At 46.2% G+C, this 57,671-nt stretch carries 51 protein-coding genes (1 of these 51 running past the window's edge); 23 read left to right on the top strand and 28 right to left on the bottom strand.

The window, feature by feature from the left end:
* The 3 genes in view from HQM11_17290 to HQM11_17280 are tightly spaced (at most 27 nt apart) and all read right to left on the bottom strand, a layout consistent with a single transcriptional unit that may run on beyond the window.
* Nucleotides 1–710: the 5' portion of a 1-acyl-sn-glycerol-3-phosphate acyltransferase gene (locus HQM11_17290; GenBank protein MBF0352792.1), read on the bottom strand. Its footprint begins 28 nt before the window's first position; the window shows 710 of its 738 coding nt (coding positions 1–710); it begins with the start codon at nucleotides 708–710; the stop codon falls past the left edge of the window.
* Nucleotides 711–729: 19 nt separating this feature from the next.
* Nucleotides 730–1,575 carry a homocysteine S-methyltransferase family protein gene (locus HQM11_17285; protein MBF0352791.1) on the bottom strand — a complete coding sequence of 282 codons (846 nt, stop codon included), beginning with the start codon at nucleotides 1,573–1,575 and terminating at the stop codon, nucleotides 730–732.
* Nucleotides 1,576–1,602: 27 nt separating this feature from the next.
* Nucleotides 1,603–2,877 (bottom strand): hypothetical protein, encoded by a 1,275-nt coding sequence (locus HQM11_17280; GenBank protein ID MBF0352790.1) that lies wholly within the window; start codon nucleotides 2,875–2,877, stop codon nucleotides 1,603–1,605.
* Nucleotides 2,878–3,177: 300 nt separating this feature from the next.
* On the opposite strand from HQM11_17280, the gene HQM11_17275 reads away from it, so the two are divergent.
* The 3 genes from HQM11_17275 to HQM11_17265 all read left to right on the top strand — a co-directional run bounded on the left by HQM11_17275 (nucleotide 3,178) and on the right by HQM11_17265 (nucleotide 6,906).
* Nucleotides 3,178–4,119, top strand: coding sequence for an ATP-binding protein (locus HQM11_17275; protein MBF0352789.1), 942 nt, complete (start codon nucleotides 3,178–3,180; stop codon nucleotides 4,117–4,119).
* Nucleotides 4,120–4,189: 70 nt separating this feature from the next.
* The gene (locus tag HQM11_17270; GenBank protein MBF0352788.1) at nucleotides 4,190–5,596 is read left to right on the top strand and encodes a hypothetical protein; all 1,407 of its coding nucleotides are present in this window, start codon (nucleotides 4,190–4,192) and stop codon (nucleotides 5,594–5,596) included.
* Between the two features lie 140 nt (nucleotides 5,597–5,736).
* Nucleotides 5,737–6,906 carry an acyl-CoA dehydrogenase family protein gene (locus HQM11_17265; protein ID MBF0352787.1) on the top strand — a complete coding sequence of 390 codons (1,170 nt, stop codon included), beginning with the start codon at nucleotides 5,737–5,739 and terminating at the stop codon, nucleotides 6,904–6,906.
* Nucleotides 6,907–7,000: 94 nt separating this feature from the next.
* Here the strand turns inward: HQM11_17265 and HQM11_17260 are convergent, their stop codons facing one another.
* From HQM11_17260 to HQM11_17240, 5 genes are all read right to left on the bottom strand, one after another.
* On the bottom strand, nucleotides 7,001–8,779 hold the full coding sequence (locus tag HQM11_17260) for a chloride channel protein (GenBank protein ID MBF0352786.1): 1,779 nt from the start codon (nucleotides 8,777–8,779) through the stop codon (nucleotides 7,001–7,003).
* Complete coding sequence (locus tag HQM11_17255; GenBank protein MBF0352785.1) at nucleotides 8,733–9,404, bottom strand: PTS sugar transporter subunit IIA; 672 nt, start codon at nucleotides 9,402–9,404, stop codon at nucleotides 8,733–8,735. Before HQM11_17255 ends, HQM11_17260 begins: the two co-directional genes overlap by 47 nt.
* A 189-nt stretch (nucleotides 9,405–9,593) precedes the next feature.
* Nucleotides 9,594–10,661: a trypsin-like peptidase domain-containing protein gene (locus HQM11_17250; GenBank protein MBF0352784.1), complete on the bottom strand. Its 1,068-nt coding sequence runs from the start codon at nucleotides 10,659–10,661 to the stop codon at nucleotides 9,594–9,596.
* Nucleotides 10,662–10,678: 17 nt separating this feature from the next.
* Nucleotides 10,679–12,487 (bottom strand): hypothetical protein, encoded by a 1,809-nt coding sequence (locus tag HQM11_17245; protein MBF0352783.1) that lies wholly within the window; start codon nucleotides 12,485–12,487, stop codon nucleotides 10,679–10,681.
* A gap of 27 nt (nucleotides 12,488–12,514) precedes the next feature.
* Nucleotides 12,515–14,863 (bottom strand): GAF domain-containing protein, encoded by a 2,349-nt coding sequence (locus HQM11_17240; GenBank protein MBF0352782.1) that lies wholly within the window; start codon nucleotides 14,861–14,863, stop codon nucleotides 12,515–12,517.
* Nucleotides 14,864–15,088: 225 nt separating this feature from the next.
* On the opposite strand from HQM11_17240, the gene HQM11_17235 reads away from it, so the two are divergent.
* The 6 genes from HQM11_17235 (at nucleotide 15,089) to HQM11_17210 (ending at nucleotide 20,577) form a co-directional block, all read left to right on the top strand.
* A complete protein-coding gene (locus tag HQM11_17235) occupies nucleotides 15,089–16,072 on the top strand; it encodes a potassium channel protein (GenBank protein ID MBF0352781.1) in 984 nt (327 codons plus the stop codon).
* An 82-nt stretch (nucleotides 16,073–16,154) separates the two neighbouring features.
* Complete coding sequence (locus tag HQM11_17230) at nucleotides 16,155–17,435, top strand: hypothetical protein (protein MBF0352780.1); 1,281 nt, start codon at nucleotides 16,155–16,157, stop codon at nucleotides 17,433–17,435.
* Nucleotides 17,436–17,485: 50 nt separating this feature from the next.
* Nucleotides 17,486–18,466: an MBL fold metallo-hydrolase gene (locus tag HQM11_17225; protein ID MBF0352779.1), complete on the top strand. Its 981-nt coding sequence runs from the start codon at nucleotides 17,486–17,488 to the stop codon at nucleotides 18,464–18,466.
* 41 nt (nucleotides 18,467–18,507) lie between these two features.
* Nucleotides 18,508–19,002, top strand: coding sequence for a DUF3015 family protein (locus HQM11_17220; protein MBF0352778.1), 495 nt, complete (start codon nucleotides 18,508–18,510; stop codon nucleotides 19,000–19,002).
* Nucleotides 18,978–19,616, top strand: coding sequence for a DUF3015 family protein (locus tag HQM11_17215; protein ID MBF0352777.1), 639 nt, complete (start codon nucleotides 18,978–18,980; stop codon nucleotides 19,614–19,616). Before HQM11_17220 ends, HQM11_17215 begins: the two co-directional genes overlap by 25 nt.
* A 13-nt stretch (nucleotides 19,617–19,629) precedes the next feature.
* On the top strand, nucleotides 19,630–20,577 hold the full coding sequence (locus HQM11_17210) for a pentapeptide repeat-containing protein (protein ID MBF0352776.1): 948 nt from the start codon (nucleotides 19,630–19,632) through the stop codon (nucleotides 20,575–20,577).
* Nucleotides 20,578–20,818: 241 nt separating this feature from the next.
* Here the strand turns inward: HQM11_17210 and HQM11_17205 are convergent, their stop codons facing one another.
* Nucleotides 20,819–21,646, bottom strand: coding sequence for an MBL fold metallo-hydrolase (locus tag HQM11_17205; GenBank protein ID MBF0352775.1), 828 nt, complete (start codon nucleotides 21,644–21,646; stop codon nucleotides 20,819–20,821).
* Complete coding sequence (locus HQM11_17200) at nucleotides 21,616–22,155, bottom strand: VanZ family protein (protein MBF0352774.1); 540 nt, start codon at nucleotides 22,153–22,155, stop codon at nucleotides 21,616–21,618. The genes HQM11_17205 and HQM11_17200 overlap by 31 nt, the downstream gene beginning before the upstream one ends.
* A 95-nt stretch (nucleotides 22,156–22,250) precedes the next feature.
* Between HQM11_17200 and HQM11_17195 the strand changes: the two genes are divergently transcribed.
* The gene (locus HQM11_17195) at nucleotides 22,251–23,513 is read left to right on the top strand and encodes a class I SAM-dependent methyltransferase (GenBank protein ID MBF0352773.1); all 1,263 of its coding nucleotides are present in this window, start codon (nucleotides 22,251–22,253) and stop codon (nucleotides 23,511–23,513) included.
* A gap of 208 nt (nucleotides 23,514–23,721) precedes the next feature.
* Complete coding sequence (locus HQM11_17190; GenBank protein ID MBF0352772.1) at nucleotides 23,722–25,107, top strand: FAD-dependent oxidoreductase; 1,386 nt, start codon at nucleotides 23,722–23,724, stop codon at nucleotides 25,105–25,107.
* On the opposite strand, the gene HQM11_17185 is transcribed toward HQM11_17190, so the two are convergent.
* The 6 genes from HQM11_17185 to HQM11_17160 all read right to left on the bottom strand — a co-directional run bounded on the left by HQM11_17185 (nucleotide 25,102) and on the right by HQM11_17160 (nucleotide 31,272).
* Nucleotides 25,102–25,461 (bottom strand): STAS domain-containing protein, encoded by a 360-nt coding sequence (locus HQM11_17185; protein ID MBF0352771.1) that lies wholly within the window; start codon nucleotides 25,459–25,461, stop codon nucleotides 25,102–25,104. The genes HQM11_17190 and HQM11_17185 overlap by 6 nt on opposite strands.
* A 20-nt stretch (nucleotides 25,462–25,481) precedes the next feature.
* On the bottom strand, nucleotides 25,482–26,090 hold the full coding sequence (locus tag HQM11_17180; GenBank protein ID MBF0352770.1) for a lysophospholipid acyltransferase family protein: 609 nt from the start codon (nucleotides 26,088–26,090) through the stop codon (nucleotides 25,482–25,484).
* 26 nt (nucleotides 26,091–26,116) lie between these two features.
* A complete protein-coding gene (locus HQM11_17175; GenBank protein MBF0352769.1) occupies nucleotides 26,117–27,811 on the bottom strand; it encodes a hypothetical protein in 1,695 nt (564 codons plus the stop codon).
* 14 nt (nucleotides 27,812–27,825) lie between these two features.
* Nucleotides 27,826–28,527: a DUF3334 family protein gene (locus tag HQM11_17170; GenBank protein ID MBF0352768.1), complete on the bottom strand. Its 702-nt coding sequence runs from the start codon at nucleotides 28,525–28,527 to the stop codon at nucleotides 27,826–27,828.
* A gap of 16 nt (nucleotides 28,528–28,543) precedes the next feature.
* Nucleotides 28,544–29,041 carry a GNAT family N-acetyltransferase gene (locus HQM11_17165; protein ID MBF0352767.1) on the bottom strand — a complete coding sequence of 166 codons (498 nt, stop codon included), beginning with the start codon at nucleotides 29,039–29,041 and terminating at the stop codon, nucleotides 28,544–28,546.
* Between the two features lie 188 nt (nucleotides 29,042–29,229).
* A complete protein-coding gene (locus HQM11_17160) occupies nucleotides 29,230–31,272 on the bottom strand; it encodes a tetratricopeptide repeat protein (GenBank protein MBF0352766.1) in 2,043 nt (680 codons plus the stop codon).
* 263 nt (nucleotides 31,273–31,535) lie between these two features.
* On the opposite strand from HQM11_17160, the gene HQM11_17155 reads away from it, so the two are divergent.
* On the top strand, nucleotides 31,536–34,430 hold the full coding sequence (locus HQM11_17155; GenBank protein MBF0352765.1) for a fused MFS/spermidine synthase: 2,895 nt from the start codon (nucleotides 31,536–31,538) through the stop codon (nucleotides 34,428–34,430).
* Nucleotides 34,431–34,449: 19 nt separating this feature from the next.
* On the opposite strand, the gene HQM11_17150 is transcribed toward HQM11_17155, so the two are convergent.
* From HQM11_17150 to HQM11_17100, 11 genes are all read right to left on the bottom strand, one after another.
* Nucleotides 34,450–35,034 carry a prepilin-type N-terminal cleavage/methylation domain-containing protein gene (locus tag HQM11_17150; protein MBF0352764.1) on the bottom strand — a complete coding sequence of 195 codons (585 nt, stop codon included), beginning with the start codon at nucleotides 35,032–35,034 and terminating at the stop codon, nucleotides 34,450–34,452.
* A gap of 466 nt (nucleotides 35,035–35,500) precedes the next feature.
* Nucleotides 35,501–36,148 (bottom strand): OmpA family protein, encoded by a 648-nt coding sequence (locus tag HQM11_17145; GenBank protein ID MBF0352763.1) that lies wholly within the window; start codon nucleotides 36,146–36,148, stop codon nucleotides 35,501–35,503.
* Nucleotides 36,149–36,151: 3 nt separating this feature from the next.
* On the bottom strand, nucleotides 36,152–37,111 hold the full coding sequence (locus HQM11_17140; protein ID MBF0352762.1) for a MotA/TolQ/ExbB proton channel family protein: 960 nt from the start codon (nucleotides 37,109–37,111) through the stop codon (nucleotides 36,152–36,154).
* 21 nt (nucleotides 37,112–37,132) lie between these two features.
* A complete protein-coding gene (locus HQM11_17135; GenBank protein ID MBF0352761.1) occupies nucleotides 37,133–39,025 on the bottom strand; it encodes a hypothetical protein in 1,893 nt (630 codons plus the stop codon).
* Complete coding sequence (locus HQM11_17130; GenBank protein MBF0352760.1) at nucleotides 39,022–40,296, bottom strand: tetratricopeptide repeat protein; 1,275 nt, start codon at nucleotides 40,294–40,296, stop codon at nucleotides 39,022–39,024. The genes HQM11_17135 and HQM11_17130 overlap by 4 nt, the downstream gene beginning before the upstream one ends.
* A 2-nt stretch (nucleotides 40,297–40,298) precedes the next feature.
* The gene (locus HQM11_17125) at nucleotides 40,299–41,624 is read right to left on the bottom strand and encodes a tetratricopeptide repeat protein (GenBank protein MBF0352759.1); all 1,326 of its coding nucleotides are present in this window, start codon (nucleotides 41,622–41,624) and stop codon (nucleotides 40,299–40,301) included.
* 41 nt (nucleotides 41,625–41,665) lie between these two features.
* Nucleotides 41,666–42,643, bottom strand: a complete 978-nt coding sequence (locus HQM11_17120; GenBank protein MBF0352758.1) for a hypothetical protein — start codon at nucleotides 42,641–42,643, stop codon at nucleotides 41,666–41,668.
* 178 nt (nucleotides 42,644–42,821) lie between these two features.
* On the bottom strand, nucleotides 42,822–43,343 hold the full coding sequence (locus tag HQM11_17115) for an Hsp20/alpha crystallin family protein (protein ID MBF0352757.1): 522 nt from the start codon (nucleotides 43,341–43,343) through the stop codon (nucleotides 42,822–42,824).
* A 59-nt stretch (nucleotides 43,344–43,402) separates the two neighbouring features.
* Nucleotides 43,403–43,594 carry a hypothetical protein gene (locus tag HQM11_17110; GenBank protein ID MBF0352756.1) on the bottom strand — a complete coding sequence of 64 codons (192 nt, stop codon included), beginning with the start codon at nucleotides 43,592–43,594 and terminating at the stop codon, nucleotides 43,403–43,405.
* 58 nt (nucleotides 43,595–43,652) lie between these two features.
* Complete coding sequence (locus HQM11_17105) at nucleotides 43,653–44,060, bottom strand: Hsp20/alpha crystallin family protein (GenBank protein MBF0352755.1); 408 nt, start codon at nucleotides 44,058–44,060, stop codon at nucleotides 43,653–43,655.
* Between the two features lie 41 nt (nucleotides 44,061–44,101).
* The gene (locus HQM11_17100) at nucleotides 44,102–44,530 is read right to left on the bottom strand and encodes an Hsp20/alpha crystallin family protein (GenBank protein MBF0352754.1); all 429 of its coding nucleotides are present in this window, start codon (nucleotides 44,528–44,530) and stop codon (nucleotides 44,102–44,104) included.
* Nucleotides 44,531–44,796: 266 nt separating this feature from the next.
* Here HQM11_17100 and HQM11_17095 point away from each other — a divergent pair, with 266 nt between their 5' ends.
* The 4 genes from HQM11_17095 (at nucleotide 44,797) to HQM11_17080 (ending at nucleotide 49,796) form a co-directional block, all read left to right on the top strand.
* Nucleotides 44,797–45,663 carry a hypothetical protein gene (locus HQM11_17095; protein ID MBF0352753.1) on the top strand — a complete coding sequence of 289 codons (867 nt, stop codon included), beginning with the start codon at nucleotides 44,797–44,799 and terminating at the stop codon, nucleotides 45,661–45,663.
* A gap of 242 nt (nucleotides 45,664–45,905) precedes the next feature.
* Nucleotides 45,906–46,748 (top strand): hypothetical protein, encoded by an 843-nt coding sequence (locus tag HQM11_17090; GenBank protein MBF0352752.1) that lies wholly within the window; start codon nucleotides 45,906–45,908, stop codon nucleotides 46,746–46,748.
* A gap of 34 nt (nucleotides 46,749–46,782) precedes the next feature.
* Nucleotides 46,783–48,228: a 3-oxoacyl-ACP reductase gene (locus tag HQM11_17085; protein ID MBF0352751.1), complete on the top strand. Its 1,446-nt coding sequence runs from the start codon at nucleotides 46,783–46,785 to the stop codon at nucleotides 48,226–48,228.
* Nucleotides 48,229–48,380: 152 nt separating this feature from the next.
* Nucleotides 48,381–49,796 (top strand): acetyl-CoA C-acyltransferase, encoded by a 1,416-nt coding sequence (locus tag HQM11_17080; protein MBF0352750.1) that lies wholly within the window; start codon nucleotides 48,381–48,383, stop codon nucleotides 49,794–49,796.
* Nucleotides 49,797–49,818: 22 nt separating this feature from the next.
* Here the strand turns inward: HQM11_17080 and HQM11_17075 are convergent, their stop codons facing one another.
* Complete coding sequence (locus HQM11_17075; protein MBF0352749.1) at nucleotides 49,819–51,045, bottom strand: hypothetical protein; 1,227 nt, start codon at nucleotides 51,043–51,045, stop codon at nucleotides 49,819–49,821.
* Between the two features lie 338 nt (nucleotides 51,046–51,383).
* Between HQM11_17075 and HQM11_17070 the strand changes: the two genes are divergently transcribed.
* The 7 genes from HQM11_17070 to HQM11_17040 all read left to right on the top strand — a co-directional run bounded on the left by HQM11_17070 (nucleotide 51,384) and on the right by HQM11_17040 (nucleotide 57,461).
* Nucleotides 51,384–52,121, top strand: coding sequence for a septum site-determining protein MinC (locus HQM11_17070; protein ID MBF0352748.1), 738 nt, complete (start codon nucleotides 51,384–51,386; stop codon nucleotides 52,119–52,121).
* A 41-nt stretch (nucleotides 52,122–52,162) separates the two neighbouring features.
* Nucleotides 52,163–52,942: a septum site-determining protein MinD gene (minD, locus tag HQM11_17065; protein ID MBF0352747.1), complete on the top strand. Its 780-nt coding sequence runs from the start codon at nucleotides 52,163–52,165 to the stop codon at nucleotides 52,940–52,942.
* 34 nt (nucleotides 52,943–52,976) lie between these two features.
* Complete coding sequence (gene minE / locus HQM11_17060) at nucleotides 52,977–53,252, top strand: cell division topological specificity factor MinE (protein MBF0352746.1); 276 nt, start codon at nucleotides 52,977–52,979, stop codon at nucleotides 53,250–53,252.
* A 337-nt stretch (nucleotides 53,253–53,589) separates the two neighbouring features.
* Nucleotides 53,590–55,203 carry a flagellin gene (locus HQM11_17055; protein MBF0352745.1) on the top strand — a complete coding sequence of 538 codons (1,614 nt, stop codon included), beginning with the start codon at nucleotides 53,590–53,592 and terminating at the stop codon, nucleotides 55,201–55,203.
* A 7-nt stretch (nucleotides 55,204–55,210) separates the two neighbouring features.
* Nucleotides 55,211–56,074 (top strand): DUF4743 domain-containing protein, encoded by an 864-nt coding sequence (locus tag HQM11_17050; GenBank protein MBF0352744.1) that lies wholly within the window; start codon nucleotides 55,211–55,213, stop codon nucleotides 56,072–56,074.
* 15 nt (nucleotides 56,075–56,089) lie between these two features.
* A complete protein-coding gene (locus tag HQM11_17045) occupies nucleotides 56,090–57,127 on the top strand; it encodes an HlyC/CorC family transporter (protein MBF0352743.1) in 1,038 nt (345 codons plus the stop codon).
* Between the two features lie 19 nt (nucleotides 57,128–57,146).
* A complete protein-coding gene (locus tag HQM11_17040; GenBank protein MBF0352742.1) occupies nucleotides 57,147–57,461 on the top strand; it encodes a hypothetical protein in 315 nt (104 codons plus the stop codon).
* The last annotated feature ends 210 nt before the right edge of the window (nucleotides 57,462–57,671 follow it).

Below are 57,671 nucleotides of genomic sequence, written 5' to 3'. Positions count from 1 at the left end.
GGGATATCCTTGATTTTGCAGTTGCGATATTTGATCAGGAGTCCTCTTACTTTTTCCCGCAATTGCCGGGCGGCCACCTGATAATCCACATTGCTGGGGATTGATGAGGCCTTTGGGGCCAGATCCGCCAAGGTGCAGGGTTCTCCAAACTCAATGGTAATGGGCAACGGCAGATAGATGGGCGGATGCATCGGAATATGCCATGGAATCCCCTTGATCTTGGGGCCCCAGAAAGTAGGGGCGGCTTCTTCCGCACCGATAACGGCAGTGGGGATGATGGGGGTGTTGGCCAGATGAGAATATTTAATCACCTGTCCACTGAATTGATACAAGGTATAACGGTTTCTGAAGGTGTGATAGGATTCTTCAGGAAACTGGCACATGGCTTTACCCTGTTTCAATCCAACCACAACGGGATCATTCTCATTGATTTCATCCAGTGTGGGCGCAAGAAAATAAGAGCCGACGCTTTCCAGCATGACGCGCATGGGTTTGATGGTTCCATCCCAGTGATGGGCAATGAAATGCAATTGGCGTTCAGGCATGCTGGTCACCAGACACAAGGCATCCCACCACATCCCACCGGAATGATTGCAGGCGATCAGAAATGATTTGCCCGGTTCCGGCAGATTTTCTTTTCCTTCAATGTTGAGTCTTGCATAGCGTTTAACCAGCGGATTGATAAATCGTGAATAACTGTAAAGATCCATAGAGCCTCCTGTATTCGGGTTAAAAATAAATTTCCTGATGAAACTGTTTCATTTTCTGAATATGAAGATTTGAGGTCTGTCGGCCACCTCCGAGAATCGCAATGTCTTTTTCCAGTATGGTTTGGGCGATGATGCCAAACTGGTCTGACACGGTATCCCCGGGATAGGATTCATCGAGTAACAAACTCACAATTCCCAATTCTTCAATCATGTTATCAACCAGTTCCATGAGGTCTGGCATGTCAACCGGGACTTGAATTCCTGTAAAATGCGCGCCTTCCTGATAAACGTGCTGTAACGTTGCTACAATTTTGAGTATGTCGGGCCTTCCTTGAACTCTGAGATGAGCCAGTACTTCTTTCTGTGAAGATCGTCGGATTGCGCCAATAGCCAGGCATAATTCGGCGTCATCAGAAAATTCACTCAGCACAAACAATCCAGCGCCTGTGTCTGAAAGATAGATGGCCTGCTGTCCATAGGCAAACGCTCGTGCTTCGGCACTGAGTCCTTCCTTGCGCACAGGGATGATGCTACCTGCTGAAATGCCCTGAAATCCCAGCGACTGTTTTAGCAGAGCCATGGCTGAATTATTGACTGCTTCCTCCCGATTGATAAATCCTGTTGCTTCCAGTTCAAATCTGTTCGCACCTTCCGTGTTGGTTCTGAGGATAGTTGCTCCCGCTTCCAGGTAACTCTGATGGATGCGGAGCACAGCATCATGCTGCTCAAGATTGGCCTTCCACCAAGGTGGGACAAGATCGGGATAGAACTGCTGGAATACCGTTTGTTTGTCTCCATCCATCAGCAGAGGCGCCTGGCGTTCCAGAATCTTTAATAATGAGAAATGTGGTTTGGTTGCTGACATTTTCAGGACACGCTGTTAGTGAAACATTCAAAGCACAATATTCAAAGGCAAATTTTCTGAGTCCAGAACTTCCATAAAGCGTCTGTACAAGTTTTCTGGCGATTCGTCCAGAGTGATACCGCTTTTATCCAGTGCTTTTTTCCCGGCGACCAGCATTTGCCGCATGGCCTCTGGGGGAATCGTCAGGATGTGCCGTAAGTCATAGGCTTTCAGGCACATCTGGGCATAGCCCCCGAGAATCGATTGCCGAAGATAGGAAGACGGATTGGTTTCGGCAGAAAGAATCCTCAGACTTTTTCCATAAGCCGTCAAACTTTTTTTGAGAATCTTGTCCAGTTGCGGTTTGCAGGAAAATCCCAATTTGTCGAGGATCACCAGTGGCTTGAGTTTTTCTTCCCAGATTCGTGCCTGTAGCAACTCAAAGCCTGGATGTGTGGGGTCCAGTTTCTGGATCCATTCGGCAATTTGCTGGATCTGAGGATGAATATAACGGAAAGGAAGCATCAACGTTCCAGTGAACAGTAAATTTCTGATCATTTTTTCACGGACTTCCTCCAGTTTATCGACCTTGCCTTCCAAAATTCTGCGAAAATGATTGCTGTCACATGGTTTTAAAAAATCCGGAATGCTGATACGGGGAGGGCATTGTGGAATCAGATTTTTCAGCAGATGGATATTTCTCATGATCTGATCAATGGCTCTTTGCAGATTTTCCTGATTGGACGTTTCTTTTCTGGCTTCATCCAATAAACGCAATTCCAGTTTGCTGACCTGATTCTGGTAAAACGCCAGCAACCGATCCTGATACAGGACAAACGCGCCATGAATGCATGTGATCCATTCCGGATTATAATGATCCATACTGAATGGAATGGACGCATGCATCATGATTGCACGGACCTGATCCAGGGATAAGTGCTCAGGACGGTTCAGGCATGAGTGGACCAGTGCTATTCGTTGATGGTGTTGTGCCGGATCAGTTTGAAGCACGCTTGTCCGGCTTTTCTGGTCGGCGGATGGGCTTGCGGTTATAAGTTCCAGTCCACTGATTCGTCCGTGAATGCCATCTGGTGTGTCTTTTTTTGATGAGAATAATTTGCTGGTGAGAGTTTGTGTTACCAGACCTTTTGACTTATAAAAGGCACGTATTTCATGAACCCGCTGTCCCAGTTCATTGTAGTAGCGTTGACCCATATCCGGAATTGTTTCCAGATCGGATGCGTTAAAAATGATATTGAGATAATTTTTTTCGTAAGCATGACTGAAATTGTTTTGCTTCAGCGTGCTCTGGATTTGGGACATTGAACTTCAACCGTCTGGTGATGATATTGTTTCAGCAATTTTGCACCTTGCAAAATTCCCCATCATTCTGAGCTATCAAACAAAGTGCCAAAGATTAATTTGGTCGGGGATGAATGCCTGAAATTTTCCTAAAAACAATATTGATTTTTGACAGGTTCAGCACAGATTGTCCAGATGTCACTTTCACTGGAAAAACCATTCTTGCCAAGCCACTTGATCTAATCGTTAAACTTTGTCATAAGATGGTGAAATGCCGGGACAATGGCAGATCAACAGAAAAATTCTCAACAGGAAGCAACCATGTCTCTTAAAATTTTGATTATTGACTCATCTGGGACTTCTCGTGATTTCTATAAGGAATGTCTGGCGTCCAGAGGGCATCGTCTTCATTATCCGGAACACAGTGAAAACCCCGTTACTATTTTGCGGGAAGCACTGGCAGAAAATAAAAACTATCAAATGGTATTGATTTCTCATTCAGAAGGCCTCGACCTGCTTTCGTTTGTATCGGCTTTGCGTCAGGACTTTCCCGAACTGGAAATGCTCATCGGCATTGAACCCATGGATACTCCCAGGTTATTGGCACTCGTGGAGGCCCGGGTTGAAGTCCTGATGCTTCCCTTCACTAAAGAATCACTTCAAAAAAGAATCGGAATCATTGCAAACAGGGTCGCTCAACGCAAACAGGAACAGGAGCAACAACAATCGCAGAAAAGCACCATGCCGATGGTGGCAAAGTCATTCATTCAAATCAAAATGAGCAATAATTCTGATAAAATTCCTGATACGATAAAATACATTCTTGATATTCTGGAAAACCAGGGACTTACAGATGATGATTCTTTCAGGATCAAGTTGGGATTGTCTGAAATTCTGATCAATGCCATTGCTCATGGAAACCTTGAACTCAGCAGTGAGGAGCTGAAAGGTCAGTTCAAAAATTTCAGACAGTGGAACAAAGAATTGGAAACTCGTGCCAATGATCCGAAATACATCAACCGCAGAGTGACCATTGATGTTGCGTTCACTCCGGGATATGGCACAGAAATTCGGGTGGAAGATGATGGCAAGGGCTTTGATGTCAACAAAGTTCTGAAAAAAACTTCTGATGAACTGGAGACGTTCAACTTGTATGGCAGAGGACTTTCCATGGTACAGGGAACCTGCAATGAAGTGACCTTCAATGAAAAGGGAAATGTCACCACACTCAAATATCTGCTCCAGAGCGGAGAACAGGAATGAGTTGTCTTTCCTGCTCAAAATGTCAGACTGAATCATGATGGTTTCATCTCAATAATGGGCAATAGCTATTATGGATTTCCGGAAATACCTCTGTGGGGCAACGATTGATTATCCGTATGGAATGAAACAAACCATCACTCTGTATTTGTTTCGATGTCTACTGTTTGTTTTGTTTCTACAGCAGGCTCCTGCGGTATGTGTTCCCCAAACGATTTTTCCTGTTTCTCCAGTCAGTGAGATTTCACCTTATCTGCAAAATCCCATTCTCACCAAAGCATCCCGCATTACCACCACCACCAACACCAGTGTGGAGGCTCTTCTGCCTGATGCGACATCATGGATTCAGTCGATTCAGGAACAATATCCAGTGACTCTGCCGACACAACCCATGGAATCCCTCTATAAATTTACCGCGGTTTATGACTGGGTCAGTCAAAAGCATTATCAACGTGGTGTCATGCGTTATGAAGGTCAACGGGAATTGGCTGACCTGCTGTATTATATGACGCAATCAAGCTGGTGGCATGAGTCCATGGAGCGTTTGACAGGAAACCCTGAATATTCCTATTCTGAAAGTCGGTTTTTAAGAACCATCATCGCCAGTCACACCAGCGCCCACTTTTATCAGATTCCATATCCTGTATTTTTTTGTCTGTTGTTTCAGGAATCCAAATTCAATTTTAAGATTGTCAGTGCGACCGGAGCACTGGGTATTGGGCAATTGACAGGAATAGGAATCAAACAGATTGAAATTATCCGCCAGGATTCTGAGAATGAACGCCTGTTACAGGCCGCGGCCATGCATCTGCGAAATATTTACCGGGATGTCTGGTTTCAGCAAATCCTGAACATGATGGGACTCAATTTTGAGGCACCCAAGTTGGGTTATTTCCCGCCCACCATTCAAAAACCTTATCTGAATTATGCGGACTTGAGCGCTGAAATTATGCGGAAATATGGACTGTCCTATCCCGAACTTCTGGAAGACCCTGACTTGGTCAGAAAATCTCTGGAAAGAATCTCGCGTGGAGATATTCTGCCCGCAAAATACGCGTTCCTGCACCAGACTTTTAATGATTTGCTGGAAAATCGCTATAATCAGCAATATGGCAATGTGATCAATATTGAAACCAATATCCTGATTTCGGCCATGTTGTTGCGGTATTACCTAAATTATGAATGGCGTGTTCAGAATGAAAATGTGATGCCTCAACCGGGTGTACAGGCCATCCTGGCTATTGCCGCCTATAATCAGGGACAAACCAGCGTGATTCGTCTGTTGAGCCGTCTCAAACGAGAATTTCCCGATATGGATCTCAATCAGGCAACCTTGCAGGAAATCAGTCCCAATCTAACTTTTAAACGCATGCGCTCCGCACTTGATGGTCCCTATAGTCAGGCCCAGGAATTATATCGTCATGTCTGGGCGATCAAACGTTGTGCCCATGATCTGGTTAAAATCGGAGTGACCCCTTAGGAAGGGCAAAAGAATAACTGCCCAAAATTTTCACCCCTCCCCTTGCTCAAGTCTGTAGAGACGCGCTATAGCACGTCTCTACGTGTGCCCGGCAGGAAGGTTTCCTGGAAAGTTTTCTATTTTATTTTTCGAAAGGATATATGAATCAACACCATGATCTTGATTTTCTTGAACTGGGTTTGAGCCTGACCGAAGAAGAACGTATGGCTCAGCAAACAGCGCGTAAATTTGTTGTGGAAAAAATTCTTCCCGGCATTGAAACGCATTATCAGCAGGCAACCTTCCCTGTCGAACTCATACAGGAAATGGGGCAGTTGGGGTTTTTAGGCTGTAATCTTTCGGGATATGGATGCAGCGGTATGTCTGAGATGGCATATGGGTTGATCCAACAGGAGCTTGAAGCGGGTGATTCAGGCTTAAGGAGTGTAGTTTCGGTGCAAAGTTCTTTGGCCATGTATGCCATTTTTGCTTTTGGTTCTGAAGAACAGAAACAGCATTGGTTACCGCGTCTGGCCAAAGGTGACGCTGTAGGTTGCTTTGCGCTGACAGAACCGGATTTCGGTTCTAATCCCGCAGGAATGCTCACAAAAGCTGAAAGAACCACCCAGGGATTCCGGTTGAATGGTTCTAAAATGTGGATCACCAATGGTTCCCTTGCGGATGTCGCTGTTGTGTGGGCCCGACTTGAGGGCAAGGTGTGTGGGTTTCTGGTTGAAAAAAATGCTTCGGGATTCTCTGCGTCCAATATCAAAAACAAGTTGTCTTTCAGGGCCTCGATCACGTCGGAGCTGAGTTTCAATGAGTGTGAGGTGACTGAATCCAATCTGTTACCCCTGGCAGAAGGCTTGAAAGCCCCCTTATCCTGTTTGAACCAGGCTCGTTTTGGTGTGGCATGGGGGGCACTTGGTGCCGCCAGAACCTGTTTTCAGACAGCCAGGGATTATGCGATCAGCCGTATTCAGTTCAGCGGTCGTCCCATTGCGTCACATCAGATGGTCCAGGCCAAACTTTCAGACATGCTCACAGAGATCAGCAAAGCCCAATGCCTGACCTGGCAGATCACCCGTCTTAAAATGGAAGGTCGCCTCAAACCCGAGCATGTTTCCATGCTGAAGATGAACAATACTGAAATGGCACTGACTGTGGCACGTTCGGCCCGGAGCATTTTGGGGGCAAATGGAATCAGTAGCGAATACCCGATCATGAGGCATTTATGCAATCTGGAAACCGTGGTGACCTATGAAGGAACCACAGACATTCACAAACTCACCCTTGGCCGTGCCATCACAGGTATTGCGGCGTTTGAATAAAGGCTGATTATAAAGGAATTTGAGGTTTGGGGTTTCCCGTAGGGGCAGACCTGTGTGCTGGCCCGATATCAGGGCTCGCAGAAAAAAGCGGTTCTCACACATCTGCGGAAATCTGCACTTCCCGGCGGTAGTGATCAAACAGCGTGGATTTGGAAAGCATTCCCAGATATTTTCCATTTTCAACGACGGGCAGGGACCAACTGCCGATTTTCTCAAATTTTTTCAGCACTTCATCAATCGACAGATCACATTCAATCATGGGCCACATTTTCATAATGGACCCCATTGTCACCAGATCATAGACATTGTAGTTGAACAGGTAGGGACGAATATCATCCAGAAGAACTACGCCCAGATAATTTCCGGTATCATCCAGGACAGGGAAATAATTCCGTCGAGAGCGTTTGAAATACTGGACAAAATCGCCTAACAGCAAACCTTCTGGAACTGTGGTGAAGTCCCGGTCGAGGATTTCGCGCAGATTCAAATAATGCAGAACATAAGCGTCTGAACCCCGTTTGACCAGATGTCCCTGGCGTATGAGTTCACGGGTATATACCGATCCCTCCTCCAGAAAAAAACTCATGAGCATGGATGTGCTGGCAATGATCATCAGCGGTAATATCAGGGAATAGCCACGCGTGATTTCCATCACCAGAAAAATTCCGGTAAGCGGACCATGCATCACACCCGTCACCATACCTGCCATCCCAATCAGTGCAAAGGATGCGTCAGAGGCCAGGTTTGTCAGCGGAAACAAGTGGAGCAGGAGTCCAAAACACATGCCAACAGCACTGCCAAGGATCAGGCTTGGCGCAAACACACCACCCACTCCGCCACTGCCCAGAGTGATTCCGCAGGCAATAAATTTCATGCAGGTGAAAAGTAATACAACTCCCAATGTCGGACCGATCGGGTTGGAGAGAAAATCCTGGGTCACGCTGTAACCTTCAAACAGAATATCAGGCACAAAATAGCCCAATATGCCAACAGCCAATCCACCAATGGCAGACCTCAACCAAAAATAGCGGGAGACTTTTTTAAAGAGTTCTTCCCAGAATACCAGACTTCTGGAAAACGCGCTGGAGACCAGGCTGGTGAGAATTCCCAACCCGATACTGGCCACCAGCGAAGTGGTAGAAAATGAAGCGATTTCAAAATGGAACGTGATTTTGTTGCCCATGATAAAACGGCTGAGTTCTGTGGCGGCTGTGGCCGAGATGATGGCTGGGAGGATCGTCAGATAGGACCATTCGCGCAGTAAAATTTCCAATGTGAAAATCAACCCCGTGATGGGGGCGTTAAAAATTCCGGAAATCGCGCCTGCCACACCATAGCTGATCAACAGTTTTTTCTGGCGTTCATTCATTTTTAACCAGCGTCCCAGCAAAGCCCCCCAGGCACCGCCAATACACAGAATTGGACCTTCCAGTCCGGCGGAACCGCCACTTCCCACCGTCAGTAAACTGCCCAGAAAACGGCTGACAATCATCCGTGCCTTGAGGTCGCCCTTTCCCAGGGACACGCTTTTGATCACACTGGGAACGCCATGGGAATCCAGATCTTTCAACACCGATTTCATGATAAAAACGCCCAATCCCGCGCCAACAGCAGGAATGCCAATCAACCAGATATGTTGAGGCTGAGTCTGAAAGAAGTGTTTTAAGAAATGCACACCGCCATTCAAGCCCACCGCAAGAAGTCCGCACCCCAGTCCAATCAACAGGGCACACAGCATCATGATGAAGGTTTCCTTGCCGGAAACGCCACGAAGACGGATCAATTCCTTTTCCAGGCTGGAAATTTTCAACGTTTGTGTGAGCTGCTTAAAACGCTCCCCGATATATTTTTTTGAACTGTTCAACCACTTCATCTTTAGACGGATATGTTTTTAAGAATTTACAAATGTCATCATCCCGGATGATGCTTGCCAATTGAGACAGCACTTCCAGGTGATGGCCGGTATGAGAACACAATAAAACAAAGATCACAAAAACGGGTATCGTATCGAGCGCGTTGAAATCCAGGGGAAACTTTAAGAAAAACGTGTGGACGACCGGTTTTTGAAAAATGATGTCTTCCAGTGGAAATCGTGGTTGTGGAACCGCGACTCCTCTGCCAATCGCGGTAGGCGTGACCAATTCTCGCATCAACAGCAACTGGGAAAGCGGAACCTGCTGTTTGCCTTTCAAATCAATCAACCGTTCAACTTCCTGAAACAGATCCATCATCGACGGAATTTCCTCGAGATAATAACAACCGCCAGCTTCCATTGCAGGAATAAGAAGTTCGGTCTGGTGGTCTTTTTCATATTCCGTTATCCGATTTAAATAAATATGTTTGGAGGCGGCCCAGGCTTCAAGTGTATCTTTCTCTATCACATACTGGCCACGCGTCATGGTGAAAGGAATGACACCCTGACTGATCCAGCGCAGTAGCGTGGATTCAGGTACTTTTAACCATTCAGAAACAACGGGGATGGTGATCTGTTTTTTCATGTCAGTTTGCCGGGGGGCATGATTTGAATTGTAAGCGTTCAGCCGTCAGTTATCAGTTTTCAGGAATTCTCAAGGCCTGGAAGCCAAACGATATTTTCTGCTATGGAGTCATAAGGCTTCTGAAGCGCATAAACACTGAAAGCTGAATACTGAACGCTGAACGCTTACTTTGAATTTTTGTTCGTCCATTTATGGTTTGGGTCGTTCCAGAAGTGTGACCTCCATTTCCATCGGGGTCCGTTTACGCATCAACCGAACCTTAACGGTGTCTCCCGGACTGAAGGCTTCCACCCTGGATGCCAGTTCTTCAAAGTTGGTGATGGGGGTGTTGTCAATGTGGGTGATGATATCGCCGCCCCAGGGGATCAGGTAATTCCCCGCCACCAGATTTTGAGAAGCGCCCCGGATGCCGGCTCTGTCGGCAGAAGCACCGGGAACCACTTTTGCCACAAGAATTCCCGCAGGCACATCCAGTCCCAATTGTTTCAGATGAATGGTTGGAATCGGTTCAACTCCCAGCCAGGGACGGCGGACATAACCATGTGTGATCAAATCAGGAATAATTTTAAGGACATTGTTTGCCGGAATCGCAAAACCAATACCAAAATTTCCGGGGCCGATGATCGCTGTGTTGATCCCTACAACTTTCCCCTCCCGATTGAGCAAGGGACCTCCTGAATTTCCCGGATTGATGGCGGCATCGGTCTGAATCACCCCCTCAATTTTGCGTCCATTCTGTGCTTCAATCGTTCGCCCCAGTGCACTGACAATTCCTGTGGTGAGGGTTTGTTTGAGACCAAAAGGATTCCCGAGAGCCAGCACTTTTTGTCCCACCATCAGATTGGATGAATCGATCAACTCCAACGTGCTGTACTGTCCGGGAGGCGCGTCAATGCGAAGCACAGCCAGATCATTGTTGGGATCAACACCAACCACCTTGCCGGGCAACTGACTGTTGTCAGACAGGGTGATCAACAGTTTCTGAGCTTTTTCAATGACATGGAAATTGGTGAGGATATGTCCCTTTTTGTCGATCAGAAAACCTGTTCCTGTTCCTTCCTCAGCAGGAATCGGACGGAATCGGAAATCATATTTGACGGTGATGCTGGTGATATTGACCACTGCGGGACTGCTGTCCTGATAGATGCGGATGTTTTCTTCTTCTTCAGGACTGAATCCGCTCAGAGCATGAACCACGGCCCCCTGCAAAATCAGGAATATAAAAATAGACAGAAACGTGCGGCAACGGTAAGTCATGGAAACTCCGTGTTGTGTCATGCGTTTATGGGGAGAATGATGTTCCATACACAGTTTTTCTGAGAAAAATCACCAACCAGTTCTCCTTGATGAGCCCTGATAATTTCACGGGCTGAAATAAACGCAAGGCTGTTGCTCAACACAATCAGATCTTCTTCTGCGGGATAGTTCTTCAATTGCTTCAGTTTGTCAAACAGGCGTGACACCTGAGTTTCTGGCACGGGTTGTTCTGTGCTGATGGTGATGGCGATGGTATTTTTTGTTTGTGTGTCGGTTTTGCGGCGTCCCGCCACCAAAGAGCCGTTGGTAAAACCAATATTGAATTGACGTTGTTCAGAGAGATAGGGAAAGGTCCCTGTGATGACTTCTGTCAGCGCCTGCAACAGCCAGACACGGTCTACCCGGGCTTGCGGAGTTGACGTGGGCGCGTTCAGGTTGACGTGGATTCCCAGTTTTTTCAAATCGGGCAAAAGGGTCTGAATGATATCCTGCAGATTTTCCTGTCTGGGGTTGATTTGTAGCAATCCCGATTCCATCGCACTGAGTTCCAGCACCTGACTGGAAAACCCGAGAATCTGCCCCGCAAATTGATCCATGCCTTCCAGATATCGTAAAAAAGTGTCTCTGGAGGCCGAATCAATGTGTGTCACCCCCAATCGCGCTAAAGTCTGTACGTTTTCCAGCGAGGATCGCAGATGCGTCAGCACCTGAACCACAAATTCACCGCGCGCAATACTGGCCGCTTCTGCCAGATTTTTTTCGGAGATTGCCTGCTGAACAGCTTTTTGCGTGGACTCATTGCTTTTCTCAGCGGATTCCGTCCCGGGTTGTGGCACTGATTCCTGCGCTGGTGCCGGAACTTCTACTTCCTTGATGATCGTTTTTACTTCAGCCGGAGCACCTTTCAGCAGAAATCCTGTGACCAGTGCGGCCAACAGAATACTGATTGCGCTGACAACAGGACCAAGGCCGCCGGAGTCCTTTTTTTCAGCGTTTTGAGTCGATTGACTGGTTTGAGAATCCACAATTTGTTTCAGGTTGGTTTCCATTTGCTGAAAGTGCCCCTGAAGCTCTTCCTGTAAATTATGGATGTTATCTGTTTTTTGAACAACCGCTTCACTTGCCTGACTGGCTTCATTAAAAAAACCTTTGATTTCACCCAGCAGTTCTTCTTCATCTTCGGTGAGTCGTGTTGCTTCATAGTTGGAAAGAAACTTATGAAAATCATCTTTGCGTTTGGACATGTTTCTGAGTGCCATCCGATCCTGGATGGCCATATAACTTTCAGTCAACGCGAAAAATTTATTGATGTTGATGCTCATGTTCAGCGTGTAATCTGTTTTATTCATGGCTTCAGCATCATTTTTTTTAGCAATCGCAGGATACAGTTTGTCTTCCAGAAGTTCATTGATCTGTCGAATATCATTTCTCAGAACCAGCAGATCGTTGTATTGCTGATAGGCCAGTTTGAGTATCTCCTCAGAATTTTTTCTGAAAGGTTCCATGGAAGGGCTTATCTGCTGTTGCAGAACACTGGAAATTTGAGGCGCGGTTGTCAGCAGGGCATCATAATTCGTGGTGAACCCCTCACGCATGGATTGCAATAAATCTTCATGCTGTGATTCCAGACTGCGCAAATAATACTGAATCGCATTCTGGCTTTTGCTGAGTTGCCATTGCATCTCCAGAAGTGACTGTAAGGTCTGGCTTTGATCAGAACGTTTTTCTGTTTGTGGCGATGATTCCGACGACTGCATTGTAACGACGCTGTTGAAGGCAATCAGTACAAGGACGACAACCGCACTGATGATCAGTTTTTTAGTCATGTCAGTTCAGAGCAAGAGGTTATATAATTAGCAGGGAATCCTGATTTCAAAAGTGGAGCCCCGGTTCAGTTGCGATTTTACAATAATTGTTCCATCAAGATCCTGCAGGGCGGCGTTCACCGCATCCATCCCCACACCCCGTCCTGAAATACTGGTCACTTCTTTTTTGGTGGTAAAACCCGGTTTGAGTATCATCTGAAGGATCGCCTCCGGTGAGGACTGGTTGGCTGTTTTTGTGTCGATCAGACCTTTTTCAAGGGCAATCTTTTTGATGGTTTCCGGATCCATGCCGCCGCCATCATCCGAAATGGATAAAATAAAATCAGCCCCGGTCTGTTGAACATTGATAGAAATATTGCCAGTTAAGGGTTTGCCGCGCATTTTTCGAATGTCCACATCTTCTATGCCATGATCCACCGCGTTTCGAATCACATGAATCAGGGAACTGAGAAGTCTTTCAAAACGTTCATACGGAATTCGGATGTCTTTGCCGTTGACTTCCACATTGATCGGCTTGCCCAGGTGTTTGGCCAGTCGCTGGGTTGCCATGACATAGGACTGCAAGGCTTTTTCAATGGGTTCTTTTCTCAAATCATTAAGCGCCGTTGTGAGGACCTGTCTGGACGATGCCTCGTGAAGTTGTGCCAGCACCTGTTTTTCCACGGCGGCCATGCGTGATTCCGGAATTTTATAGATACGCTCCAGGTTTTGTCGTTCGTCTTTGGCGATCACATTGTTGAGTTCATTCAGGGTGGCACCCAGAATCTGCTGTACTTCCTGCGTTTCATCAAGGAGTTGAAGGATGTATTCCTCGGTGAGAAGTCCACCACCACTGCGGAAAACCTCCATGGTGGTTTCAATGGAATGAACACTTTCCGCCACACGATCCAAACCATAGGATGCGGAACCACCTTTGATGGTGTGATAATAGCGGAACAATTCGGTTGTATTGATTTCTCTGGCAGGCCAGGCCAGCAGGGAATAGGTGGATAAAAACAGATTTTCAGTATCTCGCAGAAACTGCAAAAATCCTTCTCGGTCGAGAGCCACTTTGAGCACCATGGTATTGTGCTTTTCCTTGGCGATTTGTGCCGCGAATTCTTTTTCACGGGTCACATCCGTCATGATCATCATGATCTTGTGTTCTTCCTCTTTGTGGCGACTCTGGATCATGCGGTATTCAATGGCCAGAACTCTCTGTTTGGTAGTGACTTCAACCGGCAACAGGTCCTTGAGAATGTCAAAAAATCTGGGATTTTCAAACACTTCCTGAAAGACAATGCGCGCGTCATGAGCCACATCGCCTGTCCATAACAGGTGCACCACATCCTGATCCTGGAGTTCCCTGTCAAAAAACACCATACACGGTTTGGAATATTCCGGACGGATTTTCATGGACGGACCAAACGAGATGAATCCCTGTCCGGTGTAGTCCAATAAATCCTGAATGGCCTCGGTGCGTTCGCGAACCTTTTTTTGAAGCTGAATATTTTTGGTGGTGACCACGGTCATGCGCGCGATGGTGAGCGCGAATTCCTCATCACCTTTATCAAAATGAGCTTTGCCCACTTCTCCTGAAAAGTTCATGACACCAATCACGCCTTCGTTGTCAAACATGGGAACACACAATAGGGCCTTGGCTTCATCATGCGGCATAGGGTCTTTGAATTCGGATTTTTGGCTGGTATCGGGAATATAAATAATCTGACGTTTTTCCGCGGCTTTTCCTGTTGCGCCTTCACCCAGGCGAAAGGTACGGGGATCCGGTTCCTTGCGATCGTGTTTTTCAGGATAATAGGCTTGGGCTACCAGAATATTTTCCTCATTCAGCAGATAAACCGATCCCCATTCAACATGCACTTGTTCATACATAACACGGAGTGCCGTTTTCAACGCTTCGGTCTGATTGTGGATTCCAGCCAAAACTTCGCCGGTAACATTCAGGGCATGCAGTTCCGCCAGTTTTTGTCGAAAGTTATCCGGCCACGTTGAAGTACGTTGTGGCTGAGTTGGTGGAGATACATTCGGCTCAGTCTGCGAAGCCGGTCTGTCAAATATTTTACTGATCTTCAGGGGCAATGGCTCAGAACGGATTTCCTGTGTCTGCTGGATTCGGGTTCGCAGTGTTTCACGAACGCTATCCATTTCCTTGCTGAAAAAGCCCGGCTGACTGAACACGTTCACATCCTGGGAACCATCGACATCATTGCTGAACAGGTCATGCAGATTCTGGTGAACCTGATCCTGCCATTCAATGATTTGTGTTGCTGGAACCCTGAAAATGGAGCTGAGTTCTTCAATTGATTTTTTCTGTTTGAGTGTTTCCAGCGCAATCTGTGCTTTCAACCGTGCGGTAACTGCGGAATTATTTTCCATCGGACTCTCACTATGAAATGTCAGGTTTGGAGGTGATTGTATGTTTTCTATATAATTCTCACCTCGAGATGTCCATATCAACCCTTCAATTTTTTCATAAAAACAAAAAATATTTTTGAAATCGGTAAATTCTGGCGGATATTGCTAAAAATCAGGGCGGGGCATTTCTCATGCAAGGTTGCCGGCAGAAGGTGTTTTAACAACAATGATTCAAGGATGAAAACTATGCGGCACCAAGTGAGGGCGATCCTGTTGTTTCCACCGCTGATTCTGTTGGTGGGAACACTGGGATACCATTTTCTGGAAGACTGGCCATGGCTTGCATCCTTGTTCATGACAGTCATTACGGTCACCACGGTGGGGTACAGCGAAGTGCGCCCGCTGACACCTGAAGGCCAGGTGTTCACCATGGTGCTGATTTTTTCCAGCTTCGGGGTAATGGCTTATTGCATTGCCAGCATCACGGATTTTTTTATCAAAGGAAAATATAAACATTTTCTCTGGGAACTTTATATGGAACAAAGCATTGCGCAGATCAGGGATCACTATATCATTTGTGGTTTTGGCCGGAAGGGACAGGCTATTTGTGATCGCCTTGCCGACAATGGCATCGGTTTCATCATCATTGAAAAAAACGCTGAACGCACTTCAACCATGCGGGACGCACGTTACCTGCATATCATCGGCAATGCCACTGAAGATGAGATCCTGGAGCAGGCTCAAATCACACGGGCCAAGGGCCTGCTGGCTATTCTGGGCGATGATCCGGCCAATACCTATCTGGTTCTTTCCGCAAGACAGCTCAATCCGAAAATCAAAATTCTGGCCTGGACCCATTCGCACCAGATGGAAAAAAAACTCTATCGTGCCGGAGCTCACAAAGTTTTTTCTCCCTATATCCTGGGCGGCAACCAAATGGTGCATTCCATTCTCCGTCCACGGGTGACCGATTTTCTTGATTTTGTCATGAGTGCGGATAATGAGAATCTGAGGCTGGAACAGATTGAAATCCCGGAGACGTCGGCGTTTTCCGGCCAATCTATCCAATCCTTAAAAATTCATAACGATTATGGTGTGATTATTCTGGGGGTGCAGCGTCAGGATGCGAATATCTTTATTCCTCCGGCTCAAACCGTGTTTCAGGCCCATGACACTGTGATCGCACTGGGTAGCAAAGCTCAACTGGATCGATTAAAAAAGGCACTGTGACAGAAATCTGGTCCTTTTTTTGCTTGCTTGGGATTCAAACCCATTCTTTTTCCAACATCTGGCAAGATCAGGGAATATCATTATGACTACCAGAAGCGACCCGGCACGAGAAACCATCAACGCCTTGAAAGAACAGATCCGCTTGTATCAGGATCAGAACAAATTGCTCCAGAGAAGTGTTGAAGACATCAAAGCAACCCAGCAATATCTGGTACAACAGCTTGAAATGCTTCAACAGCATGAAAAAATGTCGCTTATTCGTGAGCAACGGGATTTTGAACGAATCGTTGATCTGGAAAATAAACTGGTCATGATATCACAAGGTTCAGGCATCACTTATGCGGCTCTGGAATCCATGCCCAACCCCAAAATGGTACAGGGTTCTTTTCGTCTGGAAGACCATTTCATTCTGCACCCGGGTCAGGAAATTTCTTCGGAAGAACCAGAAATTGAGGTGCCCTATAATGATGAAGACATGCAAGTTTTCATCGACAAATTCGCGTCGGTAGCGCGTTCCAAAAAACCTAAAAAACCGCAGACTTCCGCATCAACGGAGACTTCAGCAGACAAAGATGTGCCTCCTGTCAAAAAACAATCCGGAACAAAAACAGCTCAACCCCGGGCCGGGCAGGATACGGTTGCTAAACAGGAAAAACCTCATGACAATGGAAAACCCCTGTTTCAGGATGTCGCAGAGTCTTCTATTCACACTAAAATACCGGATCAAGCCGCACCTGCAGAAAACAATTCAACCGATGAAACAACCTCCGTAACAACAGCGGACGCTGAACAAACCTCCGAAGCTGAGTCCGTCGATTCCCCAACTTCTGTTTTTGAGGAAGTTGCTAAAACAACGGTATCGAGCGAAAATGAGCCTGTCGCGGAAACACCCTCTGCCATTTTTGAAGATGATCCCGCAACTTCAGCAGTTTCCGAACAACCCATTCCCGAAGCAACGACAAAACAACAACCAGCAATTCAAACTGTCGTTGAGTCGCCCCCTGTGAAACCTGAAGCCACGAAACCGCCTCCAGAACCGGAACCTGTTGAAACAGAAGAGGCCTTGCATCAAAGGATTTCCCGATTTTTCAATATGGGGCTGGAAGCTTCAGAAAGAAAAAATTATGCTGAAGCAATTGACTATTTCAGCAAGGTGACGTCTTTGTTGCCCACGTCTTCGCCAAGCTTTCTGAATCTGGCCATTCTGTATTATCGACTGGAGCAGTATGAAGAAGCCGCCAGGCATGCCCGGTCCGCCATTGAACTCGGGTCAGACCCGGCTCGTCGGTTGTTGGTGAAAATAGAAACTGAACTGGAACAGGAGAAAATAATTTCGCTAAAATCAGCCAGGCATGATACCTGAGCTTGTTTCAGTTGTCCGCCATTAAACCCCTTTCCTGACTGTGATTGCCAATGCCGCAGGTGATTCCCATTGAACTTCCTACCGGTTATCCCGGCGAAGGAAATGTAATAATCTATGTGGTGAAAACCTCGCGTCAAACGGTTCTGATCGACACCTCTACCTTCTATCAGAACAACTCCGAACTTTTGAAAATAGCCTTGGACAAGGCCGGTGTGGATCATCTGGACAAAGTGTTGCTGACACACTGTCATGGCGATCACAGCGGTAACGCCAAAACGGTCAAAGGCTGGTTTCCTGACGCTGAAGTGATGATCCATCACCTGGGAGCACAACGGCTCAGACAAGGGAACTGGTTTGATAAAATGAAAGATCAGCGAAGCCGTTTTTTCACAAACTTTGGTTATCCCTCCACAGATCCTGAATCATTTTTCAGATTCCGCACCTCGGGTGAAAAACCACAAACCCTGGCGATGAATCCTGACACAGAAATTCATGAGGACGCGCGTTTGGATGATTTCGAGATTTTTGTCACTCCCGGTCATTCTTTAGATCATGTGTGTTATGGCGTGGAAGATCATATTTTTTGTGGAGACACTGTTTTGGAATTTGTACCGGGCATGGAAGATATCTGGCTGGGCCATTCCAGAACCTTCATTGACTATCTGGAGTCTTGCAAAAAACTGGAACAACTTTCGGACCGGTTTCCGCATGTTCATGCATTCCATGGAAACTCGATACCATCACTGAAGCAGTGGTATCACCAAATCATTGCTCCGAGAATTCATCAAAAATATCTGAAACTGGTGTCCGTCCTTTCACCTGATCAGCCACAAACCCTGTGCGAAATGATGCAGATCCTGCATCCAAAACTTCCCCGACATTATATTTATATCACCCAGTACATGGGCTTATTGATTTTGCTGGAGCAGGAAGGACTGGTGTCACGGACTGAAAATGAAACCGGTTTCTGGTATTTTTTACAGACTCAGCCAATGAACCCGGATTTTTTGCGGGACTACATGCAAACGTGAACGCCGTCAGTTCCTTAACAACTCTTAAACAGGAGTAGACTATGAAACGAATGCTGTTGTTTTGCCTGTTGCTGGGCATGACTGCCATGTATGGAACCCTTGCAAAAGCCGGATGTGAGGGCACCTATCTGGGCGCCTCCAGTAAAAATCCCATCATGTCTTCAGTGGATATCACGTTTTCTCCCGTTTACAGCAGTGCGACCACTTCCGGAACGTCAGGATGTCCTAACTGGGCGTTTGTTCAATATCGCGAACTTCAACAGTTTATTATTGCGGAACATGGGCAGATTATGGAACAAAGTTCGATGGGAACAGGACCACATTTGCAGGCAATCGCTCAAATGATGGGTTGCGCTCAAGATGCCGCACCCGTGTTATCGTCAGTATTTCAGCGGCATTATTCAGAAATCAGGAACCTGTTTCTCAACAATGACGACACTTTCAGCGCGTCAGGGCATTTTCTGGAAAACACGAAACGCTGGACTTTGCAACATCCACTCTTGAGGTCATCATGCGGAACTTTTGCCAACACCTGATCAGCCTGTGGTTATCCGTTTCACAGGGAAAATTTGCATTGTTTGTCAACCTGTTGCGGCAAAGATTCTTCGCGTTGCTCAAAATGACAAAATCATTGAGTCACCCCTTCAGAATATCCTGCCTGATCGCAGTCATGCTCAGCGCACCTGAGGTTCAGGCTTGTCACCAGGGCGGACCCATGGGGTTTGCGGCCCATGATCCGGGTGCGTTCAGTCTGGATATCACTTCATCCACTTTTTTTCCTTTTGCCAGCACTTCTGGAACTTCACACTGTGAGCAATGGGATTTTGTCAGCAATGAACGATCCCGGTTTATTGGAACATATCATGAATCATTGGGCGAAGAACTGGTTCAGGGAACCGGGTTTCATCTGGAAACACTCATCAGTCTATCCGGTTGCGTGAGCAATCCTGTCCTGTTACAACGAATCCAGCGGCAGACCTCTCTGATTCAGGCACTCATGAATTCAGACATGCCCCTGCAAAAATTTTCTACGGACTGGGATTATTTTCTAAAAACCCAGGCACATGAATTTTGCCAGATTCCGCTCAATAATGAGCCGGATCATCTTGCGCGAATACCGGGTCAACCGGTTTATTTTCAACACCATTGATCTCTAAATTCCTATGACTCCAGTTTCTGTGACGTTTCGCTTTTACCCGGGATTATTCCTGTTGATGCTTGTTATGTTTCTTGCGGGTTGTGCCTCATACAATTTAAGGCAACTCAACAAGGACAATGAATGTGTGCGTTGCAATCTCTCAGGTCTGGAGATGGACTATCTGATTCTGCCCAATGCGACGTTGAGAGAAGCTGATTTATCGGGAAGCAGTTTGACGCACAGTGTATTCCGCAGAGCCAATTTTGAAAGTGCCATTCTCAATGGCGTTGATCTGACAGAAGCCGACTGGCAAATGAGCAAGCTGATGCAAACGGTTATGACAGACGCGATATTGCTTAAAGCGGATATGAAATTCACAAATTTTTACAAGGCGGATCTGACCCGTGCCAATCTGAAAGGCGCAGATTTTTCACAGGCCGATCTGGACAATGCCATCCTTCAGGAAGCCAATATGGAAGACATCCAGTTATTTCTGTCGTTCCTTAAAAGCTGTAATTTAAAAAGTGCCAAATTGATGCGTGCCAATCTGAAAGGTGCTCAAATGGTGGGTGCCCAGTTGCAGGGTGCGGATTTGACCGACGCGGATCTGACCAAGGTGAATCTGCAGGAGGCCAATCTGACCGGAGCCATCCTGATCAAAGCAAATCTGAGCTATGGCAACCTCACTTCGGCAAAAATGGAAGGAGTTCAACTGCAAAACGCGATGCTCCAGAATACCGATCTGGCCGGAGTTCAACTCAAAGGCGCGAATCTATCGAATGCTGATTTGAACGGAGCCAACTTGCTGGAAACCAACCTGACCCTGGCAAACCTGCGTGGCGCGAATCTAATGGGTGCCAAATTCTCACAAACCCGTATGGATGCCGCCAATCTTGAAGGCGCGATATGGTTTGATGGCAGTGTCTGCCAGCCTGAATCCATTGGCGTCTGCCGAAAAGCTCCCGCACCCTGATAAGTACCTGACCATAAATCTTTAACCATTTTTTCTGGTTCCCTACCTCTGGTGCAAGGCTGTTAAGTTAAGCACGCTGAAGGTCCCGGCACCAATTCCCCTTTGGTTCAAGCGGGTTAGGGGGATGTAATTCTGAGCGTTAAATCCCCCATGCCCCCTTTGAAAAGGGGGATTCCCCTGCGAAGAACGCCTTAAGTTGACGACATTGGCATGTAATCCCCGCCGACCATCCGGTTGACGCTCAAAACTGGGAGAACGGAGCGGCACGGAGATTTATCGAATGACCATCGCTTTCCATCAGGATGGTTCCGTCGTTGAACGTGGTCAGCACAGAGGCACCAGCATCCGTCCATCGTTTAACAATTTGCGGGGATGGATAGCCTCTGATATTTGCGGAGTTGGTTGAAATGACCGCATAACGGGGATGCAGAGCCTTGACAAACGCCGGAGAGGACGCATCTTGATCGCCATGGTGTCCGACTTTGACAACATCAGCACGCAAGTTGGGGAACTGTTGCAGAATTTGAGTTTCGGTTTGTGTGGTCGCATCCGCCATGAACAGAAACTGAATTTCGCCGTAGCGAAGGAGCATCACCAGCGAATCCCGGTTCCAGTCACCCGTCAATTCCCCTGGCGAAAGAATCTCTATTTTCACAGGATTCCAATCCAATGAAACCCCCTTGCGGAGTATCTCGTAGTTGTCTTTCCGGTAAAACTCCCGGTACCAGCGATAGATGTCCTGATCTGCTTCTTGAAGAAGCTGGCCATTGTCATAACGATATTGGGGCGAAATGGCTGACAATAGCTGAAATACGCCGCTCATGTGATCATAATGAGGATGAGTGATCACCAGAGCCTGGAGGGCTGAAATGTTTTGCTTCCGGAAAAATTGAACAACGCTGTTGCCTGTCATGATGTTACCCGCATCAATCAGCATAGTCTGACCTGAAGGCGTTTCAATATAGGTTGATTCCCCTTCACCAACATTCAAGAAATATACTTTGAGAGACTGCGCAATACATGGAACCGTCCAGAGGATCATTCCGAAAACAAGAAATATCCTGACCATATGCCAAGCCCTCCTGCCGCAGTGTTAATCCAAACATCCCGCCAGTCTCCAACCCGATTGGGTAAAAACCACTGAATCAACTCATCCAATGCGCCAATACCGGTTGCGATAACGAGGGCCCACACCACATTTTGCCAGGTTTTTCCACGCTGCGTTTTCCATGTCAAAATTCCCACCAGGCCATATTGCAGAAAATGGACACGTTCTTCAGGAATGTCCAGTTGACTGATCCACACCCCGGTCAAAAGGATTGGCGGAATCATCCACAATACAACGCGAATGTTTTTTCTGCCAGCAATCAGTATCAAGCCACCTCCTGCCAACCCAAGAAGCAGATTGATGATGAAGCCCAATTGCCCGTGGGAAATGAGCTGACGAATCCAATTCAGAATGGAACGCATCACCGGTAAGGTGAGGTAAATGGATAGAACATAGAGGATGAGAACGATCCAGATAGCACGTTGACTGGTGGGATCCCGGAAAAAAGAAGAACGTTGTGTTTTGGTCATCCTTTTAGTATGTCCTGTACAAGCGTTGAGAGAGGTGACCTCAGTCACGGATTTCACGTTACCTAACACGGCAAAAACAAATAGCCAATATTTTCATGAACGACAAATCCTTGTCTTCAAGGCCTGCTCATTCCATCGTGGAAAATGATTCACAGAAACCGAGACCTCATGTGCCCAAAATCATATTGAAACCCGGCCGACAGGAGTCCGTCCTGCGTAAACATCCATGGATTTTTTCTGGTGCCCTTGCCCATGAAGATTTGCCCGCAGAAAACGGCGGAACTGTGGATGTGGTGGATACGCATGGGAAATGGCTGGCCTCAGCGGCCTTTTCGCCTGTATCCCAAATCAGGGCCAGAATCTGGAGTTTTGACAAAAACGAAATGATAGGTCCCAATTTTTTTAAATGCCAGTTGCAGAAAGCCTTTGACCGGAGACAACATTTGCGTCTGTCAGAAGCGTCCAACGCCTGGCGGATGGTCAATGCTGAGGCGGATGGATTGCCGGGAGTCGTGGTGGACCGCTACGGGGATTATTTATCCTGTCAGTTTTTATCAGCCGGAGCGGAATTGTGGAAACCTGTGATCGTTCAGAAACTGGTGGAACTTTATAACCCTGCTGGCATTTACGAACGGTCAGACAGTGATGTCCGCATGAAGGAAGGACTGGAACCGGTTAAGCAAGTGCTTTATGGAGCGGAACCACCTGAACTGTTAAACATTCATGAACATGGTGTGCGTTATCATGTCACTTTGACACAAGGCCACAAAACAGGATTTTATCTGGACCAGCGAGAAAACCGGAAACAAATTTCCCGGATTTGTGCCAAAGCCAACGTTCTCAACTGCTTTTCCTACACCGGAGGTTTTGCCATGGCGGCCTTCAACGGTGGGGCGTCACACATCACCAATATTGATTCATCGCAGGACGCGCTGGATTTGCTGAAACAAAACGCGCTCCTCAATCAGATTCCTGAAGAGTCGCTGGAACTGATTCACGGTGATGTGTTTCATGTGCTACGTAAATTCAGGGATCAGGGCAGAACGTTCGATGTGATCATCCTTGATCCGCCCAAGTTTATTGAATCCGTTCGGCAAATCAGTCAGGGCAGTCGGGGATACAAGGACATCAATCTGCTGGGTTTTAAACTACTCACACCGGGAGGAACCCTGGCAACGTTTTCGTGTTCGGGTCACATGTCCCCTGAGTTGTTCCAGAAAATTGTGGCTGATTCCGCACTGGATGCCAAACGCGATGCTCAAATTCTTCAGTGGTTGAGCCAGGCAACAGATCATATGGTCAGTCTCAATTTTCCAGAAAGCCACTATCTCAAAGGTTTGTTGTGCAGAGTCGATTGATCTCACAATCATCGGCACCTTTTCTATTGCTGTAAATTTTCTGGTGACGGCAACCGCTTCAAGCCATCGCACAGTGTCATTCCGTGCTTGACACGGAATCCATCGGTGCACTCCTGGATCCCCGTTTTCACGGGGATGACATCGTGGCGGGCCACAGGATTTCATCTCCAAATTATTTACAGCAGGCCTTTTTAACAGGAGAAGTGAAATGACTGAAACAAAGACAACCTTTCGAATTGCCATCATCGGCTCAGGGCCGGCCGCGTTTTATGCGGCTGATGAATTGCTCAAACAGACGGATATGCCGATTGAAATAGACATGTTCGAAAAACTGCTGACTCCTTATGGTCTGGTTCGTGGAGGTGTTGCCCCTGATCATCAGAATATCAAGGCAGTGACCAAAATTTATGAACGTATTGCCGGCAAATCGGGATTTCGTTTTTTTGGAAATGTGACACTTGGAGTGGATTTACAAAAAGAGGAACTACTGCCGGGCTACCATGCGGTTTTATATGCTGTCGGAGCACAGGGCGACCGCAAACTGGACATTCCGGGTGAAGATCTGGCAGGCAGTTATTCGGCCAGGGATTTTGTGGGGTGGTACAACGCTCATCCTGACTACCGTGAGTGTAAATTTGATCTCTCGGTCAAACGGGTCGCGATCATCGGGTTGGGCAATGTTGCTCTTGATGTAGCACGGATTCTGGGACATTCACCGGCAGAACTCGCGAAAACAGACATTGCGGATTATGCCCAGGCCGCCCTGAAGACCAGCAAGATAGAAGATATTTACATTATCGGTCGAAGAGGACCTGTGCAGGCCGCGTTCACCCCTGCGGAACTGCGGGAATTGCGCGAACTGGAAGCCTGTGATGTGCGAATTGATCCGGAGGAAATGGTTCTGGAAGACATCAGTCTCGAGGAATTGTCACAAGCCCACCGGAATGTTCAACTGCACATGGATATTCTCAAAATGATTGCCGAAACCCCTCCCGGTACGAAACCACGGCGCATCCATTTCATGTTCAAACGTTCGCCTCTCGAAGTGCAGGGTAATCAACGTGTGGAACGGTTGAAACTGGCTCGTAATGAACTACTGCTGCAACAGGAACAGGTAAAAATTCAGCTCACTGAAAATTATCAGGAATTGGAAGTGGATTGTATCTTTCGTGCTGTGGGGTATCGGGGGATTGCTATTCCGGGGGTTGCCTTTGATCCGGTAAAAAGCGTGATTCCCAATCGGTCAGGTCGAGTGATTGATCCGGAAACACTGGAAATTCTCCCGGGAGAGTATGTGGCAGGATGGGCTAAACGTGGGCCATCGGGCGTGGTGGGCACCAACAAGCATGATGCTCAGGAAACAGTGCATCATTTATTGGAAGATCTCAAAAACCCCGTGCATCATCCTGAAGAAACCAACAGAGGGTTTGCGGAATCGCTACTCAACCAAAAAAAGATTGAGTTCGCCACGTTTACAGACTGGAAAGTTCTGGATGATGCTGAAAAATCTCTGGGTGAACAACATGGAAAACCCAGAGAAAAGTTTTCAGAAGTGGACCAGATGCTGGATGTGATTCGACATCGGGATTCATGAATGCGGTTTGGCCTTTTCCTGAAGGCGGGTCATTGCCTCTTCCAGGTTGTTATGAATTGAAATAAACTGGGGCAGGGTGGTCATCTGAATCAGTTGTCTGTTTTTTTCATTCAGACCACACAGAACAAAATAGCCCTGTTTCTGCGACATTGCCCGCCAACAGTGGATGAAAATTCCAATCCCTGAAGAATCTATAAAACTCACTTTTTCCAGATTCATGATAAAATGAGTCACAAGGGGATCATCAATGATTTTGTGCGCAAAATCCCGGAAATATTCAATGTCTCTCAGGGAAATGTGACCGGAAACATGAAGGATCCCAATTTGTTCCATTGCTTGATGTTCAACTTGCATACGTGGTTCTTTCATAAAACTTACTGAGGCGGATTATTTTCAAATTCGGGTAAACTGGTTTTATCAGCAAACTTCCCCTTTATATTCACATAATACCCCTGAATGGCAACCATGTCTTTTTCAATATCTCCTGTAGGCGTGAAGGTGCCGAGAATTCCTCCCGTTTTGCGTTCAAAGTCGATAAACCCCAGCACAATCGGTACCTTGGCGCCAAGAGCGATATAATAAAAACCGGTTTTCCAGACTTTTACTTTCTTGCGGGTGCCTTCAGGCGGAACCGTCATTACCAGTGATTCACTACGGTTGAATTGTTCGATCGATTGAGAAACCACGTTGTTGGATTTGCTCCGGTCGATTGAAACGCCGCCCATCCAGCGCATGAACCAGCCAAAAGGAAAGCGAAATATTTTGTCTTTTCCCAGCCAGACAATCTTGACCCGAAAGATGAAACACAGCGCCAACATGATAATCAGGTCCCAATTGGTTGTATGCGGTGCGGCAATCATCACAGCCTTGGAAACCGGCGGAAATTCACCTTCATGCTTCCAGCCAAGCAATTTCATGCTGATGAGAGAGATATAACGCAATAATGGACTCAGAATTGGTGTGTTAAAAATTGTAATACTCATTTATAGTTTCTCCCCCCTTAAAAAAATTAATGACAAAAATATTGAAATGATGTGGATGGTGTGTTTTTAGGTTTATCAGGATCAATATTGAACACTACAATCACCTCTGTCCTGACGCCCGGTTTGACATTGATCACAAACAGGTCGGAGGCGGACATGATCTGGAACAGTCCCAATCCGGCTCCGCCCTTATTCATTTTTTCCTGACTATCCTCCGCCAGATTCCGATTCAGATAGGATTTTTGCAAATAATTCAGAATTGTGTGGCGCCCCAGAGCACCAAAGGGATCCTGAACAGAAAGCGCCAGCAACATCCCGTCGCAGGCAAACCGGAAAATTCCCTGCTCATTGAGTGGCAATTCCACCGGGTTTATCCGTGAAAGATGGTTATACAGAGGTTTCCCATCGGCACTGTGAGGCGCGTCATAAATTGCGTTCATCAACAATTCTTCCGCCACCATTCCTGCTTTGCGGATCACGGAACGATGAACACCGAACTGATCCAGAATCCGTTCCATGTTTTCCACCATTTCCGCGCGTTCCCGACTGGATCGAATGACCATTTGATGCACTTCAACCCCCCAACTCATATACTTTTCCAGTCCGAATAAATCATCGGTGAGCAGTTTGCTGATGGTAACCAGAATATTTTTCAGGGTAAAGGTGCGGTCCTCCTTATCTCTTGAAACAATATTGGAAAGAAACGGCAACTTGATGATGATCGGCAGATAAGCCGGAGCATTGGCCGAGGTCATGAACACAATCTGTGTTTCCGGATATTGTTCATGGGCCATGCGTGCCAGTTCAATAAATCCCAGATCGACACAAAGTATATCATAACGTGAAGTTTTGAGGCGTTCCTCACCCTCAGTGAAATCAGCTACAATATCAAAGTCAATGCCTGTTCCTCCCAGCGCCATTTTTGCGACAATCTGTTGTTTACGGTCCAGTTCAGCCAACAGCACCCGTTTTTTGTGAATGGCCGCCTGTTCCGTACCCAAAAGAGTTACAGGACGCAGGAGTTCATCCATCTGGTGGATTTCCCGGGCCGCCTGACGAATGCCTTCCTTCGTGTCAAGGACTACGGAGTTCAGCATGTTTTCAATATTTTCGCGCAACGGAATGAAATGGTTTTTATAAAGTTTGAGCGCGATATTTAAAAACTGCTGGTTGGTCTGATTCAGGTCTTCCAGTTTGCGATGACTGGCCAGCATTTCAGTATTTTTCTGTTGCAGTTCATCTTTTGCGACTTTGAGTTGACTGGCGGTTTCCAGTAGATTTCCAGAGATTGTATTCTGGATTTCCAGAAAATTCTGCAACTCATCACGGGTGGAGCTATAGTAGATGTTGTAGCGGAGTAACCGTTCAAGAATGGAGGGAACAATATGTTTTTTGGGCAGGTAATAACTTGCTCCGGCTTCCATTGCCGCAATGTCCCGCTCATACTGTTCCTGTTCGTCGATGATGATCAGTGGTTTTGCGCAGTCTTCATAAACGCTCTGCACCAGTGCCAAGGCTGATTCAGGAAGAATGTCATAGTCAATCAGATAGGCATCATATTTGGCCTCCAGAATCAATTCCCGGGCCTGTTCAAAGAGCGTTTCCTGATCCAGATGGATTGTGGCAACCTTGATGGCATCCAGATGATTTTGCAGGCGGGTACGATCTTCATTATTCTGGCTGATCAGCAATATTTTGTAAGCGGATTTTTCAATAGTCATTAAGCAGCTCAGGACTAACGATTGGCATTCAATAATGCTTCAATATCAAGGTTGTTGGTTGCCGCGACCGTTTCTTTTTCTTTTTTATCAGCTTTTTCAGCATCCATCATGGCATCAATATCAAGGTCACGGTTACTGCTTTTTTGTTGGCCGGCTTTCAGACGTTCAGGGTCAAGTATAATGAACTCTGTCTGTTCAATGAACATTTCAATATGAAACGTATGCCGACCTGAAATACGAAAGGACAATCTGCGGCAATCTGAGGGTTTGTGATGAATCATGGTGTTGATTGAAAGCAGGATGGATTCCATCAGACAAACCGCTTTGGGCTGGTTGTTGTAGGAGGACAGGCCATATTCTTCCTGAATCATTTGCCGGGCTTTTCCGATCAATTGATTCACACTTTCACCGATACTGTCCACCACATCATCAGCAGTATGGTCAATGGCCAGTTCCTCTGCTGGAAAGCCCATGTTCAGCATGGACATGCGGTAATACTCCATAGCGGCTTCCTTGGTGAAATTCACAATCACCAGGCCTGAATAATCGCCACGAAACTGTACAAACGTGCCAATATCCGGTTTGAGATAAATGAGATCCACTTTCTGAACAGTGGGTGCAAAATAAATATCCGCGCCACTGGAGTTGGAGAGCACTTCGACGGCGGCATCTCCGAAAATTTTAGCAAGTTTGTCAATTGTTTTTTTCGATCCCATATTATTCCTATGATGGTTAATCACTCAGCGCGAATTTTTCCAGGGCATTTCCAGTAAGACGATACGTGGTCCAGCCACTCAGTGGAGAAGCGCCAAGATTTTCATAAAACTCAATCGCGGAAGTGTTCCAATTGAGCACAGCCCATTCAATTCGGCCGCATTTCCGTTCAACAGCCAAGCGGGCAATTTCTTTCAGCAAAGAAGTTCCCAACCCTTTACCTCTGAATTCCGGTCGCACATAAAGATCTTCCAGATAAATACCGTGACGCCCCAGAAATGTGGAACAGCTATGAAAAAAAACAGCCATTCCGACAGGCTGATGATCCATAAATCCCAGTAAAACTTCTGCGGAATATTGTTCAAACAGGGCCTGGTGCAACAGGGATTCCGTGGCGCAAACTTCCTGACTTAATTTTTCATAGTCAGCCAAGTCCCTGATCAGTTGTAAAATCACCGGGACATCCTGCGGTGTAGCCGGGCGAATTACAAAAATGGAATCTCTTAATTTAATCATGACCATTTTCCTGATGATACGGGTTTTGTGTGATCACTCTTCACCAAGAGCGCAGGACTGTAACTTTCCGCTTATTTGCTGGCATGCTTTGCGTCGTTATGTGACTGTAAAATATAACATCGGCACGTGTGGATTTATCAGTTTTTCCCCGGCGACCGCAAGCGTAAAGGTTTCCACCCGACAATTATTTATTTTCCAAAGAATCCAGCTTGATCGTTATGGTGTGGCCCAGATTGCGGGGAATTCATTGATCGGCTATAATTCTGTAACAGTTGGGAATTTCGAGGAGCAATGCTCAAGCCTTTCCTGAAAGCTTTTTTTGCGTTTTCCCTCTGGCCAACCTGGATAAAAACGATACCCAGGTTATTCCAGGCATCCGCATGGTTTGGGTTGCGTTCAATTGATCTGATCAGATGGGACATTGCCTGATCCCATACTTCAATTTTCATATAGGCGGTTCCAAGATTATAGAGAGTGAATGCGTTATCAGGATCGATATGCAGTGATTTTTTCAGATAAATGAGCGCTTCATCAATCCGTCCTTCGCCCATGAGTAAATCACCTAAACTGTTGTAAACACTAGCAGCAAAGTCTGATTTGTAATATAAGGGCCCCTCATAGTCAGGAGCCTCCATGATTTCTATGGCCTTCCGCATCGCAGATTCTGCCTCCGTATTCTCATTCCTTTTTTTGTGAATATAACCAATTCCAAAATATGATAACGGATCCTGTGGGGTTTCTTTCAGGATCGAATGGTATATTTCCAACCCTTGTGAGTACCGTTCAGTAAAGACATGGACTTTTGCCAGATTTCTACGGGCATCAAAATAATCTGGTTTAATTCTGATGGCGTTTTGGAAGGCATTTTCAGCTTTTCCCCATTGAGACTCATTGAAATATACATCACCGAGATTGTTATAGGCTCTCGCATTTTCAGGAGCCTTATTCAAGGCATCTTCCCACAAAGTAATATTGCTGTCATAATCAAGATTTCTATTCCATGCTGTTAGCAATGTCAGACATCCAAGGCCAAGCAACAAACTCCGAAACCCATGGGGGGAAACGCGATGGTTCAGAAATTTCAGCATTTCCAGCATGATCAGAAAAAATCCCGGACTGACACTGTAAACTCTGTAATCCACCAGAATATCGGCAATGGGTGTGATCATATAGGGTGATTGCACAACATAGAACCAAAAAATTCCTAATGCGGCATAAATTCTTTTTTGCCGAGCCAGCAAAAGCGCTCCAGCCGCAATCAAAAGATGTCCCAGTAAGGCCAACAAAGCTACAGGATCGATAAACTGACTCGAAATTCTGAAATCATGATCAACACTCAACCAGCCTGGATATGGCAAAAACAGATTGCGCCAGTAATAAAACAGCGCACGGGATTGCGCCTGAAATTGCTCCCATGGCCCCCAGAGTTCACCGGCATTGAAGCCTACAGAGGTTGCCTGAGGAATGAACAGGTGAAATTCATATTGGAGCAGAATGAAACATAAGGCCAACCCGGATACCGCAATACCCGCATGCATCAATTTCTTCATAAATTCTGGCGTGCTGGCGCCCAATATGACTTCGTATCCCAACAGCATGCCTGGGAATGTCACCGTCGTAATCTTGCTTTTCAGAGCCAAATACCAACAGATCAATATCAAGAATGCCCAGACAGGACGCCTTGTTCCCGTTTGATGCCGCAAGTGCAGATAGCATAAAAATCCCAGCGCATAAAACGTCATGGCCATGAGTTCAGCACGCTGAACAGTGTAGTTGACACATCCTGTCAGTAATGGATGAATGATGAAAAAAGAGATTACAGTATATTGAATGAATGTGATGGATGAACGTGAGGATACCTGCTCTTCAGCGGAAGTATGGATACTGACAAGGAATGAGAACATCCTCATCAGAATCAAGGCATTGATAGCGTGAATCAGAATATTGACTGCATGGTATCCCGGAACATCCAATCCATGAACATAGTAGTTCAGTGCAAAGGTCAGGTCTGGAAATATTCGGCTATTCTGGAATTTATACCAGTTATGCAGGAGTTCCTGCCACTGAATCGCCAGGGAATGAAGGCTCGCATTGTCAATAATATGATGATCATCGAAAAAAAACGGGATAAACAGCGTAGAAAAATAGACGGTCCAGGTGAGAAAAAATATCCATAAAATGGCAATCACCCTGGCGAGGATTCCCTGTTGTTGTACGGAGTGAACAGGCATCAGTGACATTGAATAAAGATTAATAAAACATGAACACGTTACACGAATGGATTTTAATTTTTCACGCTAAGGATGATTCATTTACCCCTCCGGGAAAATAGCTCAGAATCCCATAGGGAAAGTCCAGATTACCAGCAGGGAACAACTAATACATTCTGCGACGGATAGCAATATTCTGTTTGAAAAGAATCGCACTTGACCGTCATGAATAACATCTGCTATGCATTTTTATTTTTAATATCCTCTTCTCTTGAGAATTGTCTATGGTTCGCCTGATTTATGGTCTGTTCGTTGTTTCAGGATTTGTTGGTCTTATTTATGAATCACTGTGGTCCCGGTATCTTAAATTATTTCTCGGACATTCGTTTTATGGTCAGATCCTGACACTTTCCATTTTTATGGGTGGACTCGGCATCGGGTCGTTTCTGGCAGGACGACTCTGTCGGAATATCCGGAATCCATTTTATGTCTATGCTGCCATTGAGTTGCTGGTGGGCGTTTCAGGTTTTGTCTTCCACGGAATTTATCTAGTCTGTACCCAATGGTTTTATGAAGCCGCCAATGTATATTTTTCGTCTTTCTGGTTTGCCAATCTGACCAAGGTGCTGATCTCCATGCTGATGACGCTCCCGACCGCGATCCTGCTTGGAATGACTTTTCCATTCATCACAGTGGGTGTCATTCGTGTCAGCAGAGATGAAGGACGTTCTTCACTGCCTGTGTTATATTTCACCAATTCTCTGGGTGCCGCCATTGGAATTCTGGCGACTTCCTATCTGCTCATTCCGGAAATGGGAACCATAGGAACTCTCGCCATTGCTGGTTCTTCCAATGTACTGATTGCATTGATGTTTTATTTCATCGCCAAAAAAGCTGATAAAATCATTGGCCCCAAAATAACAGAATCTTTTTCCGGTGCGGAATCTCACAAGGAAATTTCACATGAACTTCCGGATCAGCGCACCATTGGACTATGGTTGTTGATCAGCGGTCTGACAGGGTTTTCATCCTTCATTTACGAAGTTGGCTGGATCAGGCTTCTGGGGTTGTTGCTGGGATCTTCAACCCATTCGTTTGATATCATGATTTCCGCGTTCATCCTGGGGTTGGCCCTGGGAGGCGGTTATGCCCGCAAGCTGATTGACTCTTCACGAAACATCGCGCATACGTTGGCTTTCATCCAGATTCTCATGGGGGCGTTTGCGTTGAGCAGCATCTATTTTTACGAGCCGTTTTTTTACGCGATCAGCGACTCACATTCTGTATTCAGAAAAACAGAACTCGCCTATCCAGTCTATTCCATATTCAAATATCTGATCTGCCTATTGATGATGGCACCCACCAGTTTCTTTGCGGGAATGACACTGCCATTGATCACTTATTATCTGATCAATTTTACACGCAATGAAAAATACACTGGATTTGTATATGGCTGGAATACGATAGGAGCCATACTTGGCGCCTCTCTGGGAGGGTTATTGCTATTGCCGAATTTTCAGATCAAATACACCATTGCCTCAGGAGCTTTGATTGATATCGGTCTGGGACTTGTGCTGCTGGGTGCCTATAAGCTTTCCCGATGGAAGTTCATTGCGACACTCTGCGTTTCTGTGCTGGTCTTTATTCCTGTATTGCATATCAAACTTGACCCGAATCTTACCACAATAGGTGTTTTTCGTGGCAAGCTGAATGCCGGAGATTTTCATCAAATACTCGTCAAGGATGGAAAAACAGCAACCATCTCATTCACGTTCAATCCATTCAGGTCAATGATCGCAACAAATGGCAAGGTTGATGCGAGTATCGGATTGAAAGGCACCATATCTGAAGATGAATATACTCAGGCCGCTGCCGCGTTTGTTCCGATGGCTGCGATGAATCAGCCTTATGACGCCGCAATGATCGGGTTGGGCAGTGGTATGTCTGCACACTATCTGCTATCCGACCCCTTGTTAAAACATCTGGATTTGATCGAAATTGAAGAACAGATGTATGAATTGGCAAAAAATTTCTATCCTTATAATCGAAATGTGTATGACAGTCCCAAAATCCGTCCTATTTTTGATGATGCCAAAACCTATTTCTATCAGGCCAACAGACAATATGACCTTATCATTTCAGAACCATCAAATCCTTGGGTCAGTGGTGTTTCGAGCCTGTTCACCGAAGAATTCTACGAGCACATCCAACGATTTCTAAAACCAGAAGGCTTACTGGTCCAATGGGTCCATGGTTATTCCTTCAACACAGAACTCATGCTGACCATTATCAAGGCTCTGGATAATCGTTTTCCCTACGCAAAAATATATCTGGCTGGTGAAGCAAATTATGTGATTGTTGCAGGCAACACTGATTTCAATCTGGATGCCATTGATCGTTTTGAACGAGAACCAGAGATTGCTCAGGAATTTTTGAAATTCAAGGGGGATACCCGTTTGTTCGGCCCTCAGAATTTTATTGTTTCAACCCAGAGTCTACGCCCTATTCTGGAAGATGTGAATCCCAATTCATATTTTTTCCCTCTGGTTGATAACAGTGCGGAAAAAGCGTTGTTTCTGAGTCAGGAAGTGGATTTGTTCTGGTCATTTATAAATGCTATTTCATTTTATCAGGAAATTCTGGAACCAGAAAATTTTTCCAGAGCTCAAACAGATTATTTTAAAAATGCTCCGCCAATTCCTTCAGAAAAATTGGAATGGCTGACAGATTCCCTGCGAATTGCCCGCAAAAATTCCAACTGGAATGAGATTGATCATCAATTCAAAAAAATCACGCACCCCAGAAATATGGCACAAATGTGGGATAAACTGGAAGCTGTCACATTGTATCGTGAGCTAGTCCGAAAGGATATTCCCCCAAAAAAGTTTCAGGATGAATTTCTGTTTCTGGATTTTCTGTATACGGACCAGTTGGATCACCTGAAAGATTTAATCAGGAACATCCTGCAAAATTCATCACCGCCCAAATACAATCCTGTATTTCTGAGCGCAATGGAGGTCGAAATGCTGAAAGCCGGAGAAAAAGCCATGTATCTTCAAATTTTCCAGACATTCATCATGTCTGACACACGCTTTCCACCGCATGAGAAGAAACTGTTGAGTTGGATGGGAAATCACTTTGAAGAGCTGAATCGTCAGCTAAAAGAAAGGCGGGAGTGACCCGCCTTATGAGGAAAAATTATTTCAGACTGACTTTGATATATACATCACTGGTACTTGCGGCTGTAGCCTTGGCAGTGTTGACCTGCTCATCGGTTCCACCGGAAAGAGCATAACCGGATGCGGTATCAGTAGTTCCAAATGTATTTGTGACCAATACATAAGATTTTTGCCATGGATCATAGCGATCAGCTTCCATGTATGGGCCTCTCCAGGCGCCACCCAAGCTATTGTCTGTATATTTACCGGCATTGGCACCTGTACAGTTCGTATTGAAATGCGCATCCAGATCATCAGATGTCACAGTCCCTGCTTTGGACATGTCAATTTTTGCCGCTGCTGTATCTGTCAGCAGATGGGTTGTGGCTGTCTTGGTACATCCAATATTACCGGGAACCTGAAAGGTATCGCCATAAAATGACACAGACGCATTTCGTATTTCTTCCAGTTCGCTTTTTGCGCGGGAATTTTTTGATTTATCGAGTGTGCTTTTGATCAGGGGCACTGACGCCGCAGACATGATCCCGATGACCGCGATGGCGATTACAATTTCTACAAGACTGAATCCAGCCCATCTTTTTTTCCATTGTTTGAACATTTTCATACTTCCTCCAAAGAGATTAGTTAAAAAAATAAACAATATCTCACAATTGCCAATGTTTACAGGGGGCTGGTTAATCCCCCCCGATTTGGGAAATCGTTGTAAACAAAGATCCTCCCCTGGCCTTTGTTAGATATTAGATATGCATGTAGCGTATTCACTAGCCCTTCGTCAAGGAGTTTTTTTTGAATGCTCTTTACGCCTGCCAGGCTTGTTTTCAATGGACAGCACTTTGTGGTAACTGACAATATATCCGGCTGAAATCAAAGTTTTTTGTTTCCTCAATCCGAAATGATTCAGAGTGCGAACTGTCAGCCATTGGCCCTCTGCGTTAGCGGCGTTGTGATGAGAAAACTCATATTTTTTATTTAAAAAAGTTTATTGCATCACATGAGTTAATATTGCATAATATGGCCTCATTATCGTGAAAAAATAATTCACACAGTATTGATGAGGTCAGATGAGGGCCTTATTCCCGACCATCAAACAGCATGGTGGTTTCCTCAAGGGATTTGGGGGGTGTTGTCAGAATGATTTCAACTCGACGGTTGGTTTGTCGAGCATTCTGGAGGTCCTTGCCGGTTAATGGTTTGCCGTAAGTGTCTACATAGGGGGTTTTGGGACGCGAATCCGCATAGGCCGAAACGGACAGTCGTTCGCGGGCAAATTTGAGTTTTTCCATCATGAATACGGAAATATTGGTGGCTCTGGCCGAGCTGAGTTCCCAATTGCTGGGAAATTCACGGGTATGGATGGGCACATTGTCGGTGTGACCTTCCACAATCAACAGATCTTCACGATGTTCCGGCAGATCGCGGATTTTCTCAAAAAATGGAGTGAGCGCTTTGAAGGCCGAAGGCTGGATTTTGCCTTGTCCTGATTTGAACAGATAATCTTGAGGTAAGGAAACAATGCAACTCAGTTTAGTGGATCGAAGTTCATAGTTTTTAAAAAACGCCTTGTTGTTTTCCATATATTCACGGATGCCCTCGCAATTTTTCGGCTGAGTGGAAAGTGTGGTGAGCAGCACAAAAAAGCTGAACAGCAAGCTCATCAGATCGGCAAAAGAAACCACCCATGCAGGGGTTTCGGTTGATGCGTCTTTTCGATTGGCCATAGATCACAATCCCAAATTACCCTCACGCATCGCCGCCATTTTTTCTTCAGTGATTTTCTGACGCATTTTGAGAGGCAGATAAATGATTAAATCCTGGGAGATCGTATCAGGAATTTCACGCCGTTTGAGATAGAGCAGACCTTCTCTGATCATTTCCAGCAACATGATGTGCGACTCTTTCATTTGATAGCGTTTGGATGCTATCGGCAAAAACATGATCTGGGCCAGAAACACTCCATACAATGTCGTGATCAACGCAATGGACATTCCCCCCATCACACCGGCTACATCACCACCCGTATTTCCCAGCATCAGAATCAGACCAACCACGGTACCGAGCATTCCAAAAGCGGGAGACGCGGCACCAAGAAAATTGAGGACATCAATTTCTTCAAAAGAACGATAATTGTACATTTCAATTTCCGATCGAACAATTTCCTCAATCATGTTTTCTTCAACGATATCGACCACAATGAAATCCTGAACCCAACGTTTTAGATCCACTGAATGAATAGCATTGATATCCTCATCGGTGAGGATGGCATTGTTCACTCGTTTTTCAGCCAGTTTGAGAACGGTGTGATACACATCCAGAAATTCTTCCTTCTTCACGGATGACGCAAACACCCTGACAATGAACACAAAAGCCCCCATCGCCTTGTCAAACGGAAACGCGACCATCATCGCGGAATAGGCGCCGCCCATCACAATCAAAAACGATTTGAGATCAATAAAGCGGGACATGGTTCCGATCCATGAATCCTGAAACTCTGAGAATTTCTGTTCAAGTTCCTGAATCTGGTTGCGAGGCACCCCGTCTTTTTTCATCTGCTTTGTGGCCATTTCATATTCGCGCAACTGATACATGTAATAGTTGGACAAATGATCAGGCCAGGTGATTCCAAACAAGACGAGGGAAATACCAATTAAAAAGCCCAGAAGTGTGCCAATGGTGTCTTTCATAACTCAGACCTATAAAAAATTCTATGACTCCTGCTGTTCAAAATTCAGGGCTGGAACAGCATCGTGCTGTTGGGCCCACGCGGTGTTGATTTCTTTCAAATCGACCCTGTTGTTTTCTGCCATGCCACGCATGGATTGGGCAAACACCCTGCGTTTTTCCCGAATGTCATCCGGGGATGGTGTTTTTGCTTTCAAGGCAGATACAATCGCCTGACGGTTTTGCTCAGGAAAACACAGGATGACGGCTTCCTTGATTTCTTTTGTCGCACCGGAGATCGCAATAATGACATCATCCAGCGGTAAACGACGGACCACTTCCATCAAAACTTCTTTGGGTACAAACGGAATGGATTCAAAAATGAAACACCGGCTTTCCACCATATCACTCAAACGCTGATCAGAAATCCGCAAGCCGTTGATGATGTCCTGCCGAACTCCATGTTCGACCTCACCCAGGACATCAATCACGAGATTCACTCCATTGACCGCGACAGTATTGCTGTCAGGCAGGCTTCGTACCTTGTCAGCCAGATTATAAGCGACCTGCGACACCAGTTCGAGAGGAAGTTCCTCCATCTTGCCCAGATGCAGCATGACCTGAGTCCGTTCATCTTTCGGGAAATGTCCGATCACTTCTGTTGCCTGTTCACTGTTCAGGCGACTGACAACCAGTGCCTTGATTTTGACCGGTTCATCCTTGAGCAAAAACGCGATTTGCCCGGTAGACAATTTCAACAGATAACCAAAAGGATCCGTCGCTACTTTTTCAGGCAAGGTCAGCTTTTTAGTGAATAAAAATGTCCAGATATCCTTCAGAATCGAATTGGCCTCTTGTGGTGTGAACGAAAGATCCCGGGCCAGTTGTTCCAGATCCAGATAGGCCTCATGTCCCAACTGTTCGGAAAACAGCCGGCGGGCCGTCTGGGGTCCCATCATGGCCAGCAACCGTGTGAAGGCTTCGGTGGACTGTTTATCCCGTGTCATTTCCTCAATCAGATGCTGTTTCCAGTCTTCACGTCCTACCAGTTGTTTGATGATTTCCTGCAAAAGCCGGTTGTTTTCTTCAACCAGCAATATTTCCTGAACATGCTCATCCTGCCGGCGCACCAGATCTTGACGAGCCTGTTGAATCGTCGCGATGGCGTTTTGCGGAGAAGGCACCAGATCCCGGATGTCCACAGCGGATTTTTCCTGGGCGGCCTGCGCGGCTTTCTGCTGTTTCTGTAATTTAATGATTCTCCAGAAAATAAAGAGGATCAGGAGCAATAACAGCAAACTCACCCCTGCCTGTAGCCATTCCATTGGTGTTTGCGGAATCAGCATTTGTTCAAGGGTTGGTTCCGGTTCAGGTGTGGCGACAGCCTGATCTGAAGATGACGACGCACCATCCATGGCACTGCCATCAGGATTCAACGGTCTGGGACTGTCGCTTTCAAGTGGTTTGGGTTTGATCGGCATAAAATTGAATACATCGCCACGTTGAGAATTCATTCCGCTTAAGACGGGAATGATCTCTGTGATATAGGTGGCCAGCGATGGAGATATTTCTTTGTAAAGAATCAAATCCACACGCATCTGTTCCACAACCCAGTAAGTTTCGCCTTCAACGGCGACAGGGTCTTCGTTGGTTACAGGCGAGGGCGGTGTACCGAATCCGGGCAGGACTTCATCCGTTGATGAACTGAAATTTTTGAAAGGGAAGGTCTCAATGGTTTTTTTCTTTCCCTTCAGCCAGACTTTGATCACATAGTCCTGTGGTTCCATATAATGCCGCAGGCTGTTGTGAATGGCCGATTCAATTTCATACTGTTTCGCAGGCAGGGATGTGATGCGTTCTTCAGCCCATACATGCCCTGAAACGCATAGGCTCAGCAACAGACAGATCCAACCTGTTTTAAGATAGCGTGCCATCATTCGTTCTCCAATCGTTCGAGATACTGAGCAATCAAAGGATTGTCAGGCTCCAGTTCCAGAGATTTTTTCCAGTGTTTTTTTGCCTGTCCATACCATTTCAGGCGATAATACACCGACCCCAGCATGGCATAGCCCTGTGCGGAGTCAGGATTCATTTCAATGGCTTTATTGATTTTATCCAACGCTTCTTTCAGGTCATTCCTGAAAAACGCGGTGCGTGCTTCGAGCAATTGCTTGGCTGATTTTACTTCGACATCGCGTTGTTCATTGGCTGAAACAAGTTTGGGCGGTTCTGGCGTTATTTCAGGTTCAGGCATTTTTTCAACCTGATCAGTGGCCTCTGACTGAGTTTCCGGTTGGGATGCCATTGGCTTTTCAGTTCCTGGCATTTCTGCCAGTGGAACATAAGCGACTTTAAGAAAATCATTGGTTTCCAGATCAATTTCAGCGATTTTTGCATTCAGTTTTTGTCGCAGGACTTCCAGATCAAACGGTGATACCGGCTGATTGACCACCACAAAAATACTGTTGTAACGTGTCAACCGATGCACCAGGCCTGTTACTTTTTTCTGATCAATCGGCACCCACACCTGATTTTTAAATCCCGGAAGCCGCATTTGTGATATTTGCTTGTTGCTTTCAGTGATTGGAACAGTATTGACGAGATAATGGACAATCACTTTGACCTGAACATATTTGTCCAGCAATAATTCTTTCAGGGCTGTTTCCAGTTTGAACTCAAGATTCCGTTCCGTTTCCTGTTGCTCTGAAAGCGAAGGCAAATCCATTTCTTCAATCGGTGACTTCGTTTTGGTTTCAACAACTTCAGGTTGTTTTGGTTTCTGGTCCACTTCTGCTGGTTGTTCCAGGGTTGTCCCCTCAGGTTTGCCATACAGTTTTTTCAATTGTTCAAAGGGCGCGGAAATAATTTCGTTGGTGTTTCGTGGTTCGGGCCGTCTTGGCTGTTCCTGCACTGGCATCGTTGGAGCAGAAGCATTGCCTGCTTTTACGGGCGCAGGGGGCACAACAGTAGAGTCCGCGGCCTTTGAGGGCGCGGTTGATGTAACAGGCACCGCAGTCGTCGCGGGTGCTTCTGGCACAACTGGCATTTCCGCCGGAATATCCATAGCGGAATCAGGCAAAATGGAAGGTCTGCTAGGCATTTCTGCGGTTACAGCAGAGGATTCCGGTTCTGCCGCGTAAAATGTTCCGAAAAACATTCCGGTCAGTCCCAAACATAACAATGTCAGTCCAAATCGTTTCAGTCTCATGGTCATTTCACCAAATTCATAAGCATTTGTTTTGCTTCTTCGTTTTCCGGATCAAGTTTGATCAAATGCTCCCATGTTTCGCGAGCACGCTGTTTGTCCTGAAGCAGAAAATACAGCGACCCCTGCATTTTTAGCAAACTCAGGCGGTCGTCCCGTTTTACACTGATCTTCATGGCCTTTTTAACCAGATCCAGGCCACCTGCATAATTCCCTGATTCAAAAGCGGTAAGAATTTCCCGTTTGTATTCTTCCAGTTGCGCAACCTGTTGTGGCGAAATCTGACCATAATCTTTTTCCGGAAACCGTTTGCGGGTGATGGTCAACTGGTCGCCATCCGCCATGTCCATGTGAATGGCATAGGGAATCGTGTTGCGGAGAAACTCATCGGTATCCGGAGAGGTCAGATCATTGAGCAGAACATTGATATTGATATTCATGCGGTCACTCACCTGATCCGTTGCAGTGGACATGGAGGCCACAGAAATCTGATCGCCCTGTCCAGTGATGCTCTGAATGTTTTGTCCACCTTTCATACTGAGCCGGACATTGACCACAAAATCATCCTGACTCAGATATTCCTGAATCATTTTCTGTACTTTTTCACGGATCAGTCGTTCTTCCTCAGGCGCAATACTTTCGGGTGATGCCTTGGGGAAAATCACACGCTCCACGGTGGCCGTGTCTCCGCGTGATTTGACAAAAAAAGTTTGGGAAGGCAGTAGCAGTCGGACAAATTTTTCCTGATATGCTGGCAGTGTGTTGTCCAGCATAATCCTGGTTTCCTGCCGAATCACGGCCTGTTCCAGTTCATAATTCAATTTATCGGGCGCTTTGGTTGATGCTGTTGGGACGGGTTGTGTGCTTCCCATTGATTCTTGAAATGGCACCCCCTTGAGTTGGAGTTCTTCCAGTCGTTTTTCATCCCAAAACAGTTTAATGGAAACATTGAAACGATCACGTGGAATATACCTCAGCAGTAATTCTTCAATCAAACGTCGTTTTTCATTTTCAAAATCAATGGTCTGAATACCGACTCTGGCACTGGTAGGATCATGCAGTGGGACTGCGATCACGAAATTTGGATTGTCGATAGGGTGTGTGATGCTGGAATCAACGCCCTCTTTTTTCAGCACAATCCGGATCTGCTTTTTACCACCAATGGTTTCCTCCAGAACGCTGATTGAGCTTTTTCCACCATCAATGAACTGATTATAAATGGTTTGTCTGGATACTTTGGGGGCACTTTCCACCTCTTCAGCGGAGGAGGAACATCCTGCGAGACCTCCTGTCAATAACAGCCATGCCGCATATTTACGAAATTGACGCATACTACCTTCCCTGGAATCTATGAATTAACATCCGTGTTTGATTACCACTGCCATCCTAAAGCCATATACGTCGCACCAGTTGTTTCAGGAGTCGTCAAGGCAGGGATGAATGACATATAATGCAGATTAATGGTGAGTTTCTCACCTACCGCGATTTTTGTTCCGACTTTAGCATAAAACGGTGACGTCAAGGCGGGAGCCAATAATTGCCCCATGCCCAATACACCCGCGATTGTCGCACGACCGCCAAGAGCCTGAACCATCTCATACATGGCAGTGCCGTCAATCATCAATCCTGAAATACTGTCAGGATATTTGGTGGTCAACTTGCTGTTATTGTCTGTCAGAAGTGCCACATTTCCTGCAAACAACCATGATTCCGATATGCGCTTGGAAAGTTCCATTCCAAGAATATAGGCTGAATGATCAATGGATGTGCCATCAATGGCAATTGGAATGTTGAATCGTCCCAGATAGATATTGGTATATTCTGTTCGTCCACCCGGATCACCGGTGATGATCTCCGAAAACGCAATTTTTCCATCCTGGGCATCATAAGCGGTGAAGGTGACAGAAAGTTGCCGTTCGCTCATGAAAACAGAAATGTCCAGAAATCCTGCGACATTCAGTTCACGTGCTTTGGAACGTCGGTAGGCATCTTCCGCGATGCCGCGACTGATTTTGAGAAAACTTCCGGAAAGCTCACTGCGTATCTGCCCGCATTCATCGCATTTTCCGATTTTCAAGGCCACATCCGTGGTCAATATTTCATACAATCGGGAAACCAGAACCCTTCTTAATTTGGGACTCAGATTTTCATCGATGGTGGTGGTCGAAATTGCGACCGAGGGAATCCGGTTATGCATGCGCTTGACAGCGGCCAGCAATTCCGGCGTCATATTTTCCAGTTGACCAATCTCCCGATCCTCCCAGAAAATACTGGATTTTTCTGTTTCTTCCGCCATGGCTGTCAGCCAGCAGCATGATAATAACATCAATGTAATGAGTAACCGTTTCATCCGACCTTTTCTTTGAAGACAATTATTAAATCTGAAGTCAGCAGAATTCTGATTTTTGTTCTTGCAAAGAATAATCCATTCAGAAAGGTTGATGAAATTTTTTAGGAATTTTTTTGAATTTGTGGGTGAAGAGGGGGGCGAGAAGGGTGGAGGCCGTGGTTTTGCCTCCACCGTAGTGTCAGTTGCCCTGAACAGGGATGATTCGTACTCTGGATTGTGCATTCTCAACTTTGGGAAGCGTCACAGACAACACGCCCTTTTTAAAGGAAGCCTGCACTTTGTCAGCCTGTACTTCACAAGGCAACTGAATGGATCGTTGAAACGAACCATAGGAACGCTCAATATGGTGATACTCTTTTTGCTTATCTTCTTTTTCCTGATTTTTCGTTCCCTTGATGGACAGAATGTCATCCTTCAGGGAAATTCGAATGTCCTTTTCGTCCATCCCCGGAATTTCAAGAGTCACATCAATCTGTTTTTCATCCTCACTGACATTCAGTTTCGGTGAAAACATGCTGCCGCCCTCTCGGCCCCAGAAAGTGGAGGGAGACCAGAAATCCTTGAAAAAATCCTGAAATAGCCGGTCCATTTCACGATGAAACATCACCATCGGGTGTTGATCCATCGCAGTGTCAACTTTGACAGGATTATTATATCCATCTTTTTTTTGATTCCATGTGATCAAATCTTTCCATGACATATGACCTCCATGCATAAAAAGTAAAGAATAATACTTCGAAATATTAGGCGAAACCTTTGTTATGACAACGTATTAAAATCAAGAGAATCCATTGATTCATAAGGTCCCCAGTTGTATCCACCGACATAATCATGTTGGTATATTTCCTGTGGGGCCAGAATTTTAATGGATTTTCCTTTTGCGAGAAAATTTTGCATGGCCTGCTGAATTTCCTCATGTGTCAATTGCTTTTCCTCGTGCTGTTTTCTCATATAGATCCTCCTGTTCTCCTGAAGGCCCCATGCTCCAAGGCACAGGGCTTATCAATGGTCAACTGATCTGAATCTGTCTTGGCTGTGCTTTTTCCGCCTTGGGCAAAGTCAATGTCAGAACGCCATCATTGAGAGATGCTTCAATTTTATCCGTATTAATCGAACTGGATACAGTGAATTTGCGGGTGTAATGACCAACATTGTATTCCGTATAAATCGGATTCAATCCCTGATACGGGCTGAAATCAATGTGTCCCTCCACTTCCAGCACCTGGTTTTCCAGACGGATAGCAAGATTTTCCTTCAAGACTCCCGGCATGTCCATATTCACAATCAGCGACTTATCGGTTTCAACGATATCTGTCGGTGGACTATAAAATCGACCTGCGACAGTTTTTTCCTCACCAGATTCCTTTTTGGTGACATTCTGCTCTGTTTTATTCAGATCTTTATTTTCGATACTCATATGACCTCCTGATCAATTGGTTCAGTGATTATAATTATTTATCAATTGATGGCAATTTGCCGTGGTTTATCCTGTTCGGCTCTGGGAAGAGAAACCACCAGCAAGCCGTTTTTGAGTTCAGCCCTGATTTTATCATTATCAACCCGGAAGGGTAATTTGATGGATCGATCAAATTTCCATGCGCCACGCTCCATGCGATGACAACTGCAATTTTCGCTATAATCCAGTTTCCGTTCACCGGATAGCCGGATCATATTTTCCTTCACCTCCATCTTGATGTTTTCCTTATGCACACCAGGAAGTTCAGTAACCAGCACCACATCTCCATCTTTTTCAAACAGATTTACAGGCGGATTCACTCCGCGACTGGTGGTGTGGCCTCCGAAAAAATCATTGGCATGTGCCCGATCAAGCGCATCCTGTAACGACAGCATTGCATTGACTGTTCTTGAGAGTGAATTATTCCACATATCAACCTCCATATGTTTATGTTTTTAATATTATTAGCACTCACTTAACTTGAGTGCTAATATATCAAATAAAAAATTCTTGTCAATCCCCCTTTTTAAAAATTTTATTTTTTTACAGAAAAGGAGTTATTGGTATCAGGGAAGGATATCAGTGGCATGAAGATGCCCTTCAAACCTGTTTTTCGCTAAACAGGAAAACTCAGTGCAGAGCGATAGTCTTGCACAGAAACTGTTACCATTCACTCACCTCATGGGACAAAACGGGAATGAAACGTATAAAACACTGGTTATGGCGTATCTGGATTCTGATTGCATGGACCACAGTGGCTCTGGCCCAGGAACCATCTGAATTATTACCTGAGACAACAGCTTCAGGAGAAACAAAAACATGGTGGCAGGTTGGATTGCTGGAAATGACCTATCAGGGATACACAGAACATCCGTTTTATGTCATGACAGGAAATGAAAAATTCCGGGATGGGGGCGGCTCCTTCAATGCCTCCTGGGCCAACGTCGGGGGGCTTTCAAAAGATCGGCACACTGAAGCTGAAGAGTCCAGATGGGGGAAGCTTGCGCATTCTCTGCCACCATTTTCTATAGAATATTTGATATCGCTGGAATCCTCAATCATCTCCGCGTTGAGTTGGACAGGTGGGTATACCAACACATGGCTTACGGATAATACCTCAAAAAATGTCCAGAATGATCCCATCCAGTCCACCCCGATGATTCACTTAAGGACACATTATTATTATATAGCATTTTCATTTTACGCAGAGGACTCATTGTTACCGCCTCCCCTTCGTTTATTTGCGGGAGTCGGGGCCATGCATGTGGAAAGCACACTCCATACAGCGTTTCGGGAGGATGGTACAAAAATTCCGGTGGACGATCTGGAAGAACGCTATGATCACTTTGTGGCTGATTCCCTGATTGGCTTTCAGCGAGCGGGATTAACCCTGAAAGGTCAGCAAGGCTGGGGATTGAGCGCTGAATTCTGGCTTTTGGATAACAATCCCGTATTGTGGAATCCTTTTTATCACAGCAGATTGATCACAACAACTCCCGAAGCTGAATATGTCGGACTCGGTGGGCACATGTGGAAAATCACCGGAATTATCGATTTTGAATAGTCCCGTCATAAAAACACAATATTTCGACAAGAAAAGCCCCCCACTTTCAATAAATTTTCTCATTGATTTTTCAGGATGATCAGCGTAGAACATTTGCTCTAATGAACAAGTGTCCGCTTAATTATTATTAATATATATTTGATATTAATAAATTTTATTAAAACACATAAAAACTGATTCGAAAGGTGTTCATGGGTGTTTCAAGCAGGCATATACTCAAACAGGGGACAGTCCTCGCTGGCATGGGGAAAACCGTATTGACCGCGTTCATGCAGCGTTTTGATCACAGGCAGGGCTCTGCTATCACTATACCAGGGCCGGAAATCCAGAAAACATTACCGCCACGCTCGCTGGATCTGGTGAATGATTACATTCGACATGTTGGTGGGGATCCCGGAATGTACAAGAAAGAACTTCCGCCCCATTTGTTTCCTCAATGGGCCTTCGGACTTGCCTCTCAAACTCTGTGCGGTGTCCCTTATCCGTTAATGAAAGTCATGAATGGCGGTTGCAGGATTGAAGTCAATCACCCCCTGCCCAACAATGAACCCCTCCAGATCACAGCACGCCTTGAAGATGTTAATGACAATGGCAAACGCGCTGTTCTGCACCAGAAAATTATTACAGGAACCGCTTCAACACCCAACGCGCTGACAGCTCATTTATATGCGATTGTTCCCTTGCCCCACAAAAAAGAAGAAGGCGGGAAGAAATCCGAGCCTGCAAGGGTTCCCAAAAACGTTCGGGAAATTGGATTCTGGAAACTGAGTGCCCACGCGGGGCTCGATTTTGCCAAGCTTACAGGCGATTTTAACCCCATCCACTGGATCCCTTCCTATGCCAGGGCCTCCGGATTTAAAAGCACCATTCTGCATGGCTTTGGAACCATGGCCAGAGCGATGGAAGGCGTGAACCGCATTTGCGGAGCCGATGGTCGTAAAATCAAGGTGTTCGATGTGAAATTCACCAGACCGTTGGTGCTTCCAGCAAAAGTTGGATTGTTTGTGACAGAAAAAAATGAAGTGTTTGTGGGAGATGCTCCCGGAGGACCGGCCTATCTGACAGGTCATTTTGAAATGCAATAACTTTCTCTCAACCTGAATACTGTAAAGGAGTTTCATGAGTGATTTCTTACTTGAGCTAGGCAAAAATCCACAAGCACGGAAATGGATTAAATCTCTTGGTCTGCCAATTCCCATGCCACAGGCACTTGAGCGCGATCAAGACTCGTGGAAAGTTCGAATACTGGCCAATCAGCAGGCTGGCATTTATGTGGCCGCAGGAAGTTTTGCCGCCTCGGAAATTGCCACGACGCTGGCAGAAGCCGGAGCGTCCCTGCATGTAGCGGGCGACTCAAAAAGCCTGACGGCCTTCAACGAACCTACAGAAGCTTACGGACAACCCATCCAGAAACTCGATATTTCCGGAAAACCCGCGGAAAATCAAAAATTCAAGGTTCTTGTTTTTGACGCAACCGGCATTTCTTCTCCTGAAGAATTCAAACAGGTGTATGATTTTTTTCATCCGCTTGCGACCAAAATGGAAAAATCAGGGAGAATCGTGATCGTAGGATGCAATCCGTCCAGCATCAAAGCCGACATCTCACGGGCTTCCGTGCAGGGGGCCTTGAGCGGATTCACCCGCAGTATTGCCAAGGAAATCGGCAATAATGGTTCCATCGCTCAACTGATTTATGTTTCCGAAGATTGTGTTTCACGACTGCCTGGCGCCTTACGTTTTTTCATGTCGCCCCGATCCGCGTATATCTCAGGGCAACCTGTCACACTCAGCAATACGGCTAAGGCCTCCAAAGACAAACCCGCCTGGACTTCACAACTCGATGGAAAGGTCGCACTGGTGACAGGCGCGGCCCGAGGGATTGGTGCCGCCACCGCAAAAATTCTGGCACGGGAAGGTGCAAGAGTCGTGTGTCTTGACCGACCGGCAGATGATGGACCAGCCAGTCAGCTTGCCCGTGAAATCAATGGTGATGTTCTGCTGGTGGATGTCACTCAAGCGGATGCGCCTCAGCAAATTTCAGATTATCTGAAAAAAACGTATGGTGGTGTGGATATTGTTGTTCATAACGCGGGCATCACCCGTGACAAAACCATTGCCAGAATGACTCCTGAATATTGGAATCAGGCTGTCGATGTCAATCTCGGCGCTGTCCTGAGGATCACGGAACAATTGCTGAAAGGCACTCTCAGAGATGAAGGACGGATCATTTGTCTGTCTTCTATTGCAGGGATTGCCGGCAATCGGGGACAAACCAACTATTCTGCCTCAAAAGCGGGAATTATCGGATTCGTCCGGCATTTGTCCAATCTGGTGGCTGATCGAGGAATCACCGTCAACGCGATCGCACCGGGATTCATTGAGACTCGCCTGACAGAGGCTATTCCGGTAGCGATCCGTGAAGTGGGTCGCCGTATGAACAATCTGGGGCAAGGCGGCCAACCGGAAGACGTAGGACAGGCCATTGCTTTTCTGGCCACACCGGGAGCCCAGGGCGTTACCGGGGAAGTGATCCGAGTGTGTGGTGGTGCAATTTTGGGGGCTTGAGGTGTTTCCGGCAGATCCTTCCCCCACACTGCTTTTTCAGGACTGTAGAGGCACGCTCTGGCACGTCTCTACGATTTTCAGGCAGAAGATCTGTCAGGAGAATTTTTGCATGCTATTCTGTTCACGTACCTAAACATTATTGGAGTAATTTCATGACAACTGATAATACCAAACAAACAGCACCCACGACCAAACCACCTGTCAAGAAAACAGCAAACAGCCACAGCACAACGACAGAAAAAAAAGCACCAACGGTTCAGGTGTCACAAAACTCTGGTTCCAAAAAACCAATCAGGGCTGTGATTGTGGCTGGTGTCCGAACACCCTTTGTCAGAGCATTCGGCCCCTTCATGAAAATGGATACGATTGCTCTGGGTGATCTGGCCGTAAGCGCACTGCTGAAACAAACCGGTCTGCCCAAAAAAGAAGTGGAAAGCATTGTCTGGGGTGGCGTGGTTCTGCCTTTTGGCGCACCTAATCTGGCGAGGGAAATCGCCTTGGATCTGAAGTTTCCTGAATACACTGAAGGCATGACGGTTACACGAGCCTGCGCTTCCGGCTTACAGGCGCTAACCCTTGCCGCCGCCGCGATTGAACGGGGAGAAGCTGATATTGTGATTGCCGGAGGCTCCGATTCCACCAGTAACGCTGAAATCCGGTTGCCGCAAAAACTGGTTCATGCCTTGGCGCCTTTCGCCTTTGGTAAAGGAAAACCCTCGGATATTTTGAGCGTATTGCCCCAACTGCTTCCTTTTCGTGACATTTTGCCCAGCAAACCAGAAATCGCGGAACGCACCACGGGTCAGGTCATGGGAGAATCCGCGGAAGAAATGGCACAACGCAATCAGATCAGCAGAGAATCCCAGGATGAATTTGCACTCAGATCCCACCATCGTGCGGCCGCGGCCATTGCCTCCGGTCGGTTTGATCGTGAAGTGACTCCTGTCCAGACAGAAGATGGAAGTTGGATTCATGCGGATGGTCTTGTTCGTGGTGACACCAGCCTGGAAAAACTTTCCAAACTCAAACCTGTATTCGCCAAAAACGGGACTTTGACCGCGGGCAATTCCAGTCCGCTGACGGATGGAGCCGCGGCTGTACTGTTGATGAGTGAAGAGAAAGCCCGTGCGATGGGTTTCAAACCGCTGGCCTGCTTTCGAAGTTGGGCTTATTCCGGTGTGGACCCTTCAGACCAATTGCTGATTGGCCCGGCAATTTCCATCCCGAAATCACTGGATCGTGCCGGTCTGACACTCAAAGACATGGATCTGGTAGATATTCATGAGGCCTTTGCCGCACAGGTGCTGAGTGTGCTGAAAATGATGGCAAGTGATGGTTTTGCCAAAGTGAAACTGGGCAAATCAAAAGCCACGGGAGAAGTCGATATAGACCGCTTGAATGTGCATGGCGGGTCCATTGCGATCGGGCATCCCTTTGGCGCCACCGGAGCCAGAATGGTGACCACGCTGGCTCATGAACTTCATGAACGGAACAAACAGTTTGCTGTTCTTGGAATTTGCGCGGCCGGAGGGTTGGGAGGATCAGCCGTTCTGGAACGAGTCGAATGATTTTTTTACTCCTTGCCGGAAATCAGACGCTGGCAAGGAGTTTTCCTACCCATAAAATCTGTCCCAGAATCACAACGCCACCATTGAATTCACCGGAGGTTTTTTCTTCAGAATAACGGTTGTTGTCACTGAAAATCCGGAACGTCCCATCGACCAGTTTCTGCATTCGCCGAATTTTGATGCTCGCATTGGAACGAATCAGATAGATCCCTTCTCCCCGATAATTTGCCTGTAGATAGACCACAACTCCGTCTCCGGGAGACATCGTAGGTATCATGGCATCGGTAGAAACCTGCACCATGGCAAGTTCTGCCGTTTTTCCAGAATAAAACTGCCTGAGCCATTGCCGGGTGAACGCAAACATTTCGCCTGTCGGGCTGAGATCCGCAACAGACGATTGCAGAACATGATACCAGGGGATGAGTTCAAAATCGTCCAGTGTTGGCTGGGTATTTTCAGGAGTTGACGACGATTTCTGGATCTCCGGTTTGAGATTTTTTTCTGGTTGAGTTCGTTTGGCTGAACTGGCGAAAATCATTTTTTCAAGTTCCAGACAGGCTTTCAGCAATTCCTCATGAGCCCAGACATTAGCGTCACCATAGGCGGATAGTTTTTCATTTTTCAAACTATCCGCAAAGACATGCACTTGCTCAATCACAATTTTATAGGCGATCGATGGATTTGCAAGCATGAAAACTGTTGCTACAGCGCCCTTGATGCTCAGGGCAAGATCATGGACGGTTCGCCGCAATTTGATTTTCCGCTTATCGGATTCCATCTGCTGGTCGTTGAGCAATTCCTCAGCTTTTTCAAGCAGTTTCAGAATTTCCTTCGACATGCCGGATTCCACAACGTTGGTAGCAGAAGTGGTCCGTGGGATAGTGAGCTTAAAATGTCGCTCCAGTTGATGGTAAACCGCTTCTTCCTTTGGATCCAGAACGCCGTCGGACCAGGCGACCTGCCATACTTGATCCAGCAATAATTTACAGACATCTTCCGAGTCCGGCACAGGAATCTGTTTGAGTAACTCCTGAAAAGGGGTGGGATGCGTCAAATCATATTGAATGGTGTATTCATCTTCTGTCGAGAGTTCCAATTCATACACCAGTTTCTGCAGGTAGGACAGTTCATCAGGCATTAAAACGCCATCAGCCTGAATCATGGCGACAATCAATCGGACACACACCAACTTGTCCACATTATAAGTCACCAGTTTATTGATATCATATGATGTCAGTTTTTCCCTCATGCACGACTCCTGTGTGAATTCTTCCGGAATAATTCTGCAAATATTTATTCGCTTAACAGGACCAGCTAAAAAAAGAAACTTTTTTTTAGCTGACATCAAACAGCAATATCCAAGAATCCTGAGATCGCCACAGGCCCATGGAGGCCGGGGCCTGTTCTGAAGGGCAAAAATAGTAAATCACAGGATCCCGACCACGTTGACAGATTCAGGAGCAAATGAAAATTACCCCTCCTGTGATCCTTGAACGGGGGGTCTTACCCTGAAATTAATGGTTGTATCTTTAGACTGAATTCGGTATGCAAAATCATAATTTTTTGCATTCTGACTGATGTGTATCCATGAGTTCATCCCGAAAAATTAAAAAAGCTGTTGAGATCAAGGGCATTGGGGATCATTTAGCATTGATTATTCACGAAGCACTGCCATTTGATCAACTGGTGAATGATGTCCGCCATTTGATTAATCAGGAATCAGCCAAGCATTTTTTGCATGGTTCCAGGATCATTCTGAAGTCTGACGCAAAACGGTTGTCGTCTGAAGAATTTGTGATGCTGCGTGATCTTCTGAGTGCTGAGGGCAAAATGGAACTCAATCTGTCCATTCCACCGCAGAAAACCAGCGTTGCGCCCCCTCTTCAGTCTGAAGATCAAGCTTCAGCAGAAAAAAAGGAAACCCCTGTCATCTCAGGCACTATGCTGGAAAAACAAACCCCATCCACGGATGAAATCACTCAGGGACTTGTGCTTGAGGATGCGCTTATTGTCCGGCAAACATTGCGTTCCGGACAAAAAATCAGGACCTCGCGTAATGTGATTCTCCTGGGGGATATCAATCCGGGAGCCGAAATTATTTCAGCGCAGAATATCTGGGTTTATGGAACCATACGTGGACTTGTCCATGCAGGATCTGAAGGAAATGAAAAATCAACCATCATGGGGTTACGGCTTATGTCGGGTCAGGTCCGAATCGCCCATTTGCTTGCCGGACATCACCAGCTCAGGGAATTTATTGGACCTGAAATTGTGTTTGTAGAAAACGGAGAGATCCTGTTTGATCTCTATCCTAAACTTCGTTAATTTGATCAAATCACTATCTTTCATCAATTTAGAGGATTATCATGGGTGAATCTATTGTTATCACATCAGGAAAAGGCGGTGTAGGAAAAACGACCACCACCGCAAACCTGAGTACCGCCCTGTCCAGTTTCGGCAAAAGTGTGGTCGCCATTGACGGTGACATCGGTTTGCGAAATCTGGACATCATCATGGGACTAGAAAACCGGATTGTTTATAATCTTGTCGATGTCGCAAAAAAACGTTGCAGCATCCGTCAGGCACTGATCCGCGATAAACGTAACAAAAACCTGTTTCTGTTGCCCTCTTCACAAGTGCATGACAAAAACGCGGTGAATGAAGATGAAATGCGTGAAATCTGTTCAGAACTCAAAAAAGAATTCAATTATGTTCTGATTGATTGTCCTGCCGGCATTGAGCAGGGGTTTAAAAATGCCATCGCCGGGGCTGACCGTGCGATTGTGGTCACAACGCCTGAAGTTTCGTCGGTGAGAGATGCTGACAGAGTCATCGGCTTGCTCCAGCACCATCAGATCCCTTCCGCGCTGGTTGTCACACGACTTTCACTCTCGATGGTGGAGGCTGGAGAAATGATGAGTCAGGATGATGTCATGGATATTCTGGCCATTGATTTGCTGGGTGTCGTTCTTGAAGATTCTGATATCATCGTTGCTGGAAATCAGGGAATTCCTGCGGTATTGAACGAAAATTCCGCGGCCGGGCAGGCTTACAAAAGAATTGCCCGCCGTATTTTGGGAGAACATGTTCCCATCCCGTCGCTGGAGCAGAGAAAAGGGATTTTGGCTCGCTTGTTCGGTAAATAATTTGATCCGTCACTCAATTCATCATAGAGGAAATATGCTCAGTAGCCTGGGAAAACTGTTTCGCCCCAAACAACACAGTGCCGGTACCGCAAAAAATCGTCTCCAACTGGTTCTTGCCAAAGAACGTATCGGCTTGTCTGAAACTCAGTTGGATGCAATGAAAAAAGATCTATGCGATGTGATTTCAAAATATTTTGAAATTGACGGAGATTCACTTGAAATTGAAATTCTTAGAAAAGATGGTCAGCCTGCGCTGTCTGTAAACACCCCCCTGGGAACCCAATTGAGGCCCAAATCATTCAATGGCTAGAGCATTCAATGGTTTGCAGGATCTGTCCGATCTTCCTAAAGAAACTTTTTCCTGCTGTAAATAATTTGGTGATGAAATCCTGTGGCCCGCCACGATGTCATCCTCGTGAAAACGGGGATCCAGGAGTGCGCCGATGGATTCCGTGTCAAGCACGGAATGACACAGTGCGATGGCTTGAATCGGTTGCCGTCACCAGAAAATTTTCAGCAACAACTTTTTTGGTGAAAACTTAATACAGGATCTCAAGTTTTTTTGAATCCTGCCGATGATAGACTCAAGAATAAAATTGATCGGGTTGCTCATTAACCTCAATTTACAAAAGGAGTCTGTTATGGGAATGAGTATTAAACATAATGTCGCGTCACTTAACTCATTGCGACATGCCAATGATGCGTTCACCAAGGTGGGTAACAATATTGAAAAACTCACGACTGGACAAAGTATTAACAAAGCCGCGGATGGACCTGCCACACTGATTGCGTCTGAACGGCTCCGGGGTCAGATTGTCGGGATGCAACAATCTCTGGACAATGCTGAATTCTCAATTTCAATGGTGCAGACCGCTGAAGGTTCTCTGAATGAAATCAGCTCCATGCTGATCAACATCAGACAATTAGCCGTGCATGCGGCCAACGAAGCTGTCAATGATAAACCAATGGTGGAAGCGGATCAAAGTGAGATTGAACATTTACTCAGTTCCATTGACCGAATTGCCAACAATACCATTTTTGGTGACAAGAAATTGCTTGATGGCAGTAATGGTGCCCGTGGGGTGACCGTTGGACCCGGACTTCGTTTTGTCAATGCGACCACTGACACCAAGGCTTCTCCTGAAAATGGCTATGAAGTGGATATTTTGCAAGTTGCTACCAGGGCCAAAGCCACTGGAACTGTGCCACTCACAGCAGAAAATATTGGGCAAGGAATCAATCTGATTATCAATGAAGGGAACAAAACAGCGGTTCTTGATACCTCGCGGGGTGAAATCAAGGCGGAAATTGATAAAATTGTGGAAAACACCCGGCAGGATCCGCAACGATTTCCCTCAGAAGAGGCGTCACAAAATATTCGGACCATTGTTTTGACCCAGTTGCGTAAAAAGGTGGAAGAATCAGGTTTGAAGGTTGATGTTTTTACAGACCCTAATGGTATGATGGTGGTGCGTCATCGTGAATTTGGTGATGAACCAACATTGTCTGTCACGAGTTCGGTCGCGGGCATTCTCTCTGAAAAAGAAAACATTGCGATGTTTGCCGAACCCGGTAAGGATATTGAAGGAACCATAGGTGGTGAAATCGCACTGGGCGACGGACAGTTTCTAACCGCCGTTGAGGGCACCAAAGCTCAGGGACTGACCATTCAATATGACAGGGAACTGGGTTTGAAAGAAGTTCCGGTGTTTGATGAAAATGGCTTTGAAGTGGGTGTCAGCTATGTCGAAGAAACCAATGATGAACTGGTTGGCAGTCCCAGCAATCCTAAAAGCGAAGGTTATGTCCATGTTTCGCAGGGTTCCATTTCCTTTCAGATTGGCCCTCAGGAAGGACAACAGGCAAAATTGTCGATGGTCGATACCCGAACCAAAGAAATGGCTCGCGGGATTCCGAATGAAAGTCGCTTCACCAGTCTGTCTGATATTGATGTGACCACCCCCCAGGGAGCACGAGATACCATCAACATGGTCGATGCGGCGGTAGATGAAATCACAAAAATTCGGGGTGTTTTTGGATCGTTCCAGAAAAACGCACTGGAAAACAACCTCAACAGTTTAAAAGTTGCTGAGGAAAATTTGACACAGGCGGAATCAACCATCAGAGACGCGGACATGGCAGAGCAAATGTCACAATTGACTGGCAATCAAATTCTGCTTTCATCCAGCACAGCCATGTTGGCACAAGCCAATCAGGTACCACAATCGGTACTCGGATTGATCACCGGACAAGGAGGATGAGAATTTCATGAGTTATCTTTACTGGATCCATACCTGCAATAATTTTGATAGAACCCGCTTTATTCCCTTCAAGGCAGGGACTCATCATGTAGGGTGGGTCCGGGAGTCATTTCTCCCGGATTTACGTCATTTCCCCGGCATTTTTCGTGTACAGAAGGATGAAGTACGGATTCATTCTACCATTCAAACATTTGAGGACCGAACCGCCGCCATGCAGGAAGTTCTCAAATACCTTCAACAAAAAGACCTCCTCCCGGCCCTGTATCATGAACTGTATCCAGCCTGTGCCCTTGATTCTGATCAGCCTCCCTTGTTTTTGCTTGAGAGAGCCGTTGTTCCGCTGTTTGGAATTCGTGCGTTCGGCATTCATCTGAATGGTATCGTGCACAAACAGGGACGTTGTTATATGTGGATTGCCCGGCGTGAGATGACACGCTCTTCATATCCGGGACTTTTGGATAACCTCGTTGGCGGTGGCAAATCCCATGAACTGACGCTCTGGGAAACCATGCTCAAGGAAGCGGCAGAAGAAGCTGGCATTCCGCATGATCTGGCTTCTCAGGCACGAGGTGTGAGTGCCATCAATTATTGCATGGAAACCAAAAATGGTCTTCGACAGGATGTGATCGTCAACTATGACCTTGAATTACCCAAGTCGTTTCAGCCTTACAACCAGGATGGCGAAGTTTCTGAATTTTATTTATGGTCTCTGGATCAGGTTCAGGAAATGGTAATCAGTACCAAAGAATTCAAAACAAACTGCAATCTTGTCATCATCGATTTCCTGATCCGTCATGGATACATTTCACCGGACAATCCTGAATATCTGGCACTCAATCAGGGGCTTCATCCATCCTTCCCTCAAACATAACTCCATAAAATCCCCATGTTCTTACTGGTGTCATCTGTAGTACTGGTTTTAGCACTGTCATCCATGTGTTCATTGTTTGAATCGGTGTTATACTCTGTTCCTGAAAGCCACATTGAAACTCTGGTGAGCAAAGGTCACAAAGCCGGAATTGAACTCAAACGTCTGAGAAAGGACATTGATCGTCCTATTTCCGCCATTCTCACACTCAACACCGTGGCCAACACGGCAGGTGCCGCCGTTGCGGGATTTGCCGCGGCCGAAGTGTATGGGGAAGCATGGCTGGTATATTTTTCTGCGGTATTTACTTTCTGTGTTCTTGTTTTCGCGGAAATTATCCCCAAAACCATTGGCGTGCGCTATGCCCGTGAACTGGCGGTATGGGTTGCGTTCCCCATTTCCTGGATGGTCCTTTTTCTCACTCCGGTCGTGAAACTCAGCGGCTTCATCACTTCCTTCATCAATCCAGCCAACGATTATCGCGGTCCGACACCTGATGAAATCCGTATTCTGACGCATGTCGGCCAACGGGCTGGCACAATCCACCAGTTCGAGGGAGAAGTGATCAAAAATATTCTGAATCTTAAAGACAAGATTGCCGCTGAAATCATGACTCCCAGGGATCATGTTTTTTCGTTGTCAGCACATAAGAATCTGGCGGAGGCTGTGGAAGATGCTTCCGACCAGGGCTATAGCCGTATTCCTGTTTATGACATGGACCCTGAGGATATCGTGGGCCTTATTCTGCAAAGAGACCTGTTTGACGCGACCGTGGATGGTCGTGATGATGAAATTAAAATTTCAACACTCATGATCGCGGTACATTTTGTCAAGGAAAACACCAATGCCCAAATTTTGTTTGATGAATTTCTCAAACGGCATCAACATTTATTTGTCGTATTGGATGAGTCGGGCAGAATGACCGGGGTTATCACGCTGGAAGATATTCTGGAAGAAATTGTCGGCAAGGAAATTGTCGATGAATTTGACTCTGAAGAAGAATTGCAGGAAGAAGTCAGAAAACGTCGGGAGCAGATTATTTCTCAAACCCGCTGATTGGGGAAAAAGGTGGTTCATGGAATGGGATAAACTTCAACTCATCATGTTTTTTCAACAGCATGAAGGTCATAGAATCATGCTGGAAGAAAAAAATTCCCGTTTTAAAATCAGTGGCATTTGCGGTGAAGTCAATGAAATGGATTTATGTAGTCATGATTTGCAGGAATGCGCACTGACCTTAAGCCTCCCTGAAGTAGACATCCAGTTTACCTTTCATGAACAGTTCATGGGCATTCATATTCTGCTGGAAAACCCGGAAACCGGGATGGCAGAACTGTCACTTCCTCTGCGCTGGGAATATGCCAGTTTGACGGTGTCACTCCTTTCCTGAAAGTTCTACTGTTGTAAAAGGGGGTTGGTCACATTTCCGGCCATGCGACCAAAATTCGGTCTTTGATTTTCCACTTGGTTTGGTGTCTTGTCCTGATATAAGTTTACACATCCGATAAACTTAAAAGAGGACAGACCATGCAAAAAGCGATACGATTATCAACAAGTAAATATCACATCAGATACACAGAAGAATTTAAGCGTCAAATCC

The organism is SAR324 cluster bacterium, from assembly GCA_015232315.1.
Taxonomy (GTDB): domain Bacteria; phylum SAR324; class SAR324; order SAR324; family NAC60-12; genus JADFZZ01.
The sequence above is the reverse complement of the archived record's forward strand: the minus strand, read 5'-3'. Positions and strand labels throughout refer to the sequence as shown.

Excerpts from the sequence above, each read along its gene's own strand:
- HQM11_17285 (MBF0352791.1), bottom strand. The coding sequence starts at position 1,575 with ATGTCAGCAACCAAACCACATTTCTCATTATTAAAGATTCTGGAACGC.
- HQM11_17280 (MBF0352790.1), bottom strand. The coding sequence starts at position 2,877 with ATGTCCCAAATCCAGAGCACGCTGAAGCAAAACAATTTCAGTCATGCT.
- HQM11_17275 (MBF0352789.1), top strand. The coding sequence starts at position 3,178 with ATGTCTCTTAAAATTTTGATTATTGACTCATCTGGGACTTCTCGTGAT.
- HQM11_17270 (MBF0352788.1), top strand. The coding sequence starts at position 4,190 with ATGGATTTCCGGAAATACCTCTGTGGGGCAACGATTGATTATCCGTAT.
- HQM11_17265 (MBF0352787.1), top strand. The coding sequence starts at position 5,737 with ATGAATCAACACCATGATCTTGATTTTCTTGAACTGGGTTTGAGCCTG.
- HQM11_17260 (MBF0352786.1), bottom strand. The coding sequence starts at position 8,779 with ATGAAGTGGTTGAACAGTTCAAAAAAATATATCGGGGAGCGTTTTAAG.
- HQM11_17255 (MBF0352785.1), bottom strand. The coding sequence starts at position 9,404 with ATGAAAAAACAGATCACCATCCCCGTTGTTTCTGAATGGTTAAAAGTA.
- HQM11_17250 (MBF0352784.1), bottom strand. The coding sequence starts at position 10,661 with ATGACTTACCGTTGCCGCACGTTTCTGTCTATTTTTATATTCCTGATT.
- HQM11_17245 (MBF0352783.1), bottom strand. The coding sequence starts at position 12,487 with ATGACTAAAAAACTGATCATCAGTGCGGTTGTCGTCCTTGTACTGATT.
- HQM11_17240 (MBF0352782.1), bottom strand. The coding sequence starts at position 14,863 with ATGGAAAATAATTCCGCAGTTACCGCACGGTTGAAAGCACAGATTGCG.
- HQM11_17235 (MBF0352781.1), top strand. The coding sequence starts at position 15,089 with ATGCGGCACCAAGTGAGGGCGATCCTGTTGTTTCCACCGCTGATTCTG.
- HQM11_17230 (MBF0352780.1), top strand. The coding sequence starts at position 16,155 with ATGACTACCAGAAGCGACCCGGCACGAGAAACCATCAACGCCTTGAAA.
- HQM11_17225 (MBF0352779.1), top strand. The coding sequence starts at position 17,486 with ATGCCGCAGGTGATTCCCATTGAACTTCCTACCGGTTATCCCGGCGAA.
- HQM11_17220 (MBF0352778.1), top strand. The coding sequence starts at position 18,508 with ATGAAACGAATGCTGTTGTTTTGCCTGTTGCTGGGCATGACTGCCATG.
- HQM11_17215 (MBF0352777.1), top strand. The coding sequence starts at position 18,978 with ATGCGGAACTTTTGCCAACACCTGATCAGCCTGTGGTTATCCGTTTCA.
- HQM11_17210 (MBF0352776.1), top strand. The coding sequence starts at position 19,630 with ATGACTCCAGTTTCTGTGACGTTTCGCTTTTACCCGGGATTATTCCTG.
- HQM11_17205 (MBF0352775.1), bottom strand. The coding sequence starts at position 21,646 with ATGGTCAGGATATTTCTTGTTTTCGGAATGATCCTCTGGACGGTTCCA.
- HQM11_17200 (MBF0352774.1), bottom strand. The coding sequence starts at position 22,155 with ATGACCAAAACACAACGTTCTTCTTTTTTCCGGGATCCCACCAGTCAA.
- HQM11_17195 (MBF0352773.1), top strand. The coding sequence starts at position 22,251 with ATGAACGACAAATCCTTGTCTTCAAGGCCTGCTCATTCCATCGTGGAA.
- HQM11_17190 (MBF0352772.1), top strand. The coding sequence starts at position 23,722 with ATGACTGAAACAAAGACAACCTTTCGAATTGCCATCATCGGCTCAGGG.
- HQM11_17185 (MBF0352771.1), bottom strand. The coding sequence starts at position 25,461 with ATGCAAGTTGAACATCAAGCAATGGAACAAATTGGGATCCTTCATGTT.
- HQM11_17180 (MBF0352770.1), bottom strand. The coding sequence starts at position 26,090 with ATGAGTATTACAATTTTTAACACACCAATTCTGAGTCCATTATTGCGT.
- HQM11_17175 (MBF0352769.1), bottom strand. The coding sequence starts at position 27,811 with ATGACTATTGAAAAATCCGCTTACAAAATATTGCTGATCAGCCAGAAT.
- HQM11_17170 (MBF0352768.1), bottom strand. The coding sequence starts at position 28,527 with ATGGGATCGAAAAAAACAATTGACAAACTTGCTAAAATTTTCGGAGAT.
- HQM11_17165 (MBF0352767.1), bottom strand. The coding sequence starts at position 29,041 with ATGATTAAATTAAGAGATTCCATTTTTGTAATTCGCCCGGCTACACCG.
- HQM11_17160 (MBF0352766.1), bottom strand. The coding sequence starts at position 31,272 with ATGCCTGTTCACTCCGTACAACAACAGGGAATCCTCGCCAGGGTGATT.
- HQM11_17155 (MBF0352765.1), top strand. The coding sequence starts at position 31,536 with ATGGTTCGCCTGATTTATGGTCTGTTCGTTGTTTCAGGATTTGTTGGT.
- HQM11_17150 (MBF0352764.1), bottom strand. The coding sequence starts at position 35,034 with ATGAAAATGTTCAAACAATGGAAAAAAAGATGGGCTGGATTCAGTCTT.
- HQM11_17145 (MBF0352763.1), bottom strand. The coding sequence starts at position 36,148 with ATGGCCAATCGAAAAGACGCATCAACCGAAACCCCTGCATGGGTGGTT.
- HQM11_17140 (MBF0352762.1), bottom strand. The coding sequence starts at position 37,111 with ATGAAAGACACCATTGGCACACTTCTGGGCTTTTTAATTGGTATTTCC.
- HQM11_17135 (MBF0352761.1), bottom strand. The coding sequence starts at position 39,025 with ATGATGGCACGCTATCTTAAAACAGGTTGGATCTGTCTGTTGCTGAGC.
- HQM11_17130 (MBF0352760.1), bottom strand. The coding sequence starts at position 40,296 with ATGAGACTGAAACGATTTGGACTGACATTGTTATGTTTGGGACTGACC.
- HQM11_17125 (MBF0352759.1), bottom strand. The coding sequence starts at position 41,624 with ATGCGTCAATTTCGTAAATATGCGGCATGGCTGTTATTGACAGGAGGT.
- HQM11_17120 (MBF0352758.1), bottom strand. The coding sequence starts at position 42,643 with ATGAAACGGTTACTCATTACATTGATGTTATTATCATGCTGCTGGCTG.
- HQM11_17115 (MBF0352757.1), bottom strand. The coding sequence starts at position 43,343 with ATGTCATGGAAAGATTTGATCACATGGAATCAAAAAAAAGATGGATAT.
- HQM11_17110 (MBF0352756.1), bottom strand. The coding sequence starts at position 43,594 with ATGAGAAAACAGCACGAGGAAAAGCAATTGACACATGAGGAAATTCAG.
- HQM11_17105 (MBF0352755.1), bottom strand. The coding sequence starts at position 44,060 with ATGAGTATCGAAAATAAAGATCTGAATAAAACAGAGCAGAATGTCACC.
- HQM11_17100 (MBF0352754.1), bottom strand. The coding sequence starts at position 44,530 with ATGTGGAATAATTCACTCTCAAGAACAGTCAATGCAATGCTGTCGTTA.
- HQM11_17095 (MBF0352753.1), top strand. The coding sequence starts at position 44,797 with ATGAAACGTATAAAACACTGGTTATGGCGTATCTGGATTCTGATTGCA.
- HQM11_17090 (MBF0352752.1), top strand. The coding sequence starts at position 45,906 with ATGGGGAAAACCGTATTGACCGCGTTCATGCAGCGTTTTGATCACAGG.
- HQM11_17085 (MBF0352751.1), top strand. The coding sequence starts at position 46,783 with ATGAGTGATTTCTTACTTGAGCTAGGCAAAAATCCACAAGCACGGAAA.
- HQM11_17080 (MBF0352750.1), top strand. The coding sequence starts at position 48,381 with ATGACAACTGATAATACCAAACAAACAGCACCCACGACCAAACCACCT.
- HQM11_17075 (MBF0352749.1), bottom strand. The coding sequence starts at position 51,045 with ATGAGGGAAAAACTGACATCATATGATATCAATAAACTGGTGACTTAT.
- HQM11_17070 (MBF0352748.1), top strand. The coding sequence starts at position 51,384 with ATGAGTTCATCCCGAAAAATTAAAAAAGCTGTTGAGATCAAGGGCATT.
- minD (MBF0352747.1), top strand. The coding sequence starts at position 52,163 with ATGGGTGAATCTATTGTTATCACATCAGGAAAAGGCGGTGTAGGAAAA.
- minE (MBF0352746.1), top strand. The coding sequence starts at position 52,977 with ATGCTCAGTAGCCTGGGAAAACTGTTTCGCCCCAAACAACACAGTGCC.
- HQM11_17055 (MBF0352745.1), top strand. The coding sequence starts at position 53,590 with ATGAGTATTAAACATAATGTCGCGTCACTTAACTCATTGCGACATGCC.
- HQM11_17050 (MBF0352744.1), top strand. The coding sequence starts at position 55,211 with ATGAGTTATCTTTACTGGATCCATACCTGCAATAATTTTGATAGAACC.
- HQM11_17045 (MBF0352743.1), top strand. The coding sequence starts at position 56,090 with ATGTTCTTACTGGTGTCATCTGTAGTACTGGTTTTAGCACTGTCATCC.
- HQM11_17040 (MBF0352742.1), top strand. The coding sequence starts at position 57,147 with ATGGAATGGGATAAACTTCAACTCATCATGTTTTTTCAACAGCATGAA.